At 41.9% G+C, this 56,429-nt stretch carries 46 protein-coding genes and 2 pseudogenes (1 of these 48 cut by a window edge); 35 read left to right on the top strand and 13 right to left on the bottom strand.

Annotated features, from left to right (window positions below; all coding sequences use genetic code 11):
* Both PBAT_RS17015 and PBAT_RS17020 read left to right on the top strand, forming a co-directional pair.
* Positions 1-1,630 carry the 3' portion of a beta-galactosidase gene (locus PBAT_RS17015; RefSeq protein WP_068651127.1) on the top strand. It extends 1,496 nt beyond the left edge of the window, so only the last 1,630 of its 3,126 coding nucleotides appear in the window; its start codon lies off the left edge, out of view; its stop codon occupies positions 1,628-1,630.
* 67 nt (positions 1,631-1,697) lie between these two features.
* The gene (locus PBAT_RS17020; RefSeq protein ID WP_068651134.1) at positions 1,698-4,439 is read left to right on the top strand and encodes an alpha-mannosidase; all 2,742 of its coding nucleotides are present in this window, start codon (positions 1,698-1,700) and stop codon (positions 4,437-4,439) included.
* A 128-nt stretch (positions 4,440-4,567) separates the two neighbouring features.
* Here PBAT_RS17020 and PBAT_RS17025 read toward each other — a convergent pair whose 3' ends face one another.
* Genes PBAT_RS17025 through PBAT_RS17035 form a run of 3 tightly spaced genes read right to left on the bottom strand, consistent with a single transcriptional unit; the run spans position 4,568 to position 7,422 of the window.
* On the bottom strand, positions 4,568-5,425 hold the full coding sequence (locus tag PBAT_RS17025) for a sugar phosphate isomerase/epimerase family protein (protein WP_068651136.1): 858 nt from the start codon (positions 5,423-5,425) through the stop codon (positions 4,568-4,570).
* Positions 5,426-5,458: 33 nt separating this feature from the next.
* A complete protein-coding gene (locus PBAT_RS17030; RefSeq protein WP_068651138.1) occupies positions 5,459-6,337 on the bottom strand; it encodes a sugar phosphate isomerase/epimerase family protein in 879 nt (292 codons plus the stop codon).
* A 26-nt stretch (positions 6,338-6,363) separates the two neighbouring features.
* Positions 6,364-7,422, bottom strand: coding sequence for a Gfo/Idh/MocA family protein (locus tag PBAT_RS17035; RefSeq protein WP_068651140.1), 1,059 nt, complete (start codon positions 7,420-7,422; stop codon positions 6,364-6,366).
* A 152-nt stretch (positions 7,423-7,574) separates the two neighbouring features.
* Between PBAT_RS17035 and PBAT_RS17040 the strand changes: the two genes are divergently transcribed.
* Together PBAT_RS17040 and PBAT_RS17045 are read left to right on the top strand one after the other, a co-directional pair.
* Entirely contained in the window at positions 7,575-8,414 is an 840-nt protein-coding gene (locus tag PBAT_RS17040; RefSeq protein WP_248912435.1) for a helix-turn-helix domain-containing protein, read from the top strand.
* Positions 8,415-8,504: 90 nt separating this feature from the next.
* On the top strand, positions 8,505-10,409 hold the full coding sequence (locus PBAT_RS17045; protein WP_068651142.1) for a beta-N-acetylhexosaminidase: 1,905 nt from the start codon (positions 8,505-8,507) through the stop codon (positions 10,407-10,409).
* A gap of 61 nt (positions 10,410-10,470) precedes the next feature.
* Here the strand turns inward: PBAT_RS17045 and PBAT_RS17050 are convergent, their stop codons facing one another.
* Positions 10,471-11,376, bottom strand: coding sequence for a helix-turn-helix transcriptional regulator (locus PBAT_RS17050; protein WP_068651144.1), 906 nt, complete (start codon positions 11,374-11,376; stop codon positions 10,471-10,473).
* Positions 11,377-11,542: 166 nt separating this feature from the next.
* Between PBAT_RS17050 and PBAT_RS17055 the strand changes: the two genes are divergently transcribed.
* Positions 11,543-12,385: a sugar phosphate isomerase/epimerase family protein gene (locus PBAT_RS17055; protein WP_068651146.1), complete on the top strand. Its 843-nt coding sequence runs from the start codon at positions 11,543-11,545 to the stop codon at positions 12,383-12,385.
* A gap of 27 nt (positions 12,386-12,412) precedes the next feature.
* Positions 12,413-13,423 (top strand): Gfo/Idh/MocA family protein, encoded by a 1,011-nt coding sequence (locus tag PBAT_RS17060; RefSeq protein WP_068651148.1) that lies wholly within the window; start codon positions 12,413-12,415, stop codon positions 13,421-13,423.
* 51 nt (positions 13,424-13,474) lie between these two features.
* Here the strand turns inward: PBAT_RS17060 and PBAT_RS17065 are convergent, their stop codons facing one another.
* On the bottom strand, positions 13,475-15,286 hold the full coding sequence (locus tag PBAT_RS17065; RefSeq protein ID WP_068651150.1) for a cache domain-containing sensor histidine kinase: 1,812 nt from the start codon (positions 15,284-15,286) through the stop codon (positions 13,475-13,477).
* A gap of 4 nt (positions 15,287-15,290) precedes the next feature.
* Positions 15,291-16,940: a response regulator gene (locus PBAT_RS17070; RefSeq protein ID WP_068651152.1), complete on the bottom strand. Its 1,650-nt coding sequence runs from the start codon at positions 16,938-16,940 to the stop codon at positions 15,291-15,293.
* A gap of 241 nt (positions 16,941-17,181) precedes the next feature.
* On the opposite strand from PBAT_RS17070, the gene PBAT_RS17075 reads away from it, so the two are divergent.
* The 7 genes from PBAT_RS17075 to PBAT_RS17105 all read left to right on the top strand — a co-directional run bounded on the left by PBAT_RS17075 (position 17,182) and on the right by PBAT_RS17105 (position 24,083).
* Positions 17,182-18,579 carry an ABC transporter substrate-binding protein gene (locus PBAT_RS17075; RefSeq protein WP_068651154.1) on the top strand — a complete coding sequence of 466 codons (1,398 nt, stop codon included), beginning with the start codon at positions 17,182-17,184 and terminating at the stop codon, positions 18,577-18,579.
* 76 nt (positions 18,580-18,655) lie between these two features.
* Positions 18,656-19,552, top strand: coding sequence for a carbohydrate ABC transporter permease (locus PBAT_RS17080; RefSeq protein ID WP_068651156.1), 897 nt, complete (start codon positions 18,656-18,658; stop codon positions 19,550-19,552).
* Between the two features lie 11 nt (positions 19,553-19,563).
* Positions 19,564-20,457, top strand: a complete 894-nt coding sequence (locus PBAT_RS17085; protein WP_246168646.1) for a carbohydrate ABC transporter permease — start codon at positions 19,564-19,566, stop codon at positions 20,455-20,457.
* Positions 20,458-20,487: 30 nt separating this feature from the next.
* Positions 20,488-21,408, top strand: a complete 921-nt coding sequence (locus PBAT_RS17090) for a dihydrodipicolinate synthase family protein (protein WP_068651158.1) — start codon at positions 20,488-20,490, stop codon at positions 21,406-21,408.
* Positions 21,405-22,100 carry an N-acetylmannosamine-6-phosphate 2-epimerase gene (locus tag PBAT_RS17095; protein WP_068651160.1) on the top strand — a complete coding sequence of 232 codons (696 nt, stop codon included), beginning with the start codon at positions 21,405-21,407 and terminating at the stop codon, positions 22,098-22,100. Before PBAT_RS17090 ends, PBAT_RS17095 begins: the two co-directional genes overlap by 4 nt.
* 121 nt (positions 22,101-22,221) lie before the next feature.
* Positions 22,222-23,007 (top strand): tyrosine-protein phosphatase, encoded by a 786-nt coding sequence (locus PBAT_RS17100; RefSeq protein ID WP_068651162.1) that lies wholly within the window; start codon positions 22,222-22,224, stop codon positions 23,005-23,007.
* 155 nt (positions 23,008-23,162) lie between these two features.
* Entirely contained in the window at positions 23,163-24,083 is a 921-nt protein-coding gene (locus tag PBAT_RS17105) for a VanW family protein (protein WP_068651245.1), read from the top strand.
* Between the two features lie 21 nt (positions 24,084-24,104).
* Here the strand turns inward: PBAT_RS17105 and PBAT_RS17110 are convergent, their stop codons facing one another.
* The 4 genes from PBAT_RS17110 to PBAT_RS17125 form a co-directional block, all read right to left on the bottom strand.
* Positions 24,105-24,941: a patatin-like phospholipase family protein gene (locus PBAT_RS17110; RefSeq protein ID WP_068651164.1), complete on the bottom strand. Its 837-nt coding sequence runs from the start codon at positions 24,939-24,941 to the stop codon at positions 24,105-24,107.
* 253 nt (positions 24,942-25,194) lie between these two features.
* Positions 25,195-26,883 carry a type 2 periplasmic-binding domain-containing protein gene (locus PBAT_RS17115; RefSeq protein WP_068651166.1) on the bottom strand — a complete coding sequence of 563 codons (1,689 nt, stop codon included), beginning with the start codon at positions 26,881-26,883 and terminating at the stop codon, positions 25,195-25,197.
* A 105-nt stretch (positions 26,884-26,988) separates the two neighbouring features.
* Positions 26,989-28,599 (bottom strand): response regulator transcription factor, encoded by a 1,611-nt coding sequence (locus tag PBAT_RS17120; RefSeq protein ID WP_068651168.1) that lies wholly within the window; start codon positions 28,597-28,599, stop codon positions 26,989-26,991.
* Positions 28,574-30,427, bottom strand: coding sequence for a sensor histidine kinase (locus PBAT_RS17125; protein WP_068651170.1), 1,854 nt, complete (start codon positions 30,425-30,427; stop codon positions 28,574-28,576). Before PBAT_RS17125 ends, PBAT_RS17120 begins: the two co-directional genes overlap by 26 nt.
* A 143-nt stretch (positions 30,428-30,570) precedes the next feature.
* Here PBAT_RS17125 and PBAT_RS17130 point away from each other — a divergent pair, with 143 nt between their 5' ends.
* The 6 genes and pseudogenes from PBAT_RS17130 to PBAT_RS17155 form a co-directional block, all read left to right on the top strand.
* Positions 30,571-31,521: an ABC transporter permease gene (locus PBAT_RS17130; protein ID WP_068651172.1), complete on the top strand. Its 951-nt coding sequence runs from the start codon at positions 30,571-30,573 to the stop codon at positions 31,519-31,521.
* A gap of 15 nt (positions 31,522-31,536) precedes the next feature.
* A complete protein-coding gene (locus tag PBAT_RS17135) occupies positions 31,537-32,409 on the top strand; it encodes a carbohydrate ABC transporter permease (protein WP_068651174.1) in 873 nt (290 codons plus the stop codon).
* 62 nt (positions 32,410-32,471) lie between these two features.
* Positions 32,472-33,236 (top strand): alpha/beta hydrolase, encoded by a 765-nt coding sequence (locus PBAT_RS17140; protein WP_068651177.1) that lies wholly within the window; start codon positions 32,472-32,474, stop codon positions 33,234-33,236.
* A 35-nt stretch (positions 33,237-33,271) separates the two neighbouring features.
* Positions 33,272-35,437, top strand: coding sequence for a glycoside hydrolase family 3 N-terminal domain-containing protein (locus PBAT_RS17145; RefSeq protein WP_068651179.1), 2,166 nt, complete (start codon positions 33,272-33,274; stop codon positions 35,435-35,437).
* A 58-nt stretch (positions 35,438-35,495) separates the two neighbouring features.
* Positions 35,496-38,840 carry a GH36-type glycosyl hydrolase domain-containing protein gene (locus PBAT_RS17150; RefSeq protein ID WP_068651181.1) on the top strand — a complete coding sequence of 1,115 codons (3,345 nt, stop codon included), beginning with the start codon at positions 35,496-35,498 and terminating at the stop codon, positions 38,838-38,840.
* A gap of 432 nt (positions 38,841-39,272) precedes the next feature.
* Positions 39,273-39,932: pseudogene (locus PBAT_RS17155) on the top strand (imm11 family protein); the annotation flags it as partial.
* A gap of 352 nt (positions 39,933-40,284) precedes the next feature.
* Here PBAT_RS17155 and PBAT_RS17160 read toward each other — a convergent pair.
* Positions 40,285-41,202, bottom strand: a complete 918-nt coding sequence (locus PBAT_RS17160) for a LysR family transcriptional regulator (RefSeq protein ID WP_157091325.1) — start codon at positions 41,200-41,202, stop codon at positions 40,285-40,287.
* A 200-nt stretch (positions 41,203-41,402) separates the two neighbouring features.
* Between PBAT_RS17160 and PBAT_RS17165 the strand changes: the two genes are divergently transcribed.
* The 7 genes from PBAT_RS17165 (at position 41,403) to PBAT_RS17195 (ending at position 48,744) form a co-directional block, all read left to right on the top strand.
* Complete coding sequence (locus PBAT_RS17165) at positions 41,403-42,329, top strand: phosphate ABC transporter substrate-binding protein PstS family protein (RefSeq protein WP_068651187.1); 927 nt, start codon at positions 41,403-41,405, stop codon at positions 42,327-42,329.
* A gap of 89 nt (positions 42,330-42,418) precedes the next feature.
* The gene (gene pstC, locus PBAT_RS17170; RefSeq protein ID WP_068651189.1) at positions 42,419-43,324 is read left to right on the top strand and encodes a phosphate ABC transporter permease subunit PstC; all 906 of its coding nucleotides are present in this window, start codon (positions 42,419-42,421) and stop codon (positions 43,322-43,324) included.
* Positions 43,321-44,217: a phosphate ABC transporter permease PstA gene (pstA, locus tag PBAT_RS17175; RefSeq protein ID WP_068651192.1), complete on the top strand. Its 897-nt coding sequence runs from the start codon at positions 43,321-43,323 to the stop codon at positions 44,215-44,217. Before pstC ends, pstA begins: the two co-directional genes overlap by 4 nt.
* A 12-nt stretch (positions 44,218-44,229) precedes the next feature.
* The gene (gene pstB / locus PBAT_RS17180) at positions 44,230-44,985 is read left to right on the top strand and encodes a phosphate ABC transporter ATP-binding protein PstB (protein WP_068651193.1); all 756 of its coding nucleotides are present in this window, start codon (positions 44,230-44,232) and stop codon (positions 44,983-44,985) included.
* Between the two features lie 177 nt (positions 44,986-45,162).
* Positions 45,163-46,953, top strand: coding sequence for an ABC transporter ATP-binding protein (locus tag PBAT_RS17185; protein ID WP_068651195.1), 1,791 nt, complete (start codon positions 45,163-45,165; stop codon positions 46,951-46,953).
* 4 nt (positions 46,954-46,957) lie between these two features.
* Positions 46,958-47,638, top strand: a complete 681-nt coding sequence (locus PBAT_RS17190) for a response regulator transcription factor (protein ID WP_068651197.1) — start codon at positions 46,958-46,960, stop codon at positions 47,636-47,638.
* Positions 47,635-48,744 (top strand): sensor histidine kinase, encoded by a 1,110-nt coding sequence (locus PBAT_RS17195; RefSeq protein ID WP_068651199.1) that lies wholly within the window; start codon positions 47,635-47,637, stop codon positions 48,742-48,744. The genes PBAT_RS17190 and PBAT_RS17195 overlap by 4 nt, the downstream gene beginning before the upstream one ends.
* 42 nt (positions 48,745-48,786) lie before the next feature.
* On the opposite strand, the gene PBAT_RS17200 is transcribed toward PBAT_RS17195, so the two are convergent.
* Entirely contained in the window at positions 48,787-50,172 is a 1,386-nt protein-coding gene (locus tag PBAT_RS17200) for an MATE family efflux transporter (protein WP_068651201.1), read from the bottom strand.
* Between the two features lie 264 nt (positions 50,173-50,436).
* Here PBAT_RS17200 and hxlA point away from each other — a divergent pair, with 264 nt between their 5' ends.
* The 3 genes from hxlA (at position 50,437) to PBAT_RS17215 (ending at position 52,152) form a co-directional block, all read left to right on the top strand.
* Positions 50,437-51,069: a 3-hexulose-6-phosphate synthase gene (gene hxlA / locus PBAT_RS17205; protein WP_068651203.1), complete on the top strand. Its 633-nt coding sequence runs from the start codon at positions 50,437-50,439 to the stop codon at positions 51,067-51,069.
* A gap of 7 nt (positions 51,070-51,076) precedes the next feature.
* Complete coding sequence (gene hxlB, locus PBAT_RS17210; RefSeq protein WP_068651205.1) at positions 51,077-51,628, top strand: 6-phospho-3-hexuloisomerase; 552 nt, start codon at positions 51,077-51,079, stop codon at positions 51,626-51,628.
* 140 nt (positions 51,629-51,768) lie between these two features.
* Positions 51,769-52,152 (top strand): winged helix-turn-helix transcriptional regulator, encoded by a 384-nt coding sequence (locus PBAT_RS17215; RefSeq protein ID WP_068651207.1) that lies wholly within the window; start codon positions 51,769-51,771, stop codon positions 52,150-52,152.
* Between the two features lie 85 nt (positions 52,153-52,237).
* Here the strand turns inward: PBAT_RS17215 and PBAT_RS17220 are convergent, their stop codons facing one another.
* Positions 52,238-52,831: a helix-turn-helix domain-containing protein gene (locus PBAT_RS17220; protein ID WP_068594025.1), complete on the bottom strand. Its 594-nt coding sequence runs from the start codon at positions 52,829-52,831 to the stop codon at positions 52,238-52,240.
* A 196-nt stretch (positions 52,832-53,027) separates the two neighbouring features.
* On the opposite strand from PBAT_RS17220, the gene PBAT_RS17225 reads away from it, so the two are divergent.
* The 6 genes and pseudogenes from PBAT_RS17225 to PBAT_RS17250 form a co-directional block, all read left to right on the top strand.
* The gene (locus tag PBAT_RS17225) at positions 53,028-53,450 is read left to right on the top strand and encodes a phage holin family protein (RefSeq protein ID WP_068651209.1); all 423 of its coding nucleotides are present in this window, start codon (positions 53,028-53,030) and stop codon (positions 53,448-53,450) included.
* Between the two features lie 81 nt (positions 53,451-53,531).
* Positions 53,532-53,819, top strand: coding sequence for a Dabb family protein (locus PBAT_RS17230; RefSeq protein WP_068651211.1), 288 nt, complete (start codon positions 53,532-53,534; stop codon positions 53,817-53,819).
* Positions 53,820-53,864: 45 nt separating this feature from the next.
* The gene (locus PBAT_RS17235; RefSeq protein WP_068651213.1) at positions 53,865-54,299 is read left to right on the top strand and encodes a DUF86 domain-containing protein; all 435 of its coding nucleotides are present in this window, start codon (positions 53,865-53,867) and stop codon (positions 54,297-54,299) included.
* Positions 54,300-54,315: 16 nt separating this feature from the next.
* The gene (locus tag PBAT_RS17240; RefSeq protein ID WP_068651215.1) at positions 54,316-55,254 is read left to right on the top strand and encodes a DUF4261 domain-containing protein; all 939 of its coding nucleotides are present in this window, start codon (positions 54,316-54,318) and stop codon (positions 55,252-55,254) included.
* Positions 55,255-55,409: 155 nt separating this feature from the next.
* Positions 55,410-55,760, top strand: coding sequence for a YtxH domain-containing protein (locus PBAT_RS17245; RefSeq protein WP_068651217.1), 351 nt, complete (start codon positions 55,410-55,412; stop codon positions 55,758-55,760).
* Positions 55,761-56,230: 470 nt separating this feature from the next.
* Positions 56,231-56,429: pseudogene (locus PBAT_RS17250) on the top strand (collagen-like protein); the annotation flags it as partial.

Consider the following 56,429-nt stretch of genomic DNA (forward strand, 5'->3'; position numbering starts at 1 on the left):
TAATGAACCGTCGATGTTTGATCCTGTGCGTATTTTCTCAGATGGTCCTAGTTCATGTCATGACCGCTTTGAAAGCCAAGCTTTCGTAGAATGGCTCCAAGACAGACATGGCGTGATTGAAGTGCTTCAGGAACGCTGGAACATGACGCCAGATGAACTACCGAGCTTTGCTTCAGCAGAACTTCCAGAATCAAAAGAGATTAACTTCGATGTGCAGGATATGCACAATGCGAAGAGGGGCACACGCTGGCTTGATTACTGTTTGTTTTCTATGGATATGCATAACCGCTGGGTGAAACAGTTATCCGATACCATTAAGGAACAATGTCCTGGACATATGGTGACGGTTGGTCAGGATGAAGGATTAGGTGCGCAACGTCCTTCGCCTTTCTTTTACGAAGAAGCAGTAGATTATACCACGGTGCATTCATGGTGGTTTAATGACTATCTGATGTGGGATGGCATCTTTGCCAAGACCCCGAATAAGCCAAACCTTATTCAGGAGACTGGTGTCATGTACGTCGAAACGCCAGATGGACGGGCTAAACGTTCGGAGCATGAGCTACGTAGTCTACTGGAACGTAAATACGCTTACGCTTTTGGGACTGCGGGTGCTGGAGCAGTGCACTGGATATGGAATACGAATTTCTATATGGATAATGCAAATGAGTCCCACATCGGGGCACTAAGAGCAGATGGAACTGAGAAGCCAGAGGCGAACATATCTTATGATTTCGGCCAGTTTATAGAAAGTATTCGTGATGTGTTTGGTGATCGGAAGTTAGAAGAGATAGCAGCAGTGTTCCCTTATTCTAACGATTTCTCAAATCGTAAGTTGGCCTTTGCTGCTACAACACAGCTTACCCGTATTCTTGCATATGATCTAAAAATGCCTTTCCGAGGTGCTTCCGAATATCACTTGGATGACTTGGAAAAGAATCCAGTGAAACTTATTATGCTACCGAGCGCTCATAACTTCGATGATGCAGCGATGGAACAGTTGATTCGTATTGTTGAACAGACCGGCGCGGTGTTACTTGCCACGGGCCCTCTTAACATAGATGCATACTGGCGCCCATCAGAACGCCTAAGTGATATCCTTGGCAAGCACGAGCAACGAAATGTGCGCCGCGAAGAAGTGCTGGACCTGCAAGGCGAAGCACTGCCTGTCTCATTCGGTCACCGTCGGATTGCTGAGGTGACAAAGGAAGCACCTGTTCACGGTTCACAAGATAACGCTGTGGGAGATTCTGTTGTGAACATTCCACTGGGTAAAGGTCGACTTATTTGGAGTCCGCTACCTGTTGAACTTAGCGAACGTAACGAGACAACAACGGCGTTGTACCGCTACGCGATAAACGCTGCTGGTGTAGAACGTGAGCTTGAATGGATTAGTGGTGGTAAGTTGGCTGGTGTCTACGGGCGCAAGTTGAGCTTCGCTACGGGTGCGCTCTTCACTTTCGTATCGGAGTACGCATTGGATGCGAAGATCGAGGTGAAGGACCCTGCAACGGGTAGAACCTACGCGTTTGTACTAGAACAAGAACGTTCTGTGCTGTTCGCAACGAATGAAGCCGGAGATCTGCTCGGTGTATATCGTCCTCAGGAAGTTGAGATCAACGTAAATTAATAATCTCTGTTTCTACGTTAAACATTCGTTTAACGTAGAACGTATTTCATAATAGGAGGTTTTCATAATGGAAGCATCAAGTAAACGTCAGACTGCTCACATCATTTCACATACACACTGGGACCGGGAATGGTATCTACCTTATGAGAAGCACCATGTGCGCCTTGTACAATTGGTTGATGCATTACTCGACAAGTTAGATTCAGGTACCGAATTCAAAAGTTTCTTTCTCGATGGACAAACGATTATTTTGGAAGATTACCTACAGGTTCGCCCTGAGAATCTGGAGCGTCTACAGAAATATATTACAGAAGGACGTCTTCTGATTGGACCGTGGTACATCCTACAAGACGCTTTCCTGACAAGTGGTGAAGCGAACGTGCGCAACATGCAGATCGGTCATCAGGATTCGAAGCGATACGGGGAGCCAGCCAAGATCGGTTATTTCCCTGACACCTTCGGACTTGTTGGTCAGACGCCGCAGTTAATGCAACAATCGGGGATCACGAACGCCTTTTTCGGACGAGGTGTGAAACCAACGGGATTCAATAATACCGTATCCGATGGTGGTTACGAATCCTCGTTCTCTGAGCTTGTGTGGGAAGGTCCAGATGGATCTAAAGTGCTTGGAATTCTGTTTGCCAACTGGTATTCCAACGGAAACGAAGTGCCTGTGGATGAAGCTGAAGCAAAATTATTCTGGGAGCGTAAGCTTTCTGATGTGGAGAAGTTCGCATCTACAAGTGAGCTACTGTTCATGAATGGTTGCGATCATCAACCTGTTCAACTCGATTTGCCGGAAGCGATCGAAACGGCTAAGAAGCTGTATCCGGATATCGACTTTGTTCATTCGAACTTCCCAGATTATCTTAAGGCAGTTGAGGGATCGATGGATCGTAGCAACTTATCGTCTGTAAAGGGTGAGCTACGTAGCCAGCGCACAGACGGATGGGGAACGCTAGTAAACACGGCATCTGCTCGCGTCTATTTGAAACAGATGAATCAAGAAGGACAGGTTATGCTAGAGAAGTTAGCTGAACCGCTTGCTTCGTTCGCTCAGGTACTGGGCAAAGAATATCCGCACCATCTGTTCACCTACGCTTGGAAGACGTTGATGCAGAATCACCCACATGACAGCATTTGTGGTTGTAGCGTAGATGAAGTACATCGTGAAATGGTTACTCGTTTTGATAAAAGCCGCCATGTAACGGAAACCATTGTTGACGATAGCAAGCTTGCTATTGCATCTGCTGTGAATACTTCTGGGTTCGCTAAATACGGTGAAGACGTTCTTCCTTTTGTAGTCATGAACATGACGGGTTGGAGCCGCACCGGTACGGTGAGCATCGTACTTGACGCAGCGCGTCTGTACTTAAGAGATGGTTACTCTTTGGAAGAGACATCCCGCCGTATGAAGGAACTCGATTTGAGTGGTCGTGTACTTGTAGACGAACAAGGGAATGTCTTGGCATGCACAATGGAGGATTTGGGTCTTCAGTTTGGCTACGACTTGCCAGATGACATGTTCCGCCAGCCGTATATGTGTCGCCGAGTAAAACTCACATTCCAGTCAGCAGAAGTTCCGGCATTGGGTCTTCGCTCATACGCTTGGATCCGTCGTACTGACGCATTGCCATTAGCGGTTGATTCCTTGCTTCAGGGAGACCGTGTAATGGAGAATGAGTCACTTAAGATAGAGATCGAAGATGATGGTTCATTCACATTGATTGACAAAAACAATGGCAAGACGTATAGAGATCTTGGTGTGTATGAGAACACTGGTGATATCGGTAACGAGTACATGTACATGCAGCCAGTGAACGAACAGGCTTTGACGACAAAAGGTCTTAAGGCGAACATTTCCATCTTGGAAGATACATCTTACCGAGCTTCTGTGGAAATGAAGCATGACTGGGAAATTCCAGCTTCGGCAGATGAATTACTTGACGAAGAGCAGCGGGCACTGGTGTACTATCCAGAGCGTAAAGCACAGCGCAGCAGTCGCACTGTCATTCTGAAGCTTCGCACCGTAATTAGCTTAGAGCGTGGCGGTAAAGGCGTGCATATCGAAACAACGATAGACAACCCTGCTAAGGATCATAGAGTTCGTGCGTTGTTCCCAACAGATATTAACAACACCGTGCATCATGTGGATTCCATGTTCGAGATTCCTGAGCGTGATATCGAGCCAGCTGCCGAGTGGTCTAATCCGAGTAACACACAACATCAGCAGGCATTTGTGGATATGAGTGATGATAACGCGGGTCTTACGGTCGCTAACTTTGGATTGAACGAATATGAAGTACTTCGGGACGGTCGTAACACGATTGCAATTACAGTGCTACGCAGTGTGGGCGAACTTGGAGACTGGGGCTTGTTCCCTACACCGGAAGCGCAATGTCTCGGGGAACACATCGTACGTATGGAGCTTATCCCACACAACGGTAATGGTATGACTTCAGGTGCTTATGCAGAGGCATATCAGTTCCAGATTCCTTGGACCGTGTGTCAGACGGATGTTCATGATGGGGTGATTTCTCCAGTGTATACACCATTTGAATGGGAGAACAAAGAACTTGCATTCTCCTCACTTAAAATGAACCAGGAGACTGGAGATATACTTCTTCGCTGGTATAACATGAGTCAGCAGAAGACAGACCTGAGCTTTAATTCGTCTATTCCGCAACAGCATTTCTATAAGACAACGATATTGGAAGAGGAGAGTCAGCCTATTTCCAGCAAGGAAGTTGGAGCTTTGTCCTTAGAGATCGGTCCATGTGAAATTGTTACGGTGGGTATTCGACGTTAGAACGAGGTTAACAGGATTTAAGAGAGAAGAAAAGGGGCTATTCCAAGTCATTGTAGATGACGAGGAGTAGCCCCTTTTCTGTTTGAATTAAGATTCTATTGTGCGGATAATAATAGCATGTACTTACTTTATACTTCGTTCCAGATTCGGTTTACGTTATTAAAGGCAATCTGGGTTCCTTTGCGGCATTCTTCCATGCCTTCGTATTCAATAGACATGTAATTGTCATAACCGGATTGTTTCACGATACGCAGAATTTCATATAAATTGAGGTCTCCTTGACCAGCTATTGCTCCGCGCAGGAATTCTCCTCCAGCACTCTTGAACCAACCCTCGCCTGGGTTATGATAAGATGGACGGATGTAGAAGTCTTTAATATGCACCATGGATGCGTAATTAATATTATTCTTCACAGCGGCTATTGGATTTTCATCCACGCATACGAAGTTGCCGACATCAAGGGTCGTCTTGAAATTCGGACGGTCTACAGCATGAATGAGAGCCTGTACACGGTCGCTTGCTTGTACGTAATAACCGTGATTCTCTACACTTGTCGTAATATCATATTGCTTAGCATGATCAGCAATACGCTGGCAAGCATGCGCGATGCGGGATAAATCTTCATTGAATCGAGCGATGGATGTATCTTGGCGTGATGCTACATCATGGCGCATTAATTTTGCTCCAAGGCGATGGACACGATCTACTTCGCTAATGACACGCTGAATCTCCGCCTCATAAGCTTCTTCGGAATCCGTGATGAAGTTTGCACCGATGGCATAATTGGAAATAGCGATGCCTACTTCTGCTGCTTTCTCACGAATTTGATCTTCCAATTCAGGATTACTGTTGAAATCGAATCCAAACGGAACGATTTCGATATGTTGAGCGCCAATGTCGGCTACCCAAGCAATAACGTCGTGAATACTCATGTTATCTGCGGCCATAGCTTGATACAAACTATAAGAACTAACTCCTAATTTCATGATGACTGCTCCTTTGTTAATATATTGTTGGGCTTAACCCCGATAAGCTTTGATGAAAGAGACTGCTTTGCGGATATCTTCTTCAGGATTTGTTCCAACTTCCCGTTCAATTGTTAAGTAGCCGTTGTAACCAATTTCCTGAAGTGCTGCGAAGTAGGCATTGAAATCAACTTTACCTTCGCCAAGTGGAACTTCTTCAAAAGCAGCACCGGATGCTGCCATTTCAGCGATTTTGGCATGATCCATTGCACCGTAACCAAGGTAACCATACACATCTCTAGGGTCGACAGGGCGTAGACGTGTGCCATCTTTGACATGTGTATGCACAAGGTAGTCCTTCAGCGTTTTGACGCCTTCAACTGGATCATCACCAGTGACCATAACCATATTGGCTGGATCGAAATTGACGGAGACCCCATTGGTATGCAACGTATCTAGAAAGCTTTTCAAATGAGCAGCTGGTTCAGGACCCGTCTCAATCGCGTAATAAGCATTCATGCTCTTCGCGTATATGCCAAGTTCATCACATGCACGTTGCATGGCGTCATATATACGACTGTTTTTGTCTTCTGGCACAATACCAATATGAGTCGTTACGATGTTACTACCGAGCTCTACAGCCAAATCAAGAATGCGTTTGGATTTCTCGACTTTCTCAGGATTGACCTCAGCATCTTGGAAGCCATGACCGGCCAAATCTCCGCAAAGCGCTGAAATTTCAAGTCCGAGTCCTTCGATATAACTTCGAAGCTCGCTACGTTTTGTACCCGTTAGAGTAGCAGGATCCATTTCGCCAGATACGGCATAAATTTGTACGCCATCTGCACCCACTTCTTTTGCCTTCTTCAGACCCTCTAGAACACCTACTCCAAAGCTATCTACAATAACACCGATTTTGTTGTTTAATTTCATCTCAATTAAGCCTCCTTCAGATTAGATTAGAATTGAATTTCGCGACCTTCAGCTGCCGATTGATAAATAGCGTTCAGAATTTTGATCATCTCTACGCCATCTTCTACGGGACTGTTAGTTTCGATAATTCCCAAGCAACTGTCTACAAAATGGTTGATTTCATTCTGGAAGCTTCCTTGGAAATCAAATGCAGGTTGGGTGATTTGTGGTTCGATATTAATCATGGTGTTGTGTTGTTCCGTCACGATCGACAATTTCGGTTCCACTTCCGCACCGCCCTTCGTACCATAAAGATTGACTTGGGCTGAATCTTGCTTCGCATGAAGTGAGAAACTCACATCCACCAATAAGGAAGCGCCATTCTCAAAACGGACCAGCGCATTGGCCATGTCTTCCACGTTGTTCTTTGATGCGTCATAATCCGCTGCTTGATAGAAATCATAGTTCTCAATATTGGAGCGGTTGCCAAGTTTAGAGTAAGTGTTACCACTGACTGATTTCACTTTCGGTTTGCCCATCAAGTACCAGCATAAATCGATTACGTGCACACCAATGTCGATAAGTGGACCGCCACCGGAACGTTCTGAATCAGAGAACCAACCACCGGGATTGCCCAGACGGCGAATCATGCTAGCTTTAGCAAAGTAGAGGTCACCAAGATCACCGGCATCGATAAATTTCTTTAACACAGCGATATTAGAAGCATGACGACGGACATAACCGACTTGAAGCATTTTACCCGTCTTGCGTACAGCTTCTTCTACTTTTAGAGCTTCGTCCACCGTTTTGCAAAGTGGTTTCTCACATAATACATTCTTATCGGCTTCTAGAGCGGCAATACTAATCTCAGCATGCGTATTGTTCCAAGTGCAGATACTGACGGCCTGAACTTCCGAGTTGGCAAGGAGTTCACGATAATCGGTATAGACATGGGGGATGTCATATTTCTCAGCTGTTTTACGAGCTCTCTCTTCGTTCAAATCGCAGACTGCCCACAGTTGTACTTTCGGGTTAGCTTCATATGCTTGCAAGTGTGATTCGGAGATCGATCCATTTCCGATAAGACCAATTTTAATAGTATCCATTGGTTGCGTTTACATCCTTTCGTTATGCGTGCAAATTTGCTATAGTTAACTCAGTGTTTTTGCACATACATGTTTTATTTGTTCAAGTAAGATTAATGTAACATAGTTGTTTGAAAGGGAGAATGGTTAGGATAACAAAATATATGGACTATATGATCAGTAATCATCCGATCCGTGTATTTAACCCGATGGTTGATTCGAGCAAAATGAAAATCAAGTCGCTTACCGTTGTAAATGCGGGACATTTACCGGCAAGGACACTCCAGAGAATAGATGCAGATTTCAAATCATGGGCTTTCGTCATGATTACAGGTGGTGGTGGTTTTTATCAGGTGAATGGTGGTGAGAGACAGGCCGTTGAAGCAGGAAGTTGGTTCTGTCTATATCCTGGTGCTATTTTTAATTATGGTCCGCATAAGGACGAGTATTGGGATGAGTATTATTTTACAGTAGAGGGTGTCAGAGTAGAAGAGTGGCTTGAGAATTGGCTAACTGATCCAGGTCTTCTCAAGCATGCGGACATTGATGAAGCTTTTATTCATAAGATGGAGTTGATGTTCATGCTCATTGACAGTGGTGTCCCGAGTAATCTGGACCGTGCATCCATGATGTTGGAGTCATTCTTGTATGAACTCGTTGCTCAAAGTGATAAGAGTGAAGCAGGTAATCGGGGGAGCCAAGTGTTGAAAATGATCGATGATATCTCGCATTCACTTCACTTATCACAAGAGCCTGAAGATATGGCGGCAAGACATCATATTTCAGTGTCCACACTACGAAGAATCATTCATGAGTATACAGGATTTCCTTTGAATGAATTTCTTCACCGTCTCAAAGTTGCAGAAGCAAAGAATATCTTGCTTAATTCGGAGTTGACTGTTAAGGAAGTGGGTGAAGCACTCGGTTATAAAGATACGTTCTATTTCTCCCGAGTATTCAAACGAATAACGGGTCTTTCTCCTAGGAACTACCGAGGGAGAGTTGGTCAGTAACGTCTTTTCATCAAAATATATGAAGGTAAGGTATAAGTTTCACTTGATATCATGCAATCAAACTATAGTCAGACAGATGGAGGTAGAGCAATGAAATTATATTTTAAAGGATTGACGTCGAGCATGGTCCAAGGTGTCGCTCAGTTGGCAGACATGTTGGGAGTACAGATTGATCCAGATGGCTTGGTTATTGAGGTTATTCAAGAGGAAGGTCCTCTGAGGGTTTCATATAACGGCGGTCAAGGAGTCATTCATTATCAGAATAAAATTCACTTCTATCGTGCGCTTGGACTTTTTATGGAACATGCCAAAGCGGGTGATTCCTTTGAGGTGACAGAACAACCTAGATTCGATTTCAACGGGACGATGCTGGATGTATCTCGTAACGGGGTCATGAGAGTGAATACCATTAAGCAGTTTATCCGATATATGGCAGTCATGGGTCTGAACGGATTGATGATGTATACAGAGGATACATATGAAATAGAGGAACTTCCGTATTTCGGATACATGCGTGGTCGTTATACGATGGAGGAACTGCGTGAGTTGGACGATTATGCGGATATGTTCGGAATCGAAATGATTGCTTGTATCCAAACGTTAGGTCACCTTCATCATGCGCTGAAATGGGACTATGCTGGACAGATAAAGGATCATCACGACATTCTCCTTCCTGGTGAGCCCAAAACATATGAATTTATAGAGCAAATGATTACGACAGCCGCCAAGACATTTCGCTCGAAACGAATTCATATCGGAATGGACGAAGCGTTTCAGGTTGGACTCGGACGATATTTGAGAGAGCATGGATTTCGTGACCGATTCGAAATTATGAATGACCATGTGGGTAAGGTGCTCGCTATGACAACCAAGCTGGGACTTCAACCGATGATCTGGAGCGATATGTATTTCAACTTGCTTGCGAACGACTATCAAGGACAGTTGTATAACGTGAATGCCGATTTCTCTGATGATAATATGGATCAAATCCCAGATGGTGTACAGTTTGTTTATTGGGACTACGGTAAAGGTGATGAAGCAGGTTACGAGAAAATTTATGATATGCACCTTAAGTTCGGATCGCTCCCTATTTTTGCAGGTGGTATTCATATGTGGAATTCCATAGCCCCGAATTACGGAAAAACATGGACAACGAGTAACCCGGCGCTGCGTGCAGCTAAGAACAAAGGATTAAAGGAAGTGTTCTCAACTGCATGGGGTGATAATGGTAATGAAACAAATCATTATGTCATTCTTGCGGGATTGCAGCTATTTGCTGAGCATGGATATGGGGACGAGGTCGATGATGAGCGTCTTGGACAACGTCTAAAGGCTTGTACAGGCCTTGATCTATTTGATCCGCTTGTTTCACTCAAATATATGGATGAAATTCCGGGTGTCGATGAAGGAAATCACTGGATGGCTAATCCTTCGAAGTTCTTACTTTGGCAGGATTTGATGATGGGATTATTCGACGGGCATATCGATGAAGACAATGAGAAAGTGATCCCTAGATATTATGCAGATCTAGAACAGAAATGGCGTTCTTACAAGGAATCAATGCCAGCCCCATTTGATAGCTTGTTTGAAACTTATGAGAACCTGGCTGGCGTACTTGCCCTGAAATCTACATTAGGTATACGTATTAAACGGAGCTACGATGAAAGGAAGAGGGATGAGCTTACGAATATTGTGAATACGGAACTTCCAGAGCTACATCGTCAAGTAGAGGCATTACGTGTTGCCCACCGCCGTATGTGGATGATCACATACAAGGCTTTCGGTTGGGAAGTACTCGACATCCGGTATGGTGGCTTAATGGCTCGTATACAGTCTACAGGCGATCGGATTATGGATTATGTGGAAGGTCAAGTGGAGGAACTGGAGGAGTTGGAAGTCCAACGTCTGATCTTTGATCAGAACGGCGTACCTACCGCACCCCTGAATGTGAATGCGTCGTATCAGGTGATCGTAACTGCTGGATCTCTGACGTAAATCTAGACACAAATAAATCGCTCAGTCCTCTAATGATGGACTGGGCGATTTATTTGCGTCTCTAAAGAATACGAGAAAGCTTGCGGTATTCACTTGCGGTAATCCCCTCATGTCGACGGAACATACGGCTGAAATAATGAATATCTGGGTAACCGACTTGCGCTCCGATCTGTTCTATCGTCGTATCGGTTTCACGTAGCAGTCTCCGCGCTTCACGGTGGCGAATGGATTGAATATATTCACTCGGTGGTAAACCTACGGTTTGTTTAAAGAGCTTGGCTGTGTAATCGATGCTTAAACACAAGGCATCTGCAATCGTTTGGTTCGACCAAGGTTCTGAAGGAGCAGATTCTATTTCTTCGACGATTCTAGCTAACTTTGTGCTGTGCGCAGATGAAGTGATTAAGGATTGAGATGTGGAATTGCGCATTAAGTGCACCAAAATATTCATCATTAGTGACTTGCAGACGAGTTCATAACCCAGCTTTCGCATCGTAAATTCTTCTACAAGCTGCTCCATGAGTTGAACGCACACAAGGGAGGGTGTATAGATGACTTGCGACGACAAGGGAGGGAATATGTCCGAACAGGCTTCGAGTCCGAACTTATTCAGATGAATATCATCTTCATCGACGATTAAATCAGCCTCAGTCATGTTATTAAGCTCATGGAAGAAATCGAAATGAATACCAATAAAACGTGCATCCGGCTGTGAAACAATCTCATTCTGATGGTATACGCCAGAAGGTAGGAAAATGAGTTGTCCGGCGTATATATTGAAGCGTTGCCCGTGCATGGTTGTGACAGCATGTCCTTGGACGACATAGAGAAGTTCGAAATCGTATAGTCTTCGTTTGGGGAAAATGCTAGTGCCTACGCGCTGGAATTGTGCGTAATGAATACTTGGCGACCATTCTTGGAAAGCAGCTGAACGCTGAAGGAGATAAGTATCACTTAATTTATCCATTTTGTACACTCCTTGAAATTGATTTGGAAATCATAACGGAATTGTCCAAATAATCACTATTACATCTAAATAAATATCAGGAATAATCGTTTATTATAAAGCTATTATTACATGTTATTCTGCGATACTCAATACAGCTGAAATAGCTCAAATGGAGGTTTTTTTGATGAAGAAGGGAATTAACATTTGGTCGTTTAAGGGAGATTCATCGATAGCCGATTGTATTACGTTAGCCAAAGAAGCGGGCTTTGATGGAATCGAATTGTCTTTGAATGCAACAGGTGAGCTTAGTCTTAACTGTGGGGATAAGGAAGTTAGTGAGATTAAGGCGAGGCTTGAAGATGCAACACTTGAGATTGCCGGGTTAGCTACGGGACTGTATTGGGACTATCCGATGACAAGTGGGAATAAGGAGATTCAGAGCAAAGCAATCGACGTGTGTAAGAAGCAGTTAGAGCTGGCAGCCGCACTTGATGTTGATACGATACTAGTCATTCCCGGTGCTGTGGGGGTAGATTTCATTCCTAATGCTGAAGTTACCGATTATGAACGAGCATACGAACGGGCGCTTGAGTCAATTGCAGAGCTTGTGCCCTATGCGAAGAGTGCAGGCGTATCCATCGGACTTGAAAATGTCTGGAATAAGTTTCTGCTAACACCACTCGAAATGCGTTCTTTTATTGATGAAATTAACTCACCATACGTAGGTTCCTACTTTGATGTAGGTAACGCCTTGCAGAATGGATATCCAGAGCATTGGATACGTATTTTGGGTCATCGGATTAAAAAAGTACATTTCAAGGATTACCGACGTCAAGCGGGAGGCTTACATGGATTTGTTGATCTTCTAGCAGGCGATGTGGACTATCCGGTGGTGATGGAGTCACTCAGAGCGATTGGGTATGACAACTACGTAACGGCAGAGATGATCCCACCTTACAATCACTACTCAGAGCAAATTATATACAATACCTCGGGTGCGATGGATGCGATATTGGGACGTAAATAATTCAAATGATAAAGGGAGGTTATTAATATGAAAAAGATAGGAATCATTGGATTTGGATTTATGGGGCGTATGCACTTTGATAACTATGTTCGACTAATATCTGAGGGCCTACAGATTCAACTGGTAGCGATATGTGATCTACGGATTGAAGAGTTGAAGCAAGGAGCAGCATCAGGTAACATTGCAACGGAGCAGGAAGTATATGATTTAACACCATACCGTTTATATGATGATATTGATACGATGTTGGAGAACGAGGAGCTAGATATCGTCGACGTAGCCCTTCCTACTTATTTGCATGCGGACATCACGTGTCGCTTGCTGGACAAAGGGATACATGTGTTTTGCGAGAAACCTGTTGCAGGTAATTCTGCGGATGGTTGGCGGATGGTTGAGACGGCGAAACGTAACGAGAAAACATTGATGATCGGGCAATGTTTGCGCTTCTGGCCTGCTTATGAATACGCGAAAGAATGCGTTGAGGATGGACGATATGGTAGAGCTACGGCAGGACTCTTCTTCCGTGGATCAGGTGCCCCGCAGGGTTGGTTCCTCGAGGGCGAGAAGAGTGGTGGATGTATCATGGACATGCATGTTCATGATGCAGATATGGTTCACTGGTTATTCGGCAAACCTGACAAGGTATCGTCCGTTGCTTGCAACATCATCCCAGGCAGTGGCTATGATATGGTCTCTACCAACTATATATATTCGGATAATAAGGTAGTAAATGCACAAGCGGATTGGACCCTTGAAGGGGATCATGGCCTAGTTATGACTTATCGCCTGAATTTTGAAGGTGGAAACCTTGTTTTTGAGAATAATATAGTAACGGTTAATCCAAAGGATGCTCCAAGTTTTGTTGCTGAACTGTCGAGCGATATGGGTTATTATCGTGAAATTAAGTACTTCCTTCAATCCATCATCGATGGTGAGCCAGTGACGATATGTACTCCGGAGAGTGCAGTAGCTACGTTAGAAATCATTGAAGCAGAAATACGCTCTGCTGATCAAGCAGGTGTATTGGAAGTATTATAAGAATGATATGATGGATACAAGAAGGAGCATCCCGTGTTAGGGATGCTCCTTCTATTCGTTGTGAGGAATACGAATTGTAACTGTGGTGCCTGCTCCAAGGGAGCTATCTACTTCAATACCATATTGATCGCCGAAGTAAAAACGGATGCGATCATGAACATTTTTGATACCGATATGTGCTTCGCCTAATGTATCCGAGGTATCCATAAGGCGCTCGCGTAGCTCAGTAACCTGAGTCTCATCCATCCCGGCACCATTATCTTTAATCATAATCAGCAAGCAGTTACCTTGTAACGTTGTGGAAATTTCGAGTAGGCCTGTACTGACACGACGTTCCAATCCATGCACAATGGCATTCTCAATAATGGGTTGCAAAGAGAAATGTAATACATTCGCTGTGTCGCTATTTGGAGCGAGATTTTCGGTGTATTGAATCTTATCTCCGAAGCGCATTTGTTGTACTTTGATATATAACCGGGTATGAACAAGTTCCTCTCGTAGAGAGACGATGTCTTTACCTGTTTGAATATGGATTCGAAACAAGCGTCCGAGTAGGCCAACCATTTCCGCGATATCTCTTTGTCCGCTAAGCACGGCTTTCATTTGGACAGATTCTAGTGCATTTGCGAGGAAATGAGGGTTGATTTGGCTCTTGAGTGCACCATATTGTGCAATCTTCTGTTGCGCAATCATATTTGACGATCTTTCAATATGACTTTGTAGATCTTCTACCATCTTGCGTATACCCCTATAGAGAACGCCGAATTCATCTTGACGATCACTGCGAAGATTGACATCGAACTTACCGAGTCCTACTGACCGTACTTGTCTGCTTAACAGAATAATGGGTTTCGTTACTCGGGCAGATAAGATATACATAAATAGAAGTGCAGTGACCAACGAGCAGAAGGCGAATGCCAATATGATCATGCGGAACATATTAGCATCCTTCGCCATTTCCTGCTCATCAATATATTGAATGACCTTCCATCCAGAATAAGGTGAGGTTATAAAGTCTAAATAGGATTGCTTACCCGCAAACGGTGCATAGAAGCTCCCTGTATCATTTGCTAATACGCGTTCAACCGAAATGAAGTCTGTATCTGATAGAACAAGCGGATTCTCTTGATCATCCTCGGATGAATAAATAACGCCACCCTTATCGTCAACGATGAGAAATTTACGATTGCTATTCTCTGATAGATTTAAGATTTCACGTAAGGAATCCAGTCTGATATCGACTAGAATAATGGCCAGATGCTGTTTGCTACCTGTTTTATTAATGACTCGCGCAATGGACATAACAGGCTCTTTCGAGTTAAGGCGGTGGAAGGGCTTATGTGTACCAAATATAACAATTTTGCCTTGGCTGGCTAGGGTCTGTTGATACCAATGTTCCTGTAGGAAATTACTATCATCATAATCTGCTTGATTAAAGTTGACTGAATAAAAGACGCGATCACCTGCGTAAATCTGTACACTATCGACATTCTTGATCGTCATTTCAATAGTGCTTACGAAATGCTCGATTACACTTCTGTATTGGATACCTGTATCATCAATGTTATTTGCCCGATTGTCAGCCCATTTCACAAGTGAGCCTTGAAGCTGACTATCCAGTTGTGCCATGAGCGTCCCTTTTTCTATACTTTGAAGATACTGGTCAATATTAAAGGATAGATTATTTAAGATAAGATTTGCACTGTCTTGGTATTCATTTTTAACTGTCTGGAGTGAGAAAAAATATACAATGCCGGACATGATTGTAAGAGGTATTGTGATTGTACAGATCATAAGAATGAATATTTGACGGTTCACATGCCGCGTTTGAAACCGCTGGGAAAGACGTCGGAATATATTCATTTCATCACCATCCTAATTGTTTTCGATAATCAGATGGTGTCATTTGGGTGACACTTCTAAACATTTTCACAAAGTGTTTGTAGCTTTTGTAGCCGCACATATTGCACACATCGGTGACTAGATACTTTGGGTCCTTTAAGCATTGTTGTGCATAATGAATTCGAATCTCGGTAACAAACGTCATATAATTTTTATTTAGTTTTGTTTTGAACAGACGGCTTAAGTAAGACGGATTATAGAAGAAACGATCTGCGACCATTTGTAGCGTTAGTTCTTGATCGATATGATGCTCGATGAAATTCTTGATTTGTTCAAATATAAGTACATCTTTAGGAATGGATAATTGATTCTGTTGTTGATAAACGGTGTTCAAATGAATGATCCACTCGAACAGCCAGTCAAAGAGATGGTCAATCGTCTGGAAATCATCTACGAAAGTAAGTGTTAGTAACTTGTCACTATAGACGCCCTCCACAGCAATACCATGTTTATGGGCAAACCGTAAGGTCACATTAATAATCTCCTGTAAAAAGGCTAGCCATTCGTCATTAGATACGTTAGGTAATTTCATTCGTGATTCGTCGGCCAGTTGGTTCATCAATTTTCTAGTTTGTGTGCTATCCCCTTTTTCTAATCCCTCGAGTATTAGATGAGATTCTAGAAGGACCAAATGACTTGCAACTTCTTTGGATACATCGGAGGAGGACTGTAAACCTTGTTCTAAGAAAAGGTATCTTCCCGGTTGGGAAAACCGCTTGTATAATGCCTTATCAACATGCTGAAGGGATATACCGGCTTCAGACAATTGAGACAAAGGTTGTCCCATAGCCATATACATCGTTGCTGGAAGTTGGAGAAGATTAAGCTGATTAAGTATTGTGTGTACTTGTAATTCTATTTGAGTATCGAATCTTATGCTATCAGGACCTTCAAATATTGTAAGCGTGTACAACTTAGATTTATGATAATACGTAAGAATCTGTCTACGGCTATCGTGACTTAATAGGGATGCCGCTACATCCGATACGAGTCGCTCTGCAAGCTGTTTCCAACGCATATTTGTTCCGTGAATGGAGTCTGGCATCGGAATATTTGATACAACGATAGAATAGAACATGTAATTCTTACTTTCGAATCCGCAAAGACGTTGGAGCATGTCTGGCTGTAATTCTACTTGATCTTCCAGCAGATGTTTCAAGAACTGACTATGTAAAAGTGTTATGGCTTCTTTAGCCTCTTGTTCTAATTCGAAGCGGGACTGATGTTCTTGTCTCCTTAGCTCTAGTACCTTCAGACATTCTTGCAAGCTTGCCAGACTTTCTTCATATTCAAGAGGTTTTAGTAAGTAAGATTGTATGCCCCCAATTCTAATGGCCTTTTGTGCATAAGCGAAATCGCTATATCCAGTTAATAACACAAATACTGTATCTGGCAGCGCTGTGCGAAGTTGTTCGATCATCTCTAAGCCGTCCACTTCAGGCATCCGAATATCTGTAATGACCAGATCGGGTCGTTCCCGAAGAGCAATGGTTATGCCTTCTTTTCCGTTCTCTGCCTCGACAATAGTATTGACCCCTAATTCACTCCAAGGGAAATATTGCTTCAAACCAGCTCGTATGGTAGGTTCGTCCTCGACAATCATCAGTTTATACATAGCATCCCTCTTGAGTAGAATTTTGTTTGCAAGTAATTAGCATTTATTATACAAGATAATTATTGCAGAAGGAGTTTTTAATTTTAATCACAAGAATTAATATAATTGATAAGTAAGAATAGAGCCATGAATGTAAAAGTAGAGGGATTTCTCAATATCATATTTTGAATTATGCTAGATACAAGAAATGAAAGCGTTACAGTTGCTTTCTACTCTGAATTAATTACTAGGGGGAATAAGAATGGGAGCAAGGATGAAACGGTTGACAGCAGTAATGAGTATCATGCTCGTTATGATGATGCTTGCGGCGTGTGGTACGAATAACAACACAGCAAATTCAAGTACGAACACTGTCAAAGAAGAGAAACCGAGCGGGGAAACAGAAAAAGCAAAACCCGTTACAATCACTTGGTGGAATTTCCCGAGCTTTCAGGCACTTGACGGAGAAGTCGGCAAATACGAGAAAGAAATCATCGCCGCTTTCAATGAGAAGAATCCAGATATCAAAGTTAATCTTGAAATGATTACGTTTGATGGAGGACCTGAGAAGTTAAACGTAGCCATTGCATCGAATTCCGCACCTGACCTCATATACGATGCTCCTGGGCGCATCATCGATTGGGGCAAGAAGGGTCTGCTAGCTCCATTAGATGACATGATCAAAGATGAAGTTAGAAACGACATTTCTCCAGCTTTCTGGAAGCAGTCTACTGTAGACGATAAAACGGTGATGTATCCTATTAATACCGCTCCTTTCATGATGGCTGTCAACAAAACCATATTTGAGAAAATAGGTGCATTGGATTTATTACCACTGGATCGTCCTGATAGAACATGGACTTTTGATGAATATAAGAAAGCACTTCAAGCGGTTAAAGAAAAAGCACCAGATGTCATTCCTTCCGGATTCTTTGCGAAGAGCCAAGCCGGTGACCAAGGAACACGTGCGTACCTTGCAAACCTTGGTGTATCTAGATTCTTGAATGAGGATTACAGCCAGGTTGCTATTAACACGGAAGATGCAGGGAAAGCGCTTGATTGGATTGTACAAGCTGAGAAAGACAAGTTAGTTATTTCAGGATCCGCTGCTCTTGCTGCTGCAGATGTTAACGATCTGTTCCTTCAAGGGAAACTAGCATTTACTATTAACTATTCAGCTGTACTTAAAGCACAGAATGCTACACTTAAAAAAGCGGAATTCGAAGAAGTATTACTTCCATTCCCAACATTAGATGGCTCCAAGCCTAAGCTTGAACCTTATCTTGGGGGAATGGCAATATTCAACAATGACGACGAAGCTAAAATTGCTGCTTCTAAGAAATTCATTGATTTCGTAGCTAATGATGAAGTGTACGGCAAGAAAAACTTGATTCAAACGGGTGGTCTGTCTGTACGTAACTCGATCACAGGACTGTATAATGATCCAGAATATACGTACGCTGAGCTTGCTCGTGAATTTATTACTGATCCTCCAACGATCGCAGACGGTTGGGCGGATGTCCGTACCTTCTGGTTCCCTGAATTACAGCGTGTACTTTTAGGTGATGCAACAGGTAAAGAAGCATTAGATTCATTCGCCGCTAATGCGAACAAAGCGATTGAGGATGCAAAAGCAAAAGCTCAAACCCAAAAAAAATAAGCTAACAGAAGATTAGGAGCAGCGTACTAACGGTGCGCTGCTCCTTTCCATCCAAAGGGTAAGGGGAGATCAATTTATGTTCGCAACGATTCTAAAATCAAGACGTCATGTCTGGCGGGAATGGTTGATAAGTTATTTGTTTTTATTGCCTGCTTTATCATTCTTCCTTTTATTTGTAGCGTATCCCATGTTAAAAGGGGTTTACATCAGTTTCTTTGATTATTCGTTGAATAACTTCGATTTCATTGGTTTAGACAACTACAAACATCTTTTTCAGGATAAAACCTTTATTCAGTCGATGAAGAATACGATTCTTATTGTTTTTATAGCTGTTCCACTTGTCATTGCATTCTCCATTTTTGTTGCAATGACCATTTACAAGAAAAATGAGTTCACGCGTTCATTTTTCCGAGGTGTCTTTTATTTACCGGCTGTGACTTCTGTCGTCAGTATTACAGTGGTCTGGGCTTCGATCTACGAACCCAACTTTGGTATTCTAAACTACATAACGAGTCTATTCGGTGCTGAGCCGATCGCTTGGCTTGGCAATCCACACACAGCCTTGTTCGCGATTATAGCTGTATTAATTACGACATCTGTCGGCCAGCCTATTATTCTATATGTGGCATCGGTTGGAAATATCCCGACCTCTTATATTGAAGCGGCACAGATCGACCGTGCGACGTCAGGGCAAATATTCAGAAAAATTATATGGCCGATGTTAATGCCAACGAATTTATACATTATTGTCATTACGACCATAAATACGTTTCAAACGTTTGCCATTGTTCAATTGCTAACGGCAGGCGGACCACTATACAAGACTTCAACGGTCATGTACGGCGTGTATGAGAAGGCATTTATGTTAGGAAACTTTGGGCTTGCCTCCGCCATGGGCATCATACTAGCTGTTGTCATCGGTATTATTTCATTCATTCAGTTCAGATATTTAGGCAGCGATGTGGAGTACTAGGAGGGGTCAGCATGAAATTGAACGATCAAATTAATGTGAACAATAATCTCGCCCAAGTTCAATCAAGTAGAAAACCGAAGTGGCTTCGAGAGATGACTGGTAGTGCAATACTATCTAATATTCTATTGTTTGTGTTTGCTATACTTTTTATTTTCCCTTTTTATTGGATCGTATCTGGCGCGTTCAAGGTACAGAACGTGGCAGTAGCGATTCCACCGCAATGGATTCCACATGAACCTACATGGGATAATTTCACTACTCTTTTTAAGAACCCCGTGTGGAAGTGGACATTTAACAGCTTTTTCATCGCATTTGGTGAAATGATTGGTGTTTGTTTGGTCGCTTCGATGGCGGGTTATGTCCTGGCCAAGAAATCATTCCCTGGTCGCAAAATAATCTTCACGATGTTTGTCGCTGCAATGGCGCTGCCGAAGCAAGTTATTCTGGTTCCACTGTTTACAATGATCGCTGATTTTGGATGGATAGATACCTATAAAGCGCTTATATTACCGGCTATTGGTTGGCCGTTTGGTATCTTTCTGATCAAACAATTTGCGCAGACATTACCAAGTGAGTTAATAGAAGCTGCCAAAATAGATGGTTGCTCAGAACTTCGATTATTTTATAGTATCGTCCTACCTTTGCTTAAACCTGCAATCGGAGCACTAGCTATCTTCACATTCATCAATGCATGGAATGATTATTTCAGTCAGCTTATTATGACGAGGTCGACTCCAATGATGACCTTACCGCTTGGTGTTGCTACACTAAAAGGGGAATATACCACACCATATGGCGTCTTAATGGCCGGTGCTGCATTTGCTTCGATTCCAATGATCGCGATCTTCTTATTGTTCCAGAAGTCATTTACACAAGGGATTACAATGGGCGCAGTCAAAGGCTAAACGACATTATATATTAGGAGAGACTATATTATGAAGCCATATGTATTGGAACGATTTAAGGGGATTACAGTTGCGATGTATTCTTGTTACGACGAACAAGGAATGGTTAGTGTAGATGCAGCTAAGAAATTGGCGCGTTATTATGCGACAGCAGGTGTAAGTGGATTGTATGTCGGGGGAAGCTCTGGAGAAGGCATGCTACAATCGGTAGAAGAACGCAAATCCATTCTTGCGGCAGTGGTATCCGAAGTCGGGCACGAACTTACGATCATTGCACATATTGGAGCCCCATCTACAAGAGATAGTGTGGAATTGGCACAACATGCTGAGCTGGTGGGTGCCCATGCAGTATCGGCCGTGCCGGCCATCTATTACCGCTTGTCTCCTGAGAGTGTGGAAGCCCATTGGCAGGCAATTATTGATAGTACTTCATTACCTTTCATTATATATCATATCCCTCAAACGACGGGGTTCCAGTTATCCAAATCGCTACTCACCAAGATGGCTGCGCAGGACAAGGTGATTGGTGTGAAGATTTCTGCGGAAAGCACGTTCGAGTTGCAGCAATTTAAGGCGGCTGGAGGCGATGATTTCCTAGTGCTCAATGGACCGGATGAACAATATTTGGCTGGTCGTAGTATCGGTGCGGACGGTGGTATTGGCGGCACCTACGGCGTGATGCCAGAGCTATTTATGAAGATCGAACGTTGTTACCAAGAAGGGGATATGGTGGAGGCACGGAAATGGCAGTTTATTGTGAATGAGTTAATCACGGATTTACTTTCATTTCCGTCACTGTATGGTGCCTGCAAAGCGATTCTTAAATTGCGTGGGATAGACAGTGGTAATCCGAGAATGCCACTGCTGCCTGTAGCTGAATCAGATTGGAAGCGTATCGAATACCTCGATGAGAGAATTAACACTTACGTGGCTCAGGTAAATGTATCATGAAAGACTTTAATCGTATTTTCCCAGAAAAAGGGCTAATCGTTTCTTGCCAAGCACTTGAGCATGAACCACTACATGGCGGTGATACCATAACCAAAATGGCTATCGCTGCAATTGAGTCTGGTGCCATTGGTATTCGCACCAACGGCGTATTCGATATTCATTCTATTAAACAGGTAGTGAAAGTACCCGTGATCGGACTTATTAAGCGAGATATGCCAGGTTCAGAAATTTTCATTACGCCTACTATACAAGAGGTAATAGCCATCGTGTCAGCGGGGGCCGATGTTGTCGCGTTGGACGTTACCGATCGTGAGGGACGCTTGGAAGCTGTAAAACCATTAATTGAATATGCTCATAGTGCCGGCGTAGCCGTTATGGCAGACGTATCCACGTATGAAGAAGGAATTGCTGCGGAGAAATTAGGTGTTGATTTTATAGGAACGACATTATCGGGATATACCTCATACAGCACGCAATCGGAAGAGCCGGATTTCGAGCTTTTACAGCAATTGTGTGAAACGGTTAAAGTTCCTGTTATCGCAGAAGGTCGGATATGGACACCTGAGGATGCCGTACGTGCCATCCGTTGTGGAGCAGCAAATGTCGTTGTTGGTAGTGCAATTACTCGCCCGCAGTTAATCACCGCGCGATACGTAGCAGCCTTGAGTACGTTTTTCAGCTCAGAGCACTAATTAATGATTCTCTATGAATTTCTCTACTAAATTTTAAATAAATATTTCCATATGATAGAATGAATGCAAGCCAACCTCTTAGGTGGCTTCAATATATCTTTCATAGGATGTGAGACTCAAGATGATTGATATTCATACACATATACTGCCGAGTGTGGATGACGGTGCACAGGACTGGAATGATACTTTGAATATGGCTAGAGCAGCTGTTGCAGAGGGTATTACAACGTTAATTGCTACCCCGCATCATGCGAATGGGAAATATATTAATAGAGCTAACGAAGTGATAGAGCACACCCGACATATCAACGAACAGTTGAAGAATGCGGGTGTGCCTCTTTCTGTTCGTTCTGGACAAGAAATTCGGCTGCACGGGGACTGGTTACAGGCTTGGTATCGAATGGAGTTGCTTACTCTAGCTGACTCTCGTTATGTATTAATAGAGCTACCGTCCTCTCGTATACCGAAAGAAATATATGAACTAATCTACGAATTAAATATAATAAACCTTAAGCCCATTATTGCTCATCCTGAACGTAATGCAGAGGTCATGAAACACCCGAAGAGACTTGCTGATCTCATTGAGAGAGGTGCTTGGGCACAGGTTACTACTCATTCGTTACTAGGTGACTTTGGTAGACAAGTCGAGAAATTGGCTTGGTCACTATGTAAAAGTGGTCTTATTCATATCGTATCATCGGATGCCCATCATATAGAGCATAGAGGATTTCGCTTGCGTGAGTCCTATGATGTGATTGGGCAACGGATGGGGGAGAAATGGAAGAACTATTTTTTAAATAATGCGCAGTGTGTCATTGACGATAAACCATTTGAGATTCGACCGGTAGAGGAACCTTTATCGGGTAATATACTACAACGTTTAGGTTCTTTATTACGAAAGGAATAGCGCAAGCCAAAAGTCATATGCTTCAAGGTCGACTTCCTACTTTCTTAGTTTACGAAAAACAATATGCCGGATTTCGATGTGTATTATGTATCAGCTTGTCTCATTTGATTCATACTATGATCGATACTGACATATGGGGGACAGCAATTGTGAGCATGCATTTGTTTTTGGCTTGTTTATTTGTATTTCAACAATTATTTCCTCTGGAACCCTTGATTATCGAGGAACAAGGAGAAATTATAGCAGAAGTGAATCATGCAGCATACACGCTACCCGTTCCCGGAGTAACACTTGTTGATGATATTAAATTAAATATGCTCATGGATGACCTAGATAAACAAGTCTATTTGGCTCCCACGAATGCTGTAATGGATGGGGGAGGCAGAATAATCTCAGAGAAGCCAGGTATAACGCTTAATCGAACAAAATTTAAAGAGCAGTTCTATAGGTATATTATTGAGGGTGAATTGTCTAGATTGGAAGTACCTTTGCGTAGTGTTCATGCAAGGGTGGATAGTGAGCTATTGCAATCCATCATGGAAAAGAAGATTGGTAGTTATTTTACATACTACAATTCAAATAATAAAAACCGTTCTCACAATATCGGATTGGCTGCCAAAGCCATTAATAATACAGTAGTTTTTCCCAAAGAGACGTTTTCCTTCAATGAAATTGTTGGGAAACGGACGAAGGAGAAGGGGTATTTACGTGCAGCCATTATTGTAAGGGGAGAAGCATCTGAAGATATTGGTGGGGGAATTTGTCAGATCTCATCAACACTCTTTAATGCGGTAGATCGTGCCGGTCTAGAAATCATTCAGCGATATTCCCATAGTAAGAGTGTCCCTTATGTACCACCTGGACGTGATGCGACGGTAAGTTGGTATGGACCGGATTTTTCATTTAAGAATAAATATAATCAGCCGATCCTTATCCGAGCTTTCGCACATGGAGGTCAGGTGAGCATTATCATTTGTTCCTCTGATATGGTCAATCATACACGCAGAGAAGTACCTAGTGTATCTAAAAAAATACCTGATGAGATCGCTAAGGACTTGAATGCAAATCATATGTGATCAGATCAATTGAAGATACGCTCATAGGAACAACTTTTGAATATTATTTATATGGCCTTTCGCCATGTCATAACCATGTTGGTACGTATCTCTTAGTTGGTTGAGATTCTTTTCAAAACTGTTCAGAGATTGCTTAGGGCGAAGAATGATCGCTTGACCATCTGCCTCCAATTGTTCACAGAAAGCGACCGTTTCATTGTATTTAACATGTCTTGTTAGTAAGATTTCTTCTAGATTAGGATACTTACGCTTTAACAACTTACCGACCATCGCATTCTCCTTGCTAATGGGTTTAACATAACCTTTCGGCTGAGTCAGGACAATTAGATGTTTGTTGTTACCATCCCTAATAGCTTTACGAATAGGAATCGGATCGCTTAACCCTCCGTCATAATATTTGGTGCCGTTCATCTCAATAGCAGGGAAGAATAGTGGGAGCGCACATGTGGCACGAAGCATCGTCCAATGATCATCAATATCCAGTCCATTCATGTATTCTGGTTCTCCTGAATGTGCATTAGTAACACCTACGATTAGTTGACCCGTATAACTGTTAAACGTTTCCGTATTAAAGGGAAGTAACGTGTTAGGAATCTCTCTAAATATAAAATCCAATCCAAACAAGCTGTGACTACGTAGGAAATTACGGACGCCAATATAACGTTTGTCATGTCGGTATTTTTCTAATATATCTAAATTCCTCCGGTTTTGTTTGGAGATATAAGAAAATCCATTGCTGATTCCAGCAGAAACACCGATACAATAGGGGAACATCACCTCTTGATCTAGTAGTGCATCCATCACACCTGCACTGAATATAGGACGAAGGGTTCCGCCTTCCAGAATTAAACTTGGCATATATATCACCTCTCAGCTTTGTATTTACATGGTCATATTAACTTGAAAGCATGTTAGGATGACCTCGCGATATGTTTATATTAACATATCACACTTTAAGGGTTTTCGAAATATTATCTAAAAGTTGGAAGCGATTACTATACAATATGCGCAATGCGCTCACAGGTTATTTGATTGCTAACTATTTTAATGATTTCCAAATAAAACAGGCTGTAGATCAAGGTTACCCCGATCTACAGCCTGTTTTATTTACTTATTTTGTATTTACAGATTTAAACCATTCATTAACTTCTTTGGTAATTTGTTCGCCACCATTTGATTTCCAATTGGCAACAAATTCGTCAAAAGCATCTACTGGCAGTTTGCCATATATGATTTTGTTGAAAGTTTCTAGCTCAGACTGACGCAAAAGGTTCCACTTCGAAATCATCGTTGGTGTCGAAGCGCCTGTAAAGTAGTTTTGCTTACGAACGTCGATTTGGGACATGACCACTTTTCCTGCATCCCAGTTTTGTGGTTTACGGAAATCTGCGATTTGTTTCTCATAAGCCGTTTCTGCCTTTTTGCCGTCCGCAATTTTAACCAATGTGTTCATATAAAGGTTTGGAATACGCGCAGGACCAGTAATGAATGTGAAGTCATTGCTGTAGGTTGGAATTTTATCTTTATTACTAGTTGGTTCTCCATCTACAACGTCCCAGTCGTAGCCTTTGGCAAATCCGTATTCGTACTCACTTCCAGTTGTTGGGTTAGCCAAGTTATCTAACATATAGTTGTAATATAAGATAAGTGCTTCTGGGTTTTTAGCATCTTTATTAATCATGAAGCTGCTATTCACGCCTGAGTTTTGCCATTTAGTTCCGATCAATCCATCTGGACCTGCTGGAACTGGATAAGCTTTATAATCGGCTCCCTTGACGGTTTTCAACAAATCTGGAGCTGGCCAGTCTGGAACCCAGTTTGCTCCTGGAAGGACGCCTGCATTCCCTTTTGTCCAAAGTTCTGCAGCTTTACCCTCATCCCACAAAGCTGAATCGGGGTGGATATAACCTTTGTCCATCCATTCTTGCATCTTAGCAAGTGCTTGCTTAGCTCCAGGATTAACGGAACCATATTCAAGATTTCCATCGGCATCCTTGTTCCATTGTTCTTCGATCGTTCCGTATGCCCCGAACAACCAATCGAGTCCGCCCATCCAAGTATTCGTATTGTTCTTCAAGGAAATCGCGAGTGGATAGACGTCTTTCGGAGCAAGCCCATCCGGATTCTCGTTCTTGAATTTGTCCATCACAATCTCTAAATCAGCGATCGTCTTCGGTGCAGCTAGATTCAGCTTTTTCATCCAATCTTCCCGCAACCATAACAACGTATCGTCATTGTCGGTATATTCAAGAATAGGTAGGTTGTATTTCTTGCCGTCTCTGGTGAAAGGGTACCATAGTTCTGGATTATTAATGGTATGGTCTTTCCAAGTTTTGTTGGCGTATTTTTCAAATAACTCATCGATGGCAATGAACTGGCCGGTATCGATCAATTGGTTAGTTAAGATAGGGTCAGTTGGTACGAATACGAAATCCGGCAACTTCTCGCCAGAAGCGATAGCGAGCTGAAGTTGCTGCTTATATTGATCCGCGCCTGCGGGGTACCATGTATCCTTATGTTTAATGCCTAACTTATCCAGCATCCAACGGTCATGAACATTGTTTTCTTTAGTATCGCCATTGACGAATTTCTTCGGCATGATGACGGTGCTGATTTCAATCGGTGGATCGTATTTACCTTTGGCAAATGCTGCGTCAGAAGCACTGACTTCCGTTGAAGCGGTTTCATCTTTCTTTACGTCATTATTAGACGTGCCACTATTAGAAGTTCCACTACAAGCAGTAACCAATACGAGTGAACTGATCATGAGTAATTGCCATGATTTTCTGATTTTTTTCATTTTTTTATTCCCCCTACTGTGTTTGATCTCTACAAGTGTTACTTTATCAAGTTTTGGGGGAGGGCATCTATATGAGTTTATTAGTTTTGATAGGACTATGTCATGCTATTTATTACTGTCTCTATATTCCTGCGGAGTTACCCCGAATTGACGTTTAAACACTTTGATAAAGTAAGCAGGATCCATGTATCCAATCTCCATGCTGATTTCATACACCTTTTTGTTGGACGTTTTAAGCGAATGACAAGCACGCTCCATTCGAAGGTGTGCTATATAATCACTTATTCCTTCACCGGTTTCAATCTTATAAATTTTGGATAAATGCGTTGGGTGCAGATTCACATGGTCAGCTAATACACGTAATGAAACATCGAGATGTAAATTTTTATCGGCAAACTCTTGTGTTTTCTTTACATACAGGGAACGGATGTCTTTGATTTCATTTGATGTTCCCTCTTTCAACTTGCTGAGCACCCCGAGAGACCACATTCTAAGCTTACTGATGGAGGAGAAGGCATCTCCATTCTGTAGCGGTTCAATATCGCTTCCAAGTAAACTAACGAGCGTATGACCATTCCGGTGTGCAAGATGAGTGAATGAAGCAGAGATTAAAAAGCCAGCCTCCATACAGTGCTCCCAAGATCCGAACCATTTCTCATCTAGTTCTGCGCATACTGCGAGAAGCTTCTCTTCCGCAGCCTCCCAGCGGCCAGCCTCAAGCAGGTTGATGAAAGTAGGAGGAAGGTATAGCGCGCCAAGTGGCCCTTGTGTAGCGTTATGTTCCAAGTTACTGACCCGCATAACGAATTCTCTTTCATCGCCAACAATTTGTCTGAAGTAAGATGAAGCTTGCCGGAAATGTTCCGACAGCTGCTCTGGGAACTGGAACCACTCCGTTATGACAATGGATAGGGATCCTTTTAGAAATTGTTTCACTTTATATTGAAGTTGCGATGATAACTTCTCCAGAATGGTTTCTTTCCCTATCACTGAACCCTGTTCTTTGAATTGAAGTAAGAACACAAGATATCCATGCTCTTCCTTGACGCCCCAGACTTCCATATATTCGCCCATAATCTCTTCAGCCATGTTGATGATCGCATATTCGATCAATGGTTGCCCGTTGTTTCTATATTGTCCAAATTCTTCCTCCATGCGAACAAGCATTAGGGCGCATTCCCCATAGTTAAATGGCAATCCGTAATTATCTAGTTTCCGGCTCCATTCATCGGCAGACATACGATGACCTTTCAATGCGTCAAGGAGTAGCTGACCACGGAGAAGGGGGAGGTTCTCCCGAAGGGTATGCTGGGTGCGTTCGAATGAGCTAACGGTTTCCCATTCCAGATTTAATTGATCGATCGCGGCTTTGACTGCCCCAAGCAATTCGATATCCGTAGGTGGCTTAAGTAGGTAATCTACAGCTTTATGCTGTACAGCTTTTTTGGCAAATTCAAAATCTGAATGGCCGGATAATATGATACATTTTATTCTTTTGTCACGTATGCGAATTCTTTCTATTAACTCAATCCCTGTCATTTCCGGCATTAGAATATCTGATATGACAATATCGATAGGATGCGTATCGATGATTTGAAGTGCCTCGTGTGCAGAATAAGCTTTATGTACATGTTCAATTCCAAGTGTGTGCCAAGGTTTGGTCATAGATAGATTGTCTACCCAGTGAGCTTCATCGTCTACTATTATCATTTGCATGTTGTGTGTCTCCTTGTGTGTATGGATAATTGCGATGTTCGTCTACCGTTGGTATCTCCCAAATGATCTCAGTTCGGAAACCTCCAAGTGGTGATTTGGTGAAATACAAATAAGAGTTATTTCCAAATTGGTGAATGATCCGTTGATTGGTATTCCAAAGTCCACAGCCCATTTCTTCCTTCAAAGGTTCTTGCATTTTATGATTTAATGCATCTTCCTGATCTGGATTTAACCCGGGTCCATCGTCATCGATGAACACTTTGCAATATCCATTAGATATCTCACCACTGATCCTAATTTCGCCTGATGTATACGACTTCGCTACGCCATGAATGACGGAGTTCTCGACAATAGGCTGGAGCATCAAGCGCGGTACAGATTGGGTCCTCATTTCCTGAGGAATATCAATATGATAATCAATTCTACCGTTACGAAGTTTTTGGATATCTAAATAGTTGATGAGCAGTTGGATTTCTTCCTGTAAGCTAGCTGTTTCTCGTTCCATCCGAGTGGTATAGCGGTAATAAGCGCTTAAATTGTATGCCATAGATACGACAGCTTCCTCATCCTTCATCTGAGCCATATTAATAATATAACCAAGGCAATTGTAGAGGAAGTGCGGATTTATTTGTGCTTGCAACTGTTTTAAGGTTGCTTCCCGTGCACGGATTTTCTCATTGAATACGTTCTCAATTAAGTCTTGAATTTGACCTGACATATCATTAAAACGGTGAAATAGAAACGAGAACTCATTATGGTCTTTTGAATGTAGCCGTACTGAATAGTCTCCACGTTGAACACGCCGTAAACCCTGTACCAGTTTTTTAATAGGACGTTGAACGTTTCGGTATAACAAAATTGATGCAGAGATACCGACCACAAAAAGTAAAAACATTGAAAAGTAGAACAAATTACGGCTGAACGACATTGGTCCTAATATCTGATCGAGTGGGACAACGTCTATCAAATGCCAATCCAAATTGGAAGATTTAACAGAACTAACAAAATAAGTGTTACCATCTAACTTCACGACATCCTGCGTGGTGTTCTCCGGTGACTTTCCATCCAAATAACGTATCAATTCGCTCGTAAGCTGCTTGTCCGCACTTCGGTTCAGGATCGGGGCATCGCCTTTGTGATAAAAGAATGGATCACCCTGACCGCCGGCTTTATATGTATCTAGCATATTTTGAATGTTTTCATAACTGAAACTAGCTTCAATCACTATACTGCTACCCGACAGTTTACCTTGCTGAGCTAAAGAATCACTATAGAACCAATAAAAGGACTTTAGTTCGTCAGTGGACTGGTTGCTACCGTCACCGTACGTCCATTGGCCACTTATATTTCTCTTTAAATAATCCTCATCATATTCCGGTGCTTTTTCCGGCGATATATTGTAATTAGAAAGGACATCTTTGTTCTGCTGAGAATGAACCGCATATTTGGCAGGCCATATATCCATCACTCCGGCCTGAAGTACCATTTTTTCTTGAATCGCATATCGGGTCTGCATTCGATCATAACGATCTTCCCAGATTCTGAGTCCGTTGAATTTCTGAACATTCGGATCTTTAGAGAAAACATGGCTGAAATCCTTCATTTGATTCATTCTTGAATCAATTTGGCTAGATAGAAATGTAAGTTGTTTGGTGTTGGACATCTGCAACTCGTTGCTTACAACATCATACGTGACGTTGTTTGAATACGTATATACGATAATGATAGGTATAAATAATACTATAATTAGACAGTTCATTTTAGCAAATAGACTAAACCTCGTTCGAGCCTTTCCTTTAAGAAAAGTAATGCCACCCTGCAATTGCATAATTATCCCTCCAGACCGATATCCCCTAACAAAACCATATTAATCCTAACAATGTTATATAGTCAGTTCGAATGACATGCTTGATACTATATATATCAGAGATTCTCATGACATACAAAATATTTTTTGAAGGGGAGAGAGCTATGGAAGCGAAAACTGTACAGCCGGTGAACCTTGAAACTAGCCGAACTATAAAGAGAAAAAAAAGTTATAAGCAACCGTGGGTGCTGCACTTAATGGTATTACCAGCGGCCATTTTAGTATTTATTTTTTCTTATATTCCTATGTCAGGCATCATTATGGCATTTAAAGATTATAAACCAGCATTAGGAATTATGGATTCTCCTTGGGTCGGTCTGAAACATTTTAGATATATGTTTGAAAATGATTATTTCATGCAAATTGCGTGGAATACCTTATTTTTTGCTTGTTCCAAGATGGTTATGAATTTAATTGTTCCATTCCTATTCGCATTATTATTGAATGAAGTGAGGAAGATGGCACTCAAAAGAACCATCCAAACGCTGGTCTATTTACCACATTTTCTGTCATGGGTCACTCTTTCAGGAATTTTGATTGATATGCTTGCCCAGACGGGGATCATCAACCAGTTGATTTCAAATGTGTTCGGTATTAAGCCGATTTTCTTCTTAGGAGATGGTGCTTGGTTCCGATTTACGATCATCTTTAGTGATGTGTGGAAGGAATTTGGGTTCAATACAATCATCTTCCTTGCAGCACTCTCGGGTATTAATCCATCGCTATACGAAGCAGCCGAGGTCGATGGAGCGACCCGTTGGAAGCAAACGATGCATATTACGATCCCTTCCCTTATTCCCATCGCTATCGTTATCGCGACCTTAGCACTAGGTAATGTATTGAACGCGAACTTCGACCAGATCTTCAACCTATATAGTCCTTTAGTTTATCAACAAGGAGATATTATTGATACATTCGTGTACAGAGAAGGTTTGCTTAGCGGTCAATTCAGCTTTGCAACGGCAGTCAGTCTAATCAAATCTGTCATTAGTTTAATCTTAATCGTTATATCTTATCGTCTCGCCTATAAATTTGCGGGGTATCGAATATTCTAGAAAGGATGACTACTGATGTATCATAAAACGCTGTCTTATAGAATTTTCAGCATATTCAATAATGTATTTTTGACTATAATTTCAGTTCTTTGCTTATTACCGATGTATCACTTATTGATGGTATCCATGAGCTCATCTGCCCCTGCGAATGCGGGATTGGTTACATTCTGGCCTATCGGATTCACATTAGAGGCCTATGCACAAACATTTAAGAATGCGAATTTCCTTGCATCCTTATGGGTATCTGTACAACGAACAATTATTGGAACAGGACTCGCTTTGATCGTTAACACCATTGCCGCTTATGCGCTCTCCAAAGAAACTCGTGTATTTCGTGCACGCAATATTTATCTTTGGTATTTTGTCTTTACGATGTTATTCACCGGAGGTCTGATTCCAGGCTATATCCTTATTCTTAAACTTGGATTGATGAATAATTTGATGGCCCTTATCCTTCCAGGTTTAGTTGCTGTATTTAATATTATTCTACTTCTGAATTTCTTCCGGGGTGTTCCTAAAGATCTTGAGGAAGCAGCCTTCATCGATGGAGCGGGTCAATTCAGAACCTTCTTTAGTATTTATTTACCACTCTCCATGCCTGTAATTGCGACGGTTTCGTTGTTTATTATGGTAGGACATTGGAACGCATATTTTGACGGTATGATCTATATGAAAGATGCGGCGAAGCTTCCACTCGCGAGTTTCATGCAAACGATTATCGTTAAGGCAGATATGTCGAGTCTAGATGCGGCAGCTATTGCTAGTCTATCTCAACGAACCATTCGCGCATCGCAAATCTTTATTAGTGCGCTGCCAATACTGTTAGTATATCCGTTCCTACAGCGGTTTTTCGTGACAGGTATTGTTGTTGGTGCGGTAAAAGAATAAATAAGCAAAGTAAATGTTTCAAACAAACATATTCGGTTCAGTTAAGCAGGAGGTGACATGAATTGGCTGTGATTCAATGTCAGTTCTTTTCAGAAGTAATAAGTTTATCTATGGGCATTAATGTTATTATTCCTCAACAAGCTGCACTTAAGGCTAGTGGTTCTGGCAAACTGCCTGTCTTATATCTGTTGCATGGATTGAGTGCGGATCATACAGATTGGATAAGACATTCTTTCATTGAACGTTATGCTGAAGATAAAGGAATCGTTGTGGTCATGCCAAGCGTAGGACGCAGCTATTATACAGATATGAAGTATGGCTCACCTTACTTTACATTTCTAGGTGAAGAACTACCGAAGATTGTAAGAGCGTTATTTCCTATTTCTGAGCGTAGGGAAGATACATTTGTAGCAGGTATGTCCATGGGCGGTTATGGCGCATTGAAGCTTGCTCTTTCCTTCCCGCAAAGGTATGCGGCTGCTGCAAGTCTGTCTGGCGGATTAGATATTGTCAGTCGCATGAACGGTGCTAACAATTTTCAGCCTAATGAATTGATCGCTATTTTTGGGGATGTGGCTGAGTTGAAGGGAAGCACAAATGACTTGTTCTACTTATTAGATACATTGAAAGCCTATAACGGGGATAAGCCTATGTTATATCAAAGTTGCGGAACGGAAGATTTTCTGTATGACAATAATCAGACTTTTAGAAAATATGCATTAGATTTGGGGATAGAAGTGACATATGACGAAGGGCCTGGTGAACATGATTGGGATTACTGGGACCCGCAAATTCAGCGTGTATTAGATTGGCTACCGATAGAATAATTAAGAAACAGACATAACATATGTGGAGGATAATTATGAATAATACACAACTGACCGGACTGCTAGAACAGATGACGCTCGAAGAGAAAATAGCTCAGATGCTGCAATTGGTAGTATCTTATTTCGTAGAGTCAGAAGTGGATGGTCAGATCACTGGACCGATGGAATCGCTTGGGATTACTGAAGAAACGGTGAATCAAGTCGGTTCTGCGCTAGGTATTGGTGGAGCAGCTAGAGTGATTCAAGTGCAACAAAACCATATGAAGAATGATAGATTAGGTATTCCGATGTTATTCATGGCGGACATCGTCCACGGTTACAAGACGATATTTCCAATACCTCTAGCGATAGGGTGTTCTTGGGATCAGGATTTAGCAGAACAAAGTGCGGCTATCGCTGCGAAGGAGTCCGCGGTATCGGGTCTACATGTAACGTTTGCTCCGATGGTTGATCTTGTGCGAGATCCACGTTGGGGACGTGTGATGGAATCCACAGGGGAAGACCCTTATTTGAACAGCTTGTTTGCCCGATCATTCGTACGTGGATTCCAAGGAGACGATTTAGCTAGTGATGTTAATCGTGTAGCTGCTTGCGTGAAGCATTTTGCAGCCTATGGTGCTGGAGAAGGTGGACGAGAATACAACACGGTCGATCTATCTGAGCGACAATTGAGAGAGTATTACTTACCTGCATACAAAGCGGCCTTGGAAGAGGGCTGTGAGCTCGTAATGACATCTTTTAATACGGTCCATGGTTCCCCAGCTACAGGAAATCGGACGTTGATGCGGGATATATTGCGTACGGAATTTGGCTTCGACGGGGTACTTATCTCAGACTGGGGCGCAGTGATTGAGCTCATTGCTCACGGAGTTGCAGAAGATGAAGAGCAAGCGGCATTCTTAGCCATTCAAGCAGGCGTTGATATTGAAATGATGACTTCTTGTTATGTTAAGTATCTACCGGAACTTGTTAGAAGCGGTAAAGTAGACGAGTCTCTCATTGATGAAGCAGTACGTCGTATACTTCATTTAAAGAACAAGTTAGGGTTGTTCGAGAATCCTTTACGTGGAGCTGATCCAGAAGCAGAACGAGAAATCGTATTCTGTGATGAACATAGAGCTGCCTCACGTGAACTTGCGTCCAAATCATGTGTTCTTCTTAAAAATACAAATGTTCTCCCACTTCAATCAGAGCAACAGATCGCTCTAATTGGTCCGTTCGCGCAGAGTAAAGATATCCTTGGTTCATGGTCATGGACGGGTGCAGAAGAGCATTTCATGAATTTACATGAAGCTATACAGGGGAGAATAACATCCTCTAAAGTGTTATCTGCAGAAGGTTCAGGTATCGATACGATAACAGAGAAGCAAATACAAGAAGCAGTAGAGATCGCTCGTCAATCCGATGTTATCGTTCTTGCGTTGGGTGAGAGCTCACTTATGAGCGGAGAAGGCGGAAGTCGTACTGACATTCGTTTACCAGAAGCACAGCTTCAACTGATTGCTACTTTACGTACATTGGAAAAGCCTATCGTGGTTGTCTTATTTAATGGACGTCCTTTAGACCTTCACGGTGTTGAAGATCAGGTAGATGCTGTTCTGGAAGCATGGTTCCCAGGAAGTGAGGGGGCTAGCGCGATCACAGACATTCTATATGGTGATGTGAATCCATCAGGCCGTCTATCGATGTCGTTCCCACAGTCGGTGGGACAGATACCAGTGTACTATAACCATTTCAATACAGGGCGTCCGAAAAAGGAATCCGAACCAGATAATCGCTACGCATCACAATATTTAGATAGTCCAAATGAGCCTTTATATCCATTTGGTTATGGATTAAGTTATACGCAATTTAAATACGATGACATGGTACTATCTTCGGAAGAAATGACTTCTGACCTTCCACTTCAAATTACGACGAAGATCACGAACACTGGCAATATGCCTGGGGAAGAAGTTGTACAACTCTACATTCGTGATATCACAGGTGAGGTTGTTAGACCGATGAAGGAGCTGAAGGCTTACTCTAAAGTTCTGTTACAGCCGGGTGAATGTATAGAAGTCAGCTTTACAGTGACAGAGGAGCAACTTAAGTATCATCATTATGATTTAAGTTACACAAGTGATGCTGGTGAGTTTGCCGTGTTTGTAGGGCCGAATAGTCGTGATGCGGTAGAGCGTAGATTTCGTCTTTTGAAGTAAACAAGAATTGCAACATAGAATCTATTAAACCTTACAGATAGAGTAGGAGTGAGAAGATATGGTATGGAAGAATGCCGAACTGTTTACTTTGGAAGCAGGAAGTCTAATGTTTAAATTCTTGCCAAGTGGAGATTTGTTTCAGGCTACACATGGCAGAACAATGATTAATCAATGGTTATCGAATTCAATCGATGGGTCGATGAATAATATATATTTACGATTACATGATGAAGAGGGAATTAAAGCGTACCCTTTGCTCGGAGTTAGGTCTCAGAGTCGTGTTCGTAAGTTTGATAATCGCGTTGTATTTGAAGGCATCGTTGAAGCTGTCCGTTATCAAGTAATGTTCACACCTACAGAGCAGGGGATATGGTTCTGGGATGTCAAAGTTGAGGGGCATCATAAGCAAATAGACGTGATTTATGGACAAGATATGGGTAACGCAGATGCAGGTACGGTTCGAAGCAACGAGGCGTACTTATCTCAGTATATTGATCACACGGTATTTGAAGATGAACATCATGGATATGTTGTCTGCTCAAGGCAGAATCAACCTCAAGGAGGCGCATTCCCTTACATACAACAGGGGTCTTTAACGAAGGCTGTTTCCTACTCAACAGATGGGTTTCAATTCTATGGATTGTCCTACAAAGAAACGAATCTACCCGTGTGTTTAACGCAAGATACGTTGGCGAATGAAGTCTATCAATATGAATTTGCCTATACAGCGCTACAATCGGAACGCATTTCGTTAGATGGAGAAGCTAGATTCGTATTTTATGGACTATGTAAGGAAGACCATCCAAATGCGATTTCTACATTAGAGTTCGGTGAGGAAGTATCACAGGCACGTAAGGCTGTTGAGATGTTAAGTTTGGACGGTGGAGAACTTCTAACTCAGGTATCCCTGTTAGCTTCCATAGGAACACCACTACATACGGAGGTTATGAGTGAGGCAGAAATACATCGTTTATTCCCTAATCGCCAACAAGAGGAGATGGAAGGGGACGACTTGCTCGCTTTCTTCACAGATGGTTATGAACATGTGGTTCTGAAGGAGAAAGAGCTAAGAGTTGAACGTCCTCATGGCCATATACTAATGAGTGGCGACAATGTAACGTTGAAGAAACCTGTTATTACAACGACTTCTTATATGTACGGAATATTTAACTCTCAGCTCGTTGTGGGTAATACTAATTTCAATAAAATGACGACCAATGCTAGAAATCCACTTAATATACCGAAAACATCAGGACAGCGTATCTATATCGAGATAGAGGGTACGTATCGACTATTGACGATGCCATCCCTATTCGAGATGGGCTTCAACTACGTACGTTGGTATTATAAAATGCAAGATGATCTATTAATCATCACTAACTTTACGACGGTAGATTCACCAGAAGTTCGATTGAATGTACGTTCAGAACGTGGTGTATCTTATCGTTTCTTAGTGAGTAATCAGATTACAATGAATGTCAATGAATATGAGGTTGCTTCTCATATGCGGGACCATGGTGATTATCTGTCATTTCATGCAGACGAGAAATCCTTAAGTGCTGATATTTATCCAGACTTGGAGTATCGCATTCATGTGACAGGGACAAGCGTGACGGTTTCAGATGAGCGTATGCTCGTGAGTACTGTTGAACCGGGTGAAGCTTCGCTAACTGTGCTTGCGTTAGATGCTAGCAGTGAATGGACGATGACTTTCCAAGGACTACTGAACGGTGGGGAACTACCTTTAGTAGAGCGACAGGTTGATGAAGAAATAGCACGTTACCGGGAATTCTTCCGTTCAGTCATGAATGGATTCCATTTGTCAGCAGCGAATGGGGATGAAGAGGAACTGTTTAAAGTAAACGGACTCGCTTGGTGGTATACGCACAATATGCTTGTCCACTACTCCGTACCACATGGCCTAGAGCAGTATGGTGGAGCTGCATGGGGAACACGTGATGTCTGCCAAGGACCTGTTGAATATTTCATGGCGACTCATAAATATGATCAGGTGCGTGCAACGTTGTTAACGATATTCTCTCACCAGTTCGAAGATGATGGCAATTGGCCACAGTGGTTCATGTTCGATAAATATACGAAGATTCAACAAGAAGAAAGCCATGGCGATATCATCGTATGGCCGTTGAAGGTACTAGGCGATTATTTGAGTGTTACTCGTGATTACAGCATATTGGAACAACAAGTTCCCTATACAAGTAAACATGGATTTGATTTCACAACGCAGACGGCTACAGTATTAGAGCATGCTTATAAGGAAATAGATTATATCAAGAATCATTTCCTACATGGCACGCACTTATCTTCCTACGGGGATGGCGATTGGGACGATACACTTCAGCCAGCGAATGCGCAATTGAAACAGTATATGGTAAGCAGTTGGACGGTAGCGCTAACGTATCAGACGTTGAACCAATTCTCACGTGTAATGGAAGCTATTGATCCAACATCAGCGGCAAGTTTACGGAGTCTAGCTGAGGGAATTCAAAGTGATTTCAACAAATACATGCTAGAGACTGAAGTTATTCCAGGTTTCTTGTATATGGAGAATCCCGAAGAAGTGAAATTATTGGTTCATCCAAGTGATACGGAGACAGGTATACAATATCGTTTGTTACCGATGACACGAAGTATGATTAGTGAACTGTTGACACCTGAACAAGCGGCGTCGCATTATGACATCATCCGTGAACAATTATTTTGTCCAGACGGAGTAAGGTTAATGAATCGTCCTGCACACTATGATGGAGGCGTGAGCACCCACTTTAAACGTGCTGAACAAGCATCGAATTTCGGACGTGAGATTGGACTGCAATATGTACATGCTCATATTCGTTATGTGGAAGCGATGGCTAAGCTCGGTAAAGAAGATGAAGTATGGAGCGGGCTTGCTCGAATCAATCCTATAGGGTTGAAGGATGTTGTTCCTAACGCCGAAATACGTCAAAGTAATGCGTATTTCAGTAGCTCCGATGGTAAATTCAACACGCGTTATGATGCGCAAGAGAGATTTGATGAATTACGTAGCGGAGATGTACCTGTGAAAGGTGGCTGGAAGATTTATTCTAGTGGCCCTGGGATCTATATGAATCAATTGATCTCTAATGCTCTAGGTATCCGCCAAGAGGCAGGGAACTTGATCATTGATCCGGTTCTACCACAGTCGCTCGATGGCCTACGATTCGACTTCGAATACGCTGGAGCGCCAGTGCAATTCGTGTATCATTTAAATACTGGTGAGAATCGTGTCACTGTAAATGGTCAGGATGTTGCCACAGAGACTACGGCGAATCGTTATCGTACCGGTGGATTGCGGATTGATCGGAAAGAATTCGATCGTGTGCGTTCGATGGATGCGAATGTTGTGGAAATATATATAGGTTAGCAAGGTAAGAAGAATTGCACCCCTTAGAACAAACATTGGAGAACCTCTTAGGTTCATCCGATGAATCGTTCTAGGGGGTGTTTTTTTCTGTGCCTGTGTATCTTCCCTCACAGATAGAATTACAGACGATATTCGAAAATATAACAATAATATACATATTAACTCTTCAGCAAATGGTGTATATTTACACAACGTGTTTGTTTGATAGGTAAATAAAGGAATGTGGAACAGGTCGGAATAATGTATTTACACTAAAGGGGAACTCACAATGAAAATATACAAATTAAATAATCATACGAAATCCATGTTGCTAGCTGCCGTAGAAAATAGAACCCATCCTATTAATTCTGACTTTGAGGGTGAGTCTAAAGCTCATGAGTGGACGCCTGTCAGAGTAGAAACTCTCTATAAAAAACATATAGAGATTTTCCACACTACATAATTGGACAGCCAGTAATCAGTAAACGTGTTAAACAATTGATTGATCCATATTTTTCATCCGAAGTTGAAATGTTACCGTTACTTCACGATGAGTTTGAATTATATATGTTAAACGTCATCAATGTACTGGATTGTGTGGATTGGGAACGCTCAGACATCCAAAGGTTTAAAGATGGGTCATGGGCAGGCTTTAACAAAATTGTTTTCGATTTCATAAGAATTCCTGATAACACGTATATGTTTAAGTTTAAAGAAATGGCGGGAGTATGTGTATATGTTACTGAAGCCTTTAAAGATTTAATCGAAAGTAACAAACTGAAGGGCCTCGACTTTTCTGAAGTATACGACTCAGAATTCACAGAGGAGAAGGAACAAGAACAGAAGATTGCTTATGAAGCAGCGATAGCGGCTGTTGAGCAAAACAAAGGGCAAGAATTCTCATATGAAGAAGCCGAGGAACGAGTGAACCAGGGAGCGGCAGTAGCCAGCGGTAAATGGAAAATGCAGTTGGATAATAAGGGTGGATTATGGCTTGGTGAAATCATTCTAGATTTAACTTATCAATGGATGATACCAGTATATATACCACCTGTGTTGCTAGGATTTCAATGGCATGAAGTAGAGAAGTCAGAGATCAGAGATCTAATGTAGCGATTAGTGTTTCATACATAAACGATTGATTGTTCAGATAATCAGGTTACAGATAAGTGAAGCCCCTTAATATAAGAGGGCTTCTTTATCTGGCTCTAATTCAAAATCAGTGCTTGTAGAAAATAATGGAGTATGTGAGAAGTAGCGAAGGTGACGGAATTGTCCTGAAGAAGCGTAAGCGTTCGCCTACAAGCTTTCCGTAGGAAAGCTACTTCGAAAGCATAAGCTTGCCCTCTGATTTCAACCGCTGAGGCGGTTTACAATCAAGAAATCGGAGGGCAAGAGCGATCGGAAGGACAATCCGTCATCGTAGCGGCACACTACACAATGTGCAGATATTTTCAGTGGCTCTTTATAAGTTCGCCTTCATGTGCTCCTTAATAAACGCCACAAACTCACTCCGCAATGAAGACTGGGAAGAATCGGGTGGATAGGCCATGTATGAGGATAAGGTAGAATTTGTTTGTTCGGGAATAGGTAGACACATGAGAGTTCCTTGAGCAAGTTCGGCTTGAATACCTTTTCGTGGAAAAAAGGAAATATGATCATTGTGCGACACCGCTAATTTCACAGCTTCTGGTGAATCCATCTGAATTCGTTCCCAGAGATGAATGACATTTACATTAGACCAAGCTAAGATGAATTCCTTTATACAAGATCCTTCTGCATGTTGAATGAAGAATTGTTTGGCTATGAGCTGGGGGCTGAGCTGTTGAAGCTTCGAGAATGGGTGTGTCGGACCAAAGATGACAACAAGGTCATCTTCCCACAGATGTTCATGTTGAAACCCATCGAATATCCCTTGACGTGGTAGACTCGATTGGCAAAACGCTATATCGATATCTTGATTCTGTAGCATTTGATGAATCATATGGGTAGGTTTAATCGTCATTTGAAGTCGTGTGCCAGGATATTTATTGGAGAATATACTTATTAATTCTGGTAAAAGATAAGTACCAATGGTGGAGTCAGCTCCGATATGTAATGTCCCTTTATCCAATATCGCATAATCACGAACCACCTTTTTGGCTTCGGCAGCAAGTCCAGTTATTTTCAGAGCATACGGATATAGAGCCTTTCCTGCTTCAGTTAGTACCATTCGTCCTCTCTTAGATTCAAACAATACAGTTCCCATTTCTTCTTCCAGACTCTTCATATGAAAGGATACGGAGGGCTGCTTCATATTCAGTTCCTTTGCAACGTCGGTGACCTTTTTATATTTCTCTATGTAAACAAGGATCATTAATTTTAGAATATTGATCGTAATCACACCTTTTTGTTTTATTATGATTAATTCATTATAGATAAAATCTATACATTTATAAAGTTTATGTGGCGATATTTATTTTTAATTTTACAAACTAACGATTTTGCAAAAATGTTCGCGAATTACAATAGATTTGTAGGTTAGCAACAAAAACTTATATCGACACGAATAATACAGAGATATTCAGGAGGAGAGAATAAACAATGAAATTGAAAAAACCAGCTCTATTAATGGGTACACTAGCTCTAGTGCTTGCATTATCTGCTTGCGGAAACAACGGGGAAAATAAAGGTGCTAGTAATTCAACAGATACTAATAAAGCTTTAACTGGATCGCTTCTTGCAGTTGGATCAACGGCATTACAGCCATTGGTAGAGCAAGTTGGACAGAAATTTATGGCTGATTCTAAATATGCAGGAGTTCAAGTACAAGTTCAAGGCGGCGGAAGTGGAACAGGTCTTACACAAGTGTCCGGAGGACAAGCGGATATCGGTAACTCGGACGTGTTTGCAGAAGAGAAATTGAAAGATGCAGATGCTGATAAGGCAAAAGAACTTATTGATCATCAAGTAGCAGTCGTTGCGATGTCCATCGTGTCCAATAAAGATACAGGCGTGGATACATTAACGAAGCAACAGATGGTAGACATTTTCACTGGTAAAGTAACGAACTGGAATGAAGTTGGCGGTATTGATGAGAAGATTGTTATCGTAAACCGACCAAGCAGCTCCGGAACGCGTAGTACTTTTGAGAAATATGCATTAGGTACGAAGGTTGAAGATATGGCTGGTGCAATTCAAGAAGAATCATCAGGTACGGTTAGAAAAATCGTTGGGGAAACACCGGGTGCTATTGGTTATCTTGCATTTTCTTACTTAGATGATTCCATTACATCAATCAAGTACGATGGTGTTGAAGCGAAAGTGGAAAATGTAATTACTGGGGAATATCCAGTATGGGCTTATGAGCATATGTACACAAAAGGTGAGCCAAATGAAGTCGTAAAAGCATTCCTAGATTACATGGTTTCCGATGAGATTCAAAATGGCGATGTAGTTGAACTAGGATACATCCCAGCTTCCCAAATGCAAGTAACTCGTGACGTAGACGGAAATGTGACAAAGAAATAATTAAATCATCAAGAGTTATGACCACCAAATACTCAAAAAAGAGGCGGATTCATCTGCCTCTATTTTCACTTTAAGAAAGTAGGACAATTATGAAATCAAATAATGGATCGCCTGTCCTCATCAAGAAGCATCATTTGGAAGATTGGATTGGACGAATTTATACAACCTTTTGTGTATCTCTCTTAGTGATTATTATCGTATCAATGATGTATTTCGTAGCATCCAAGGGACTTACAACCTTTATTAAAGATGGCGTTAATGTGGGTGATTTCTTATTTGGTACGAAATGGGATCCAAATGGGGATAATCCTGTATTTGGCGCACTTCCGTTTATTGCGGGTTCCTTTGCCACGTCATTACTAGCTGCACTTATTGCAAGTCCATTAAGTATATGTGCTGCGCTTTTCATGAACGAAATCGTACCATCTTGGGGAAAGAGACTTCTGCAACCTGTTATTGAACTATTGGCAGGAATTCCTTCGGTCGTATATGGTTTCGTGGGATTGAGCGTTATTGTACCCCTATTTCGTGATATATTTCCTGGTCAAGGAATCGGGATTGCAGCGGGTGCACTCGTCCTTTCGGTTATGATTCTACCAACGATCACGAGTATTGCAAGTGACGCACTTAGTTCACTTCCTAAGGGGTTGAAGGAGTCTTCTTATGCGCTAGGAGCTACAAGATGGCAGACGATCTACAGCGTGATTCTACCAACGGTTATGCCTTCCTTATTGACTGGAGTAGTCCTTGGTATGGCTCGTGCATTTGGTGAGGCATTAGCCGTGCAGATGGTTATCGGTAATGCGCCACATGTACCTCGTTCCTTGTTTGAATCAGCGTCCACACTTACGAGTGTCATTACGTTGAATATGGGGAATACGGTTATGGGATCTGTCCAAAATAACGCACTATGGAGCATGGCTCTTGCACTGATGGTCATGACATTTATATTCGTTATTGTTGTTAGGCTCTTGGAAAGGAGACATCGGTTATGAAACCAAGAACAGCTGATAAAATTGCCACAGGGGTTATCGTTACATTTTCCTCGGTTATTGTTGCCGTATTATTGGGATTGTTAGGATTTATCCTATTCCGAGGACTTAGTCATATTAGTTGGTCCTTCCTAACTTCTGTTCCACAGACAATCAGAGCGGGTGGAGGTATCGGACCTCAATTATTTAACTCACTCTTCTTACTCGTTCTAACACTCATTATTACCATTCCCTTGGGTCTAGGTGCGGGTATTTATATGGCGGAATATGCGAAGCCAGGTAAGATTACAGGTGCTATTCGTCTCGTGGTTGAAGTACTATCCTCGTTTCCATCGATTGTGGTTGGTTTGTTCGGTTTATTACTTATCGTTAATACATTTGGGTTCGGGTTCTCATTGTTCTCAGGTGCACTTGTGCTGACGATTTTCAATCTTCCACTGATGGTACGTGTAACTGAACAAGCTTTCCGAGGTGTTCCTAAGGAACAGAAAGAAGCTGGTCTTGCCTTGGGTCTATCGAAATGGAAAATTATCATATCTATTCTGTTGCCAGTCGCTATACCTAATCTTGTGACAGGAACCGTTCTTGCAGCGGGGAGAGTATTCGGGGAAGCAGCAGCACTTCTATTCACAGCTGGAATGTCCACACCAAGATTAGACTTTACGAATTGGAATCCACTGAGTCCGACGTCACCAATTAATCCATTCCGTCCAGCCGAAACGTTGGCCGTGCATATATGGAAAATTAATAGTGAGGGTCTTGCACCGGATGCCATGGCGATTGCTGCCGGAGCTTCAGCAGTATTGGTTATCCTCGTACTAATATTTAATTTAACTGCTAGATGGCTAGGAAGAGTGTTATACCAAGCTTTTACTGCATCTAAAGTGATGAAATAGGGGGACTAAATGATGCAAACAACCTTTCGAACCGAGAACCTAAGTGTTTTTTACGGAAAATATGAAGCGGTAAAGAATATAGATATGAACTTCCCAGAACAAAGCGTAACGGCCTTGATCGGTCCATCCGGGTGTGGGAAATCCACATTTCTACGTTCATTGAACCGCATGAATGATGATATTGCAGGTTCCAGAATTACCGGGAAAATCTGGATTGATGGAAAAGACATCAATGCACCAGGAACTGATGTGATTGAATTAAGACAAAAGATCGGGATGGTATGGCAACGCCCTAATCCTTTTTATAAATCGATTTATGATAATATCGCTTTTGGACCGAAATATCATGGCATCAAGGATAGACGGAAATTAGATGAGATCGTTGAAAGTAGCTTACGGAAAGCGGCATTGTGGGATGAAGTAAAGGATCGTTTGAAGCAATCCGCACTATCATTATCCGGAGGTCAACAGCAAAGGCTTTGTATTGCGCGGGCACTATCTGTTAATCCACGTATTCTGTTGCTGGATGAACCTGCTTCAGCACTTGATCCTGTATCCACAGCTAAAGTTGAAGAATTAATCATAGATTTGAAGAAAGAATTAAGTATCGTTATTGTTACACATAACATGCAGCAGGCTGCAAGAATATCTGATTATACAGCTTATTTCTATTTGGGTAGTGTTGTGGAACATGATAAGACAGATATCATTTTCACCAATCCTACGAATTCAAATACACAAGAATATATATCAGGTCGGTTTGGATGATACTGCTGCATATACAAAAGAGACGAAAACCTTCACGAAGGATTTCGTCTCTTTTGTTATAATTTGATATTGGTTTGTTTAACTTCAGTTTACATAGGAGTATTATTGTTGTCTTACGGCAGGAAAGGTCTTTTAGACTTATTTATCACACACAACCGTAAGAAAAGGGGAACGTCCATGAATCGAAATAAATCTAAACGTCAAGAAAGTAAGGCAAGCAAGCCATTCTTGACTCTATTGAAAGAAACAAAGCCTTCATATGGGTTGCTTGCTATAGCTATTGCTCTTAGCATCATATCTACACTGGTAGGATTGGTTATCCCGTTGTTCACCAAAACGTTAGTAGATGGATTCTCGCTAGCATCTGTTAGCAAAATGCAGGTTGCTGCGATCGCAGGTGCTTTTATTGCGCAGACGATCGCCGGAGGCGTCTCTATTTATATACTCAACTATGTTGGGCAAAAGATGGTTGCATCTCTGCGTGAACGACTATGGCGGAAGTTCTTAGTTCTACCGGTATCCTACTACAACGAAGCTCGTACTGGTGAGAGTGTAAGTCGTATGACGAACGACACAGGAGTCATCAAGACGCTGGTATCAGAGAACATTGCAAGCCTCTTTACCGGCGTGATATCTATTGTGGGTTCGATCTCCGTCTTGCTCTATTTGAATTGGAAAATGACGTTGGTACTGTTCACCGTACTTCCACTTTCTGCACTCATACTTGTGCCACTAGGGCGCCAGATGTATAAAATATCAAAGGGTATGCAAGATGAAACGGCTTCATTTACAGCTACATTAAGCGGAGTTTTGTCAGAAATTAGACTGGTTAAATCCTCGGGGGCAGAACAGAAAGAATTTAAGGCCGGAAAAGCTGGTATTATGAATTTGCTATCCTTCGGAATCCGTGAAGGTAAGATTAATGCCATGATTAACCCACTTGTCTCGTTCGTACTTATGATGCTACTTGTAGTCATTATTGGTTATGGAGGTATGCAGGTATCGTCGGGTGCTCTGAGCGCTGGAGAATTGGTTGCTTTTATTTTATATTTAATTAATATTGTGATGCCTCTTACGCAACTGACGACGTTCTTTACGCAAATTCAAAAAGCGAAGGGTGCTTCAGAACGTATGATTGAAACACTTGGAGCAGAAGAGGAAATGTACGAAGGGAAAGAGATTATTAATGGTTCAGAGACCGCTATTCGTATAGAGGGCGTCTCCTTTGGATATAAGACGGGTGAAAATGTATTAAATAATGTGAGCTTTCAGATGTTGCCAGGTGAGGTGACTGCGATCGTTGGACCTAGCGGAGGCGGGAAGACGACGTTATTCTCCCTTTTGGAACGATTCTATATGCCCTTATCAGGTGTGATCAAATTTGGGGATAATCCAGTTTCAGAATTCTCTCTCACGTCTTGGCGTCGTCAAATCGGCTATGTATCCCAAGAAAGTCCTTTACTCGCGGGAACAATTGCTGAGAATTTAGGGTATGGGCTTGATCGAGAAGTTAGCAAGGATGAAATGATTAACGCTGCAAGAATGGCATATGCCGACGGTTTTATTGAAGAATTGCCAGACGGATATAATACCGATGTGGGCGAACGTGGCGTGAAGCTGTCTGGTGGACAACGGCAACGGATAGCGATTGCCAGAGCATTGTTACGCAATCCCTCCATATTAATGCTGGATGAAGCTACCTCCAGTCTGGACAGTCAGTCGGAGGCCGTAGTACAAAGGGCACTCTCCAATCTGATGAAGGGACGGACAACCGTAGTCATAGCACATCGGCTGTCTACGGTTGTGAATGCCGATCAGATTATTTTTATGGAGAAGGGTCGGATTACCGGAACAGGAAGACATGAAGAGCTACTTCAGAACCATGAGCTTTATCGACAATTTGCTACGCAGCAGCTACAAATGCTAGCACCAGAAGGTGATACTAGTGTTGACGAGGAGGATAGATAGGGGGATGCCAAAAATATTAGTTGTGGATGACGACCCACATATCCGCGAATTAGTGGAAGTGTTTCTGAGAGCTGAGGGGATGGATGAGGTATATGGCGCGTGCGATGGAATAGAGGCTATTCATCTTCTTGAAAGCACTTCTGTAGATATGATTATTCTTGATGTCATGATGCCGAATATGGATGGGTGGGAGTTGTGCCGTCAGCTACGGCAGACCTACGATTTTCCGATTCTTATGTTGACGGCCAAAGGAGAAACATCTCAGATTGTGAAAGGTTTTGAGCTTGGGACAGATGATTACCTCGTGAAACCATTTGAACCTATGGTGCTTATAGCGAGGGTTAAGGCGCTGTTGAAACGCTATCAGATATCTGCTGCACAAAGAGTAACCATTGGCCGTTTACAGATGAATCGCAAGACGTATGAGGTGTTCACCGAGCATGAAGATATCAGCCTACCCCTTAAGGAATTTGAACTTCTATTCAAGCTGGGAAGTTACCCAGGTCAGACATTGGCGAGGGATAGACTGATTGAAGATATCTGGGGATATGATTATATGGGCAATGAACGTACGTTGGATGTACATATTAATCGACTACGTGAACGATTTCCCCAAGATAAATATGGGTTTTCCATACGTACAATCCGAGGGCTGGGTTACCGGTTGGAAGGGGATACAGGATGATAAGGAGATTTAAGCAGATAGCTCAAATTATTTGGAAATTATGGTTTCTCATAACAGTTATTATTGCTTCATGGACGGGGGCATATTTTGCATCTAAACTTATATTCCGAATCATGGGTACGCCCTCATCGGTTTTTGTAGCACAAATGATCAGCATGTTACTCCAATTTTTATTTATTTTCTGCATTATGGCAATCATCGGATTTTTCATGCGCGGACAGGAGAGCGCCTTCTATAATCCGATCATTATGGCGATAAGGCAAATTTCTCAAGGCGATTTCAAAGTCGTATTAGAAACTGATAGTCGTTATAGGCAGTTCGGGGGAATCGTTGAAGGAATTAATGAAATGGCCAGTGAGCTTAGCCAAATGGAGACGATGCGCCAGGACTTCATCTCTAATGTATCGCACGAGATTCAGTCTCCGTTGACTTCGATACGCGGGTTTGCGCGTGCATTACAAAGTGACACGCCGAGTCTAGAGAGTAGAAGGCATTACCTAGATATTATTGAATCGGAAAGTACCCGTCTTTCTGGGCTTAGCGATAATCTGTTGAAGCTGTCTGCACTAGAAGCGGGTAGCTTTCCCTTCGAGGTTAAAGCTTATCGTTTGGATAAGCAGCTGAGGGAGATGGTTCTGGCCTCTGAGCCGCAATGGTTAGGGAAGAATATTGAGGTCGAGGCTGAGCTCGAGGAGATTTCTTTTCATGCAGTGGAAGATCTAATGAGTCAGGTGTGGACCAATTTATTGCATAACAGCATAAAGTTCACCCCACAGGGCGGGTTTATCCACATCCGCCTCCAGATCATTGCTGAGAGCATCGAAGTAGAGATCAAGGATAGTGGCATAGGGATGACTGAGGAGGAATTACCACGTGTCTTTGAGCGTTTCTATAAGGCGGATAAATCCAGAAGTTCCAGTGGTGGTGGAAGTGGGCTAGGTCTATCATTGGTGAAAAAGATTGTCGAAATTCATGACGGAAGCATAACTGTAAATAGTCGTTCACGCGAAGGAACATCTTTCGTGGTGCATCTGCCTTTGAAGATGTGCGAACTTGGAGTAAAAGGTAAAGAACTTGGAAATGCCAAAGAGCAGGTTGGAGGTTAAATGCCCCTTGACCTGCTCTTTTTTTACTTAATAATTAATATCTCAATTCACAGTCGCAACGTCATTCACGTCAGATTCCACAGTCTCGTGTTGAATAAGTCCATGCTTTTCCCAAGCTCTACTCTTCCAACGGAAGAACATAATGATGGCTCGTAGCCATTCATCGCAAGCAATGGCGATCCACACCCCGGCAAGACCTAGATGAAGTTGGAATATTAACACATAACCGAGCGGTAAGCTCATGCATACCATCGAGATCAGGCCCATGTACACGGGGAACTTAGCATCGCCAGATGCACGTAATGAGTTGATGATGACCAGATTAGTCGTTCTCCCGGTCTCTAGGAATATACTAAGCAGAATCACTTGGGCGCCCATCATGATAATACTCTCGTTATTCGTAAAGAGACCAAATAGGGGTACACGGAAGAAGATGATTATCCCATCAATAATGACCGTGACGAGAAGCGCCCATTTCACACTTGTAAATACACGCTTGTAGGCTTCATCTGACCGCTTAGCACCAACGAGGTGCCCAACGATAATGGAGGTTCCCATGGAGACAGCTAAACTGAATAGAAAGATATAACTGGAGATATTAACTGCATACTGGCGGGTAGCCATGGCTTCTGCACCTAAATAGGTAACATAAAGAGTAAATACGAGCTGGCAGGACTGATAGGTTATTTGCTCAAAACCGGACGGAATGCCAATTTTGAGTATTTTTCGTACATGTTCTTTGGACAGATGAATGTAGTAGGACCACTTTACAGGCACTTCCATAATTTTATTAAGCAGTAGAAAGAATAAGATAAGGCAGATTAACCGACTAAGTACTGTTGAAATGGCCGCACCTTGGACGCCTAACGCAGGAAAGCCAAAATGACCAAAGATTAAAGCATAATTTCCTACGACATGAATGAGGTTCATCAGCAATGAGACGATCATCGTCTGTTTAGTAAAGCCGTGTGTGCGGATGGTTGCAGCCAACGCATTTATTAATGCCTGTAAGAAAATAAAACCTCCGACAATGTTCAGATACGATTGTGCATAAAGGTAAATATCACCTTGCACATTTAGCGCAGACAATAAACTTCCACCAAAGAGCAGTAGTAGGGCACTTAGAATGAAACCTATTAACAGATTAAGTGTAATGGAGTTCCCTGTTACTTGAGCAGCTTCAAGAGGTTTCCTTGATCCAAGAAATTGAGAGATCACAATCGCTGCACCATTTCCAATCACACTAAGTACTAGAATGGCAATGGAAATGATTTGATTTGCTGCACCGACACCAGACACAGCATTATCAGATACAGAACTGATCATAAATGTATCTACGCTGCCCATGAGCATAAATAAGAATAGTTCTAGAAATATTGGCCAAGTTAACTTGAGGAGATTAAATTCTTGATGTTTTTTTTGGTTCATAGTACTCCTTCTTATGTATGTATAATTTTGTGCTTTGAAATGCTAAACATGAGTAATGGTAGCACAGCTTTTATGAAAATGCAGTACTATTTGTGGAATATCAGAAAACAAATATGTTAATCACGTTGTTAAAGCCTATAACGACACATTAGTACCTTCCAGGTAACTACCTCACTTTAAAGTGCCTACTTCCTGTTTTGATGGTAAGGTCCTACAATGAGTACAACACCAACAATAATTTATTGATGAGGAGATTTAACTATTATGAAATTGCAATTAGCATTGGATCTTGTTGATATTGCCGGAGCGATAGAGGTTGTATCGGAAGTTGCGGAATTTATAGATATCGTTGAAATTGGAACACCCATTGTTATTAATGAAGGATTACACGCGGTGAAAGCAATCAAAGACGCATTTCCATCATTGACAGTGTTAGCCGACCTTAAAATCATGGATGCGGGTGGATATGAAGTGATGAAGGCTGTTGAAGCTGGGGCAGATATCGTAACTGTACTGGGTGTATCTGACGATTCCACCATTAGAGGTGCCGTAGAGGAAGCTAAGAAACACAATAAAGAGATCTTGGTAGATCTGATCAACGTCAAGGATATTAAAGCCAGAGCGGCAGAAGTAGATGCGCTTGGTGTAGACTACATTTGTGTACATTCCGGGTATGATCATCAAGCGGATGGCAAGAATTCATTTGATGATTTAAATGCAATTAAGAGCGTAGTGAAGAACGCGAAGACAGCTATTGCTGGAGGAATCAAACTGAGTACGTTACCAGAAGTTATCGCAGCGAATCCGGATCTCGTTATTGTGGGTGGGGGAATCACTGGCGAAGAAGACAGATTAGCAGCAGCAGCAGAAATGAAACGTCTCGTAAGCCAAGTGTAATCATTCGATGAATACAATGGAATATGCGCAGGAAATTGTAAATGAGCTTCAGCACTCCGTGTCGCAGCTTGGAGAAGAAGCAGAGCAAGTCGCTGATCTTCTCTTACGTTCTGGCAAAGTGTTTGTAGCAGGAGCCGGAAGATCAGGACTGATGGGACGAGCATTTGCTATGCGGCTCATGCAGGTCGGTAAAGACGCCTATGTCGTTGGAGAAACCATAACCCCAGGGATGGATAAGGTAGACGTGCTTGTGATCGGATCGGGTTCTGGTGAAACGAAAGGTCTGATCTCTATAGTGGAAAATGCCCGAGCCATAGGTGCGGTGGTTGTAGCATTTACCATCATACCGGATTCGACGATCGGACGCTTGGCGGATTATATTGTGAAGCTGCCGGGCGCAACAAAGGATCAGAGTGGAAATCATACTACGATTCAGCCGATGGCTTCATTATTTGAACAGACGATGTTGGTAGTATACGATGCCATTATTCTGAGGATGATGGAGAAGACAGGTCAGGATTCCACACGAATGTTCGGTAAACATGCTAATTTGGAGTAATGCGAGCATCCATTCAATCGTATAATATTATCGCAAAAACGAATGCTGACCTACGTGGGAAGTTATTCGTTTTTGTGCGTACGTATACAACTCCATAGGGCAAGCTGTAGTATGAAGAGAGTAAGAGGGGGCTTGATAATATGGCAACGGAGATTAAAGATCGCATTAATCTAAAGGAAATTAATTGTGAGAAGGAGCTTACACTTGCGGTAATTGGCGGTAAGTGGAAACTGATTATTCTATGGCATCTCGGTCTTGAAGGAACGAAGAGGTTCAGTGAACTTAAGCGGCTTATTCCACATATTACGCAAAAAATGTTAACCAATCAATTGCGCGAATTGGAAGAAGATAAGCTTGTTTTCAGAGAAGTATATGCAGAAGTTCCGCCAAAAGTTGAATATTCTTTGACAGAATACGGCCAAAGTCTGATGCCCGTTCTACGTATGATGTATGACTGGGGAAAAAACTATGGGGAGAATGTCATTTGGAAAGAGGAGATATCATCCTCCGACAAATGGATTTAAATAATTATATGTAGTTACAAATCCAAAAAACCTCTGAATGCCCTATTCCACTAAGGGGTATTCAGAGGTTTTTTTATTTAGTTATTTACAGTGATTTTTCCTTTAATACAACGTCTGCGAATAGAATGGTTTTTGGAATACGGAAGAATTCTTCTGTTTTTTCTTGAAATGTCATAGATGGTAATGCTCCCTGATGTAACCACTTACGGAATGTGCCAGGATGAACGCTAATCCATTCACTTACATCACTTACAGATAGGTCATGAACCATGCAAAGGCCTGTTAGAATCTTGTTGCTCACAGGTGAGCGGGTAAGTGTTCTGCGCATAAATCTGGAATGTTCAGGTTGGCAGATGATAGGACTTTTCTCCAGGAGAGCTTCGTTAAAAAGAATATGTCGAGGATATCCCAAGTATTCACATACTTTTTCCATGTTTTTCTTACCGGGAATCCGTCCTTCGTATACCCAAGCACTTACACTTCTAGATGAAACAGATAGTTTTTCAGCCAAATAAGATAACTTAATGTCATTAGCCATTAAAATTGCAAGTAGAACGCGATTGCGTATTTGACAACGTGTTGGTCTACGGAACCGTTTGACACGCACGCCTTTTCCTAAATACTTACGATTGATCAGGGACCACGCCTGGATTGAATGTTTTTCTGGTTGTGTAGGCATATTTCCTCCGATATTTTTTTTATTATAAAATTCTACTCTATTTATAGACGAAGTTTCAATAGTAAAACTAACCTATCGTAGAATTCCACGCAAATTGCTCTATAAATCTATTAAATCAATGACAAAAGGCTTCCCATTTTAATCATACTTTTCATATTATACAGCATGAAATGTTTTTAGGGGAGGCGTAGTGTTCATGAATACACTTGTAATACAGGGAGCAAGTGGTTTAGTAGGTACTGTTGTTGCATTCACTTTTGGTGGATGGAGTGATCTACTTAGTATTTTTCTAGTTGTGATTCTAATAGACTATGTTACAGGTGTATTGGCAGCAATTAAGGACCGTAGTGGACTCAATAGTAAAATTGGGTTCTGGGGCATTACTCGAAAAGCGCTGATGTTCATCGTTATACTGCTAGCACATCAGATGGATATTTTACTTGGTCAGGATTTGGGTGTAGTGAAAAGTGGAGCTATCTATTTCTATATGGCGAATGAGTTAATATCCATTACTGAGAATTATGGGCGATTGGGTTTACCACTTCCTAATAAAGTAACACGAATTATTAAAATTTTGAAAAATAAAGATACATCAGATGATGGCAAAAATCAGTCATAGATGACAAGCTTCTTTCCCATTTTCACGTGGTATGTTATATTTTTCGTGAACCTTATACAATGAAGAAGACAGGGGTATTCGATGATAAAACATATTGTATTTTTCAAATTAAAGGATAGTTCTCCCGAAAGTGTTCTTAGGACGGCAAATGTACTACGAGATATGGAAGATAGAATACCGCAGCTTATTTCTTTAGAAGTTGGAATCGATGTTATTCGTTCAGAACGTTCATATGACATTTCCCTCATCACAGAAGTACATTCGCTAGAGGATCTTCAAGCCTATCAAGTTCATCCGGTGCATCAAGAAGTCATCAAACATATGAATGAGTTCAAAGAAAGTTCTATCGCAGTGGACTACGAGTTATAATATAGAAGAACGTGATCGTTAACACATTTTCATGGGGGTAAAGCTGTGTACTATGTTAATAGAGAACAGATCGAGAGACGTTTGCATACGATTCCTGATATTGTAGTGGGTTTGCAAACCGTCATAGAAGAATGGGATGAAGGTTTAATTCTGGGGTTTGTGCAAGAGAGAACGCTTCATTTAGCAATTGAGGTAGTAACGGATATTGGTAGCTATCTTATTGATGGGTTTATCATGCGTGATGCCAGCAGTTATGAAGATATTCTTGATATTACGCATGAGGAAAAGGTGTTTAATAGCACCATTCATGCTTCCTTGGTTCAATTAGTCCAGCTTCGCAAACCATTGGTACAAACGTATTACGAATGGGATCGAACGTCTCTTCACCCTCTCACAAGCGTACTTCCAACCATTCTGAATGAATTTGCCTCTTCTGTAAGGGGATACTTAGACCAAGAATTGGGTGCTGTACGATCATAAAGGAGCGCGTTAAAGTATGATTTCTGAAGAAAATAGGAACAACGATCAAGAAGAATTCAATAACAGCGATGTGTCTGGATTTGAGCCTATATATACAATCGAGTTCTTATATGAACAACAACCGAATATATCAAGTGAGACACTTCTTGCCTCTTTGGAAAAATACACAGGGGCAGTGAAAGTATCAGATGCAACCAATCATGTTTCTTCAACTTTTGCAGAGGAAGCTGTAGAGTCAGGAGAAGAGCGTGTACAGCCTCTGGTCTTTTCTCATCTGGATCATAAGGTGACATTCGATGATGGAGATGTTGAGTATGCACAGAGCTGCATTTATGAACCTCATATGCTTCAAGGCTTCGATCGTTTCGATAGTGCACTTCAACAATCTTTTCATTGGACGGATGCACAGACAACGATAACGAAATGTAAATATAGTGTTCGTATTCATGATTTATTTGCGGGCGATTTACCGTATAAGGAACGGTTCGAACTCATTTCAGGAGTGGTACAAGCTATATTAGAATCTACACCTTGCAAGGCTATGTTCTGGCACACGAGTGATAAGTTGGTTGAACCTCATGCGTATTTGGAAGCCTCTCTACAAGGTGAGAAGTTATATGGTGCGGTAAATCTTCGTTTGTATAGTACTGGGAAAGAAAAGGAAATGATCATGGATACACTTGGGTTATCCGCATTGGGCATTCCCGATGTACAATGTCACTTCTATGATTTAGATCCTAGCGCATTAGGACGGGATTTACTTGTGATTTCTAAATATTTATATGACCAGGGTGATATCGTTCATAATGGAGAGTCCATCGGAACTTCTGCGAATAAAGCTTACTTATGTGAACACCAACATGCTTTAGTTGTACCACCACGTGTCGTACTTGATCTCAATACAGGGTCTGCTCATGATGCGAATCAACGTAATACTCAAAGCGTAGATGAATGATTCATTTTTTTTGGTTGTCCTGAGTGTCAAGCCAAGCTCCTTCTGACTATAATGCAATTAACAAATAGGCATTCGCCCGTTCTTATATTAAGGGGCATATCAGATGCTCCTTAACGGTAGGGAGTCTAAAGCTAAGGAAGAAGGAGAGATGAACGATGAATAATAATAGCAAAGGCTTCTTATGGGGAGCTTTGGTTGGTGGTGTCGTTGGATCGGTGACTGCGTTACTACTTGCACCGAAACAAGGAACAGAATTGCGTAAGGACATTGTAGATAAATCACGACTAGTAAGTAGTAAGACGCAAGAACTTGTGAGTGTAGCTGGTGAGCAAAGTGCAAATATATATGGGATCGTGAAGACGAAGGCCAATGATATTGTTCAGGATATTCAGTCATGGCGGCATGGTAATAATGAATCACAAGATGAGTTGGTTAAGATTTCATCTGTACAAGAAGAGCCAGAATTAGATGCATTTGATTTAGTTAATCTAAGCTCGGAAAAATAATAAACATTGATGTATTAAGATAAGAGACTCCAATAGGAGTCTCTTATTTATTATAAAATTATATTCGTTGCAAAAAACTAATTTCGAATGTACGCATAATGATTATTAATTTTATCATCTGTTTTTTGTATTTTTCTTAGGTATTCATTCAGGGGTGAAATTTGGGTCTATGTAGTGAAGTGTGAGACTTCCTGTTATTAAATTATGGAAATAAAACGGAAAGGGTGTGAGGATTCTAATAAAATCAAAGGCGAAACTAACATATCATTAACCTATTTTCTGGAAATAAGTTTCATTTTATCTAAAAGCAGGTTATTAGTCCATCCCTAAAACTAACTACTCACGTACACTAAACTATCTTAATAGGGAGGTGTCCGATATTGAGTTGTTCAGGTAAAAAAAAGCGGTGTAAAAAGAAAATCCTAATTGTTTGTCCTACGAAGGGAAAAAGAAGGAAACGCTGTGTTAAAGTGATTAAAAAAGTAGTGCGGGTAACGTGTCCCCCACCTAAAGTAAATGTTACTACTCCGACGGTTGTTGGTCCTCGCGGACCACAAGGACCACAAGGACCTCAAGGTTTTCCTGGAGGAACTGGTGGAATTGGAGCAACAGGAGCAACTGGAGTAGCAGGACCGACAGGTCCAGGAGTAGGAGCAACAGGAGCAACAG

Origin of the sequence: Paenibacillus antarcticus (genome assembly GCF_001637225.1) — a bacterium.
Lineage (GTDB): Bacteria > Bacillota > Bacilli > Paenibacillales > Paenibacillaceae > Paenibacillus_AQ > Paenibacillus_AQ antarcticus.

Coding starts and splice junctions, on each gene's coding strand:
- PBAT_RS17070 (WP_068651152.1), bottom strand. CDS start 16,940: ATGTATAAACTGATGATTGTCGAGGACGAACCTACCATACGAGCTGGT.
- PBAT_RS17045 (WP_068651142.1), top strand. CDS start 8,505: ATGAAATTATATTTTAAAGGATTGACGTCGAGCATGGTCCAAGGTGTC.
- PBAT_RS17065 (WP_068651150.1), bottom strand. CDS start 15,286: ATGAATATATTCCGACGTCTTTCCCAGCGGTTTCAAACGCGGCATGTG.
- PBAT_RS17165 (WP_068651187.1), top strand. CDS start 41,403: ATGAAATTGAAAAAACCAGCTCTATTAATGGGTACACTAGCTCTAGTG.
- PBAT_RS17030 (WP_068651138.1), bottom strand. CDS start 6,337: ATGAAATTAAACAACAAAATCGGTGTTATTGTAGATAGCTTTGGAGTA.
- PBAT_RS17145 (WP_068651179.1), top strand. CDS start 33,272: ATGAATAATACACAACTGACCGGACTGCTAGAACAGATGACGCTCGAA.
- PBAT_RS17240 (WP_068651215.1), top strand. CDS start 54,316: ATGATTTCTGAAGAAAATAGGAACAACGATCAAGAAGAATTCAATAAC.
- PBAT_RS17190 (WP_068651197.1), top strand. CDS start 46,958: ATGCCAAAAATATTAGTTGTGGATGACGACCCACATATCCGCGAATTA.
- PBAT_RS17095 (WP_068651160.1), top strand. CDS start 21,405: ATGAAAGACTTTAATCGTATTTTCCCAGAAAAAGGGCTAATCGTTTCT.
- PBAT_RS17120 (WP_068651168.1), bottom strand. CDS start 28,599: ATGCAAATGATAATAGTAGACGATGAAGCTCACTGGGTAGACAATCTA.
- PBAT_RS17215 (WP_068651207.1), top strand. CDS start 51,769: ATGGCAACGGAGATTAAAGATCGCATTAATCTAAAGGAAATTAATTGT.
- PBAT_RS17185 (WP_068651195.1), top strand. CDS start 45,163: ATGAATCGAAATAAATCTAAACGTCAAGAAAGTAAGGCAAGCAAGCCA.
- PBAT_RS17075 (WP_068651154.1), top strand. CDS start 17,182: ATGGGAGCAAGGATGAAACGGTTGACAGCAGTAATGAGTATCATGCTC.
- PBAT_RS17230 (WP_068651211.1), top strand. CDS start 53,532: ATGATAAAACATATTGTATTTTTCAAATTAAAGGATAGTTCTCCCGAA.
- pstB (WP_068651193.1), top strand. CDS start 44,230: ATGCAAACAACCTTTCGAACCGAGAACCTAAGTGTTTTTTACGGAAAA.
- PBAT_RS17245 (WP_068651217.1), top strand. CDS start 55,410: ATGAATAATAATAGCAAAGGCTTCTTATGGGGAGCTTTGGTTGGTGGT.
- PBAT_RS17150 (WP_068651181.1), top strand. CDS start 35,496: ATGGTATGGAAGAATGCCGAACTGTTTACTTTGGAAGCAGGAAGTCTA.
- PBAT_RS17020 (WP_068651134.1), top strand. CDS start 1,698: ATGGAAGCATCAAGTAAACGTCAGACTGCTCACATCATTTCACATACA.
- hxlA (WP_068651203.1), top strand. CDS start 50,437: ATGAAATTGCAATTAGCATTGGATCTTGTTGATATTGCCGGAGCGATA.
- PBAT_RS17080 (WP_068651156.1), top strand. CDS start 18,656: ATGTTCGCAACGATTCTAAAATCAAGACGTCATGTCTGGCGGGAATGG.
- PBAT_RS17085 (WP_246168646.1), top strand. CDS start 19,564: ATGAAATTGAACGATCAAATTAATGTGAACAATAATCTCGCCCAAGTT.
- PBAT_RS17100 (WP_068651162.1), top strand. CDS start 22,222: ATGATTGATATTCATACACATATACTGCCGAGTGTGGATGACGGTGCA.
- PBAT_RS17050 (WP_068651144.1), bottom strand. CDS start 11,376: ATGGATAAATTAAGTGATACTTATCTCCTTCAGCGTTCAGCTGCTTTC.
- PBAT_RS17060 (WP_068651148.1), top strand. CDS start 12,413: ATGAAAAAGATAGGAATCATTGGATTTGGATTTATGGGGCGTATGCAC.
- pstC (WP_068651189.1), top strand. CDS start 42,419: ATGAAATCAAATAATGGATCGCCTGTCCTCATCAAGAAGCATCATTTG.
- PBAT_RS17105 (WP_068651245.1), top strand. CDS start 23,163: ATGCATTTGTTTTTGGCTTGTTTATTTGTATTTCAACAATTATTTCCT.
- PBAT_RS17135 (WP_068651174.1), top strand. CDS start 31,537: ATGTATCATAAAACGCTGTCTTATAGAATTTTCAGCATATTCAATAAT.
- PBAT_RS17025 (WP_068651136.1), bottom strand. CDS start 5,425: ATGAAATTAGGAGTTAGTTCTTATAGTTTGTATCAAGCTATGGCCGCA.
- PBAT_RS17040 (WP_248912435.1), top strand. CDS start 7,575: ATGATCAGTAATCATCCGATCCGTGTATTTAACCCGATGGTTGATTCG.
- PBAT_RS17035 (WP_068651140.1), bottom strand. CDS start 7,422: ATGGATACTATTAAAATTGGTCTTATCGGAAATGGATCGATCTCCGAA.
- pstA (WP_068651192.1), top strand. CDS start 43,321: ATGAAACCAAGAACAGCTGATAAAATTGCCACAGGGGTTATCGTTACA.
- hxlB (WP_068651205.1), top strand. CDS start 51,077: ATGAATACAATGGAATATGCGCAGGAAATTGTAAATGAGCTTCAGCAC.
- PBAT_RS17055 (WP_068651146.1), top strand. CDS start 11,543: ATGAAGAAGGGAATTAACATTTGGTCGTTTAAGGGAGATTCATCGATA.
- PBAT_RS17130 (WP_068651172.1), top strand. CDS start 30,571: ATGGAAGCGAAAACTGTACAGCCGGTGAACCTTGAAACTAGCCGAACT.
- PBAT_RS17225 (WP_068651209.1), top strand. CDS start 53,028: ATGAATACACTTGTAATACAGGGAGCAAGTGGTTTAGTAGGTACTGTT.
- PBAT_RS17200 (WP_068651201.1), bottom strand. CDS start 50,172: ATGAACCAAAAAAAACATCAAGAATTTAATCTCCTCAAGTTAACTTGG.
- PBAT_RS17115 (WP_068651166.1), bottom strand. CDS start 26,883: ATGAAAAAAATCAGAAAATCATGGCAATTACTCATGATCAGTTCACTC.
- PBAT_RS17090 (WP_068651158.1), top strand. CDS start 20,488: ATGAAGCCATATGTATTGGAACGATTTAAGGGGATTACAGTTGCGATG.
- PBAT_RS17195 (WP_068651199.1), top strand. CDS start 47,635: ATGATAAGGAGATTTAAGCAGATAGCTCAAATTATTTGGAAATTATGG.
- PBAT_RS17125 (WP_068651170.1), bottom strand. CDS start 30,427: ATGCAATTGCAGGGTGGCATTACTTTTCTTAAAGGAAAGGCTCGAACG.
- PBAT_RS17110 (WP_068651164.1), bottom strand. CDS start 24,941: ATGCCAAGTTTAATTCTGGAAGGCGGAACCCTTCGTCCTATATTCAGT.
- PBAT_RS17220 (WP_068594025.1), bottom strand. CDS start 52,831: ATGCCTACACAACCAGAAAAACATTCAATCCAGGCGTGGTCCCTGATC.